Below are 54411 nucleotides of genomic sequence, written 5' to 3'. Positions count from 1 at the left end.
TCGTCCATCGATTGGAACCTCCTTCCGATCCTGTGCGACTTCGGTCTGCTTTGTCGCTCGTCTATCGAAGAGAGACCGCATAGTTGCCGCCGGACGTCGCAAAACCTAGCCGATGCAACAGTCTGTCCGCTCGCTCCGGCGCGATTCCAGACGTCGAGTGAACATGCAGCTCCTCCGCCTTTTGCCCGCGCACCAATTACTCACCATCCAGATCATGCGAATGCCGATCTTGCCGCCAAGAAGAGTCTCTCGAATGCCGGCAGAGACATACATGACGTAGAGGTGACCAAGCGTCCACCCTCACTCAGGTAGTAGTCGCCGGTACCAGCGGTCAGAACGCCCATAGTCCGGCCGTGATGCTGCACATAGAGCGCCAGATTTTCCTCCAGCCGAAGAACCGAGTTGCTGCAGAAGCGCGAACTTCTCCCCAGAAAACGGCAGATGTGCATAGCGGCTCTCGGCATGAAACTCATGTGCGATGTCGCGGATTTCAGTGATCTCCGCGATCCGCGTCGCCCGAATAACCTTGAGCTCGCTCCCACCGAGCTAACCTTCGGCACGCGGCGCCTCCTCCGGCACGATCTCCGCAACGTCCGCCATCACTGCCCCCTCAGCCACAACTCTGAGCTATAGGCCGCAACAAGCCCCTCACCTTCCGGTACACCGAAAGGCGTCTTTCACGCATCGAGGTTCTGGGATTCGACCCGCCCGGAGCCGCAACGCAATTACTTAGTCTTCAAATCGATCACTACGCTGTCACGATGCCCTAGACCCGTCAATCACCGAATGATCAGAAAATCGGCTGCAAATTACTTCGACGATCCAGCTCGCATCTGCAACGCCGCTCTACCGTCAAATGACATTAGGGCTTTTACGTACTACTGTCCGCAAGAGGCAGCCGCACCGACTATAGCTGCTACCGTTGTGTGGTCTGTAAGTGCCCAAGTTTCAAAGCTCGCCCGTCGTCGCAGGACAACATCATAAAAGTCGTCAAGGCGAGCGGCGACCACATCGCGTCGATGGCATGTCACGGCGCTCTACGATCTCATCACGCGACTGGTGTTACCCTTTGTGGGCTTGCCGATCCGGCGAACCGGCCGCTGCCGGCTCACTTCGCACTGCCGGCGGCCTACAAAACACTAGCGATCCTGGACAGGTTTGGGCCCTTGCATCACACCGTCAGGGTCTTTCTCAGACTTAGTGAATGACGTTGGAACGCTGCTGAAACGCTTGGCGTTACGAGCAAGAGTATCCTATCAGTATTTGTACCAACTAGCCTGCGCCGACCGGCGACAAACGCAAGGGGATTTGTCTCCTCGGATGAAGCCCAAGAGTCTGGCATTCCGAATGCAAAAGCCTAAGGTCGCGTAGGCACGAGGCCGCCAGCGGCGGCTTTGCTACGAGCGAGAGGGACCTTGCTAAAGCTCTTCGGACCAGGGCGCGCTCCGGGCCCAGATAGTGGAATACCTCCAAGAATGGCCTTGGTGGCGGCGGCTCTATTGGATTTGGAGCCCGGTCGCGCATTGGATCGCGCTTCGGTTGCTCTGAGCCTTTGGGGCGAGGTCGGCGAGACGCGAGCTGCGGGAAATCTGCGAGAAACACTCCGCCGCACACGATTGTGGGAAGAGCGAGCCGGGCTCAAGCTCTTCCAGTCGGCGGAACACATGCTGACCCGGGATGGCGGAACCCTCACATCGGACGTGCTGCTGTTCCAATCTCTAGACGAACCTCAAACGGCGGCAGAGCTGCGCTGGCTGCTCGAGCTCTACGTCGGGGACCTCCTGGCCGATCTCGATCCGGTCCCAGAGTCCCTCGAATCATGGCTTTACTCGAAGCGTTTGACCCTGCGAGATCGGTTCGTGACCTTGGCCCTAGCCGGAGCCCGGAGCGTCGGTGGAGAGATCGGTGAGCGAGCCCTGCAGCGCGCCCAGGAGGAGGCCCCCTATGATGAGGCAATTCTACGCGAAAGGATGATCGCGTCTGCCTCCTCGAATAGCACACCTGGTCCCCGCACGCTGTTCAACAGATACGCGGCCCGACTTAAGCAGGATCTCAATGTCGACCCAGAACAGGCAACCAAGCAGCTCCTCGTTGAGCTCGAGCCACATGCCTATCCTGTGGCCTCCTTAGCATCGATGGAGCACCGCCACGGCGTTCCTGCCTCGGTCGTCAATATTCCAAAGCTTCTGATCCTACCCCACCCCAGCGCGGTCAGTTGCCTACCGCCGAAGCAGTCCTCGTTGAAGCGCTTGGTGGAAGTGAGGGTCTTCGTCGACAGATTTGACCTGTCGGAAGAGTCCAGCATCCTCGTTGTGCGGGTCGATGAAGGGTGGCGATGTCAGATCGAGGTCCGCATTGGAACGGTGCGCATCTCGTTGCAGTTGCTTGCGCGTTAGCTTCGCAAACTACCTCTGTCTGGCCAATCCAACTCGCCGAGGAGGGAGCGAAGTGGACATGCCAATGCTGGCGTGCGCCGGCCAGGCGTTGATCTTAGGGATCTTGTGCGTGGCGAAGTTGCTCGTCAACGGATGTACGTTCGTCCTTGCGGCACGGTCGCGCCAATCCGCATCAGATTCCGACTGCATTGGAACAGCTAGCAACAGATAGGCGGTTTCGCGGATCGCATGTTCGTGCAGACTCAAATACTGGCGACCAGTCCACCATCGACGCGGATCACGGTGCCGGTGACATAGGAGGCAAGCTGGCTGGCGAGAAACGTGACGACGGCCGCATATTCGTCGGGATCGCCGTAGCGCGCCATGGGAATGGCCGACGTGCTGGCGGCCATGATCTCGGCGACGGCTTTGCCTTCGCGCCTGGCCTTTTCTTCGTCGAGGAAGCGAATGCGGCCGGTGGAGATGCGGCCGGGAACCACGATGTTGGCCGTAACGCCCTCGGCGGCGATCTCGCGCGCCAGCGATTTCGACCACCCGACCAACGCAAGCCGCAGCGCGTTCGAAATTGCCAGGTTCGGGATCGGCGCGATCACCCCCGACGAGGTGCTGGTGATGATGCGGCCCCATTTACGCTGCCGCATCGCCGGCAATACGCGGTCGGCAACAGCGATAATGGAGAGCACCATCTCATCGAAATGCCGGCGCCACAGTCCCGGCTCTTGGTCGATCGCGGGCGTCGGCGGCGGGCCGCCGGTGATGTTGACCACAATATCGACGGAGCCGATCTCGCGCTCGATGCGCTCGATGTTGGCGTCTATCACGGACAAATCGCCGAGCCGCCACGGCAGCGCCATCAGCTTCGTGCCGGCTGTCCCGATGGCCGGCAGCACGGCTGCAAGAGCGGTTTCGTCGGCGTCCGCCAGCGCGATATTGGCTCCCTCTTCGGCCAGAGACAACGCGATGGCACGGCCAAGTCCACCGGCACCGGCGAGAACCAGCGCAGTCTTGCCTTCAATTCCGAGGTTCACGTCATGCTCCGATGATCTTGACGGCAACAGGCCGGGCCCGGCGCGTAGCCGGGCCCGACGGTTTCAATCGGTGCTGAGCCCAAAGGCTTCCGACGCCTTCTTCGTAATGGCGTCGGCCTGCGAGATGTACTCGGCGTAGTCGATCGGCACCCGCTTGATCTCGGACAAAGGCGGCACGCCGGCCGGCGGCGCGATGCTCGGCAGGGCGGCGTAGATGGCCGATTCATTGTTCGGAATGGCCTTCTGCCCGGCTTCGCTCATCAGCCATGAGACGAATAGCTTGGCGGCATTGGCATGCGGCGCATCCTTCACGATGGACACCATCATATCCATCATTGGCACCCCGTCCGAGGGCATGATCAGCGCGATCGGCGCTTCGCCGAGCAGCGACGACCAGCCGGTGTAGCCGATCGACGCCAGCGATAGCTGACCCGAGCCCACGGCCGAGGCAAGCGCGGCACTGGCGCCTTGCACAAACGGCTTGTTGGCGGCGAGCCTGGTGAAGTAGTCGTCGCCATAGAGCTTCCACATACCATAATAGTAGGCATAGGCGCCGCCGCCGATGCGCGGGTCGTAGGTCCCGATTTTGTCAGACCATTTGGGATCGAGCAGATCCTGCCAGGTCTTGGGCACATCGGCCTCGGCGACCGACTGCGTGTTGTAGCCGATGAGCAGCGGATTGAAGCCGACGATATGCCAGTTGCCCTTGGGATCGCTCAGGCTCGCGTCGTAGGCGCTGGCCTGCTCGGGGGTGTAGCTCACGGTATCGCCGGCATCGATAACGCGGCTCACCGTATCCCACCACGCGATATAGACGTCGGCGGTATGGACGCCCGCGGCCTCTTCCGACAGAAGCCGCTCGGCGATGCCGGACGAGCTGTCCTTGAGATATTGCATCTTCACGTCCGGATAGGCGGCCTTGAAATTTCCGACGAGGCCGTCAAGGAACTGCGTGGTCTGCGACGAATAGATGACGACGGTGCCGTCGGCCGCGCCTTTGCCGGCGAGATCGGACGACACGGGCGGCACCGTCTGCGCCTCGACCGCTCCGATCGTTCCAAACGTCAGGACCAACGCTGTAGCCCAGCCGGCGCTCCACCGCTTGAGCTGGACTGCTCCTCCACACATCAACATGGTTTTCCTCCTGCATTAGAGTGATTTGCATGCTTCTGCCTTGCGGCGATAACGGGATGGCCGCCGGTCGGCCGCCATCCCCGCTGTGACAACGGCTAGGCTTTCTCGACGATGTCGAACTCGTACGAAGCCAGCAGCTCATCGAAATAGGCATGCCGGCCGCGGTCCTCGTTGAGGATGAAATCCATCGTCTTTTCGGGAACCTTGCGCACCTCGTCGATTACCCGCTGCGCATATTCCTGCGGGATCACGATCACGCCTTCGCGGTCGCCCATGATGATGTCGCCGGGCTTGACGATGACGCCGCCGCAGCACACGGTGGTATTCAGCTCGCCGGGCCCCTGCTTGGGTCCCGTCGCCGGCGAAATGCCCTTGAGGAAGATCGGGAAGCCAAGCTCCTCGATCTGGTCGAGATCGCGATAGGCGCCATCGACGACGATGCCGGCCACGCCACGCGACTTGGCGACCATGATCATCTCGCCACCGCCCAGGCACCACTCCATGTGCCCGCGGGCATCGATGACGATCACGTCGCCCGGCTGGGCCATGTAGATGGCCTTCTTGACCATCAGATTGTCGCCCGGCTGCACCTTTACCGTGCAGGCCGTGCCGACCAGGGTAGGCATCGGCGAATAGCCCGGGCGGATCGTGTAGCTCATGGTGTACATCGGGCCGACCCGGCCGGCCACGTCGGGCAGGAAGAAGTCCTTGAAGACATCCACGATCTCCTGTTTCGGGCGGTCGAACGTCCTGACGATCTTCTTGCCGACAACGGGATAGAGACCCGGCCAGTCGGGCTTGGCCGGCATCGGGGTTGCGGGTTTGCTGTGCTCGTTCATGTTTTTCCTCATGCAAGTGACTGAAGGCTGCCCGGGCAGTTCCCCGTCCGGTCGTTAAGTCGATCGAGCCCGGAGTGGCTCTACAGCTTCTCGATTGGAGCGCTGTTCTCTAGCGCGTCAGGGCCGCCCGCCCGCCGTCGATCCTGAGGCAGGCGCCAGACACCAGTCTCGCCTCGTCCGAAACGAGATACAGAACCCCTGCCGCAATATCGTCCGGCTCGCCGATGACCCGCATCGGGATCTGACTGAGCCGCTTGCCCCGATAGCCCTCGTCCGCGAGTCGATCCTTGTTGATGTCGGTGGCGATCAGGCCGGGTGCGATCGAGTTGACGCGCACGCCGTAAGGCGCGAGCTCGAGAGCCATCAGCCGCGTCAGCATCTCCACGCCGGCCTTGGACACCTTGTAGGCGGTCATGCCCGGCGAAGCGGCAAAGGCGCCGCCGGAACTGATGTTGACAATGGCGCCGCCGCCGCCCTGCTGGAGCATCTGCCGGGCCACCTTCTGGCCGGCCAGAAAGCAGCCGGAGAGGTTGATGGCGAGCGTACGATCCCACTGCGTCTTGGTGACGTCGAAAAAGCCCGGCAAGCTCATCACCCCGGCATTGTTGACGAAGATATCGAGGCCACCAAGAGTGTCGATGGTGTGCCCGATCAGGCGATCGACGTCGGATTCCGAGCTGGTGTCCGCCTTGATGGCAGTCGCCTCGCCGTGCCGCATCGCAATACCGGCCACCACCGCCTCGGCTTCGTCCTTGTGCGCATTGTAGGTGACGACCACCCGGGCGCCCTCGCTTGCGAGCCGTTCGGCAATCGCCCGGCCGATCCCGCGGCTCGAGCCGTTCACCAGGGCTCGCTTGTTCGCCAGCCTGGGCAATCCGGCTGTCGGCTCGGGAGAATTCGTCGTCCGCTCAGGCATCGAGGATCACCACGTTCTGCGGATCGACGCTGACCCAGACTTTCTCGCCGGCGGCAATGCCGTCGAGCGCCGTGGCGCGCAGCGGCTGGCCGAAGAGATCGAGGTCGATCGCCGTCACCCCACCGCTGAAGGTCGAATGCCGGACCGTCGCCGGCCAGGCGTTCGGCAGGTCATCCGACTGACGGCGCACATTGATGCGATGCGGCCTGACCATGACCGTGACGTCGGCGCCGCGCCTCACGGGAAGGGGCGGCGCAACGATATTGAGGCCGTCCACGCCGGTCCGCACCACCATGCGGCTGTCGCCCTGTTCTGCAACCGTCCCGGCGAAGAAATTGGCTTCCCCCATGAACTCGGCGGCGAAGCGATTGCGCGGATGGTCGAACAGCTCCTGCGGGGGAGCGGCCTGCACCAGGTCACCCCTGTCGAGCAGCAGCACTTGGGTGGACATCACCAGCGCCTCCTCCTGGTCATGGGTGACATAGATCGTGGTCACGCCGAGGCGGCGCTGCATGTCGGTAAACTCCTCGAGCATCTGCTGGCGCAGCCGCGCATCGAGATTGCTGAGCGGCTCGTCGAGCAGCAGCAGGTCCGGTTCGTAGACCAGGCTGCGGGCGAGCGCGACGCGCTGCTGCTGGCCGCCGCTGAGCTGCGCCGGATAACGCTCGAGATATTGCTCGATACCAAGCCGTTCGGCGGTGCGGCGCACCCGCTCGCCGATCGACGCCTTCGCCTCACGGCGGCTGCGCAACCCGTAAGCGATATTGTCGAGCACCGTCATATGCGGCCATAGCGCGTATGACTGAAACACCATTCCTAGATCGCGGCGTTCCGGCGGCACGAAGACGCCGGGCCCATTGACCTGCCGGTCGCCGAACCACACCGCACCAGTATCCGGCCGCGCCAGCCCGGCGAGACACCGCAGCGTCGTCGTCTTGCCGCAACCGGAGGGACCAAGCAGGGTCAGGAACGAACCGGGCGGCGCCTTGAACGACAGGCTCTTGAGCCCGAAGCTTCCCGCATACATGCGGCTGAGCTGTTCGACACGAACTTCAAGCGACATTGATCTGGCCTCCCGCAGCCGGCCGGATGAACCGCGACAGAACCACCCAGCCGATCGCCATCATGAGCAACTGGATGATCGCGAGCGCCGCGCCCTGCGTGTACCAGCCATCAGTGAACAGGTTGAACAGCAGGACTGGCAACGAATTGGTCCCCAGCGTGATGAGCAGCACCACTGTCGATATCTCGCGGATGAACACCACGTAGAGCAGAAGCCAGGCCGAGATCAGCGCCGGTGCCGCGAGTGGCATCAGAATGAACAGGAAGGTCCGCAGCGGACTCGCGCCCGAGACGCGCGACGCCTCCTCCAGCTCGGGGCTTAGCTGCAGCAGCGCGGCATGGATGGGGCGGCCGGCATAGGGCAGGAAGCGCGTGACGAGTGCAAGCAGCAGGATCCACACCGTGCCGTAGATCGGGTTGGGCATGAATAGATATGTCCACAACAGCGCGAGCCCGATCACGAGGCCGGGACTGGCGTGCGGGATGATTGCGATGCCGTCGATGATCCGCGACAGGAACGACGGCCGGCGCAGGTTGAGATAGGCGATGACGAAGCCGAAGAACACCGTGACCGTGGGGCCGACGATCGCCAGCAGCAGCGTGTTCTGCAACGCCGGCTCGAAGTTGGGTAGCTTGAACACGCTGATGTAGTTCTTGAGGGTCGGCGTGAAGCCGAAGATCGGCTGGCCCCAATAGCTCTGGAACGAGGCGATCGCGACGACGCCGATCGGCAGAACTACGGCGAGAACGACATAGAGCCAGGCCAGCGCGACGCCGAGCGCCACCGGCCAGCCGCGGGCGGCCGCCGGCAGCGCCACGCCCTTGCCGCTGACCGTCACGAAGCGTTGCTGGACGCGCGTGGCCCGGTAGTAGCCATACATGCCGATCACGGCGACAATCATCAGCAGCATGGCCGAGGCCGAGGCCGGTCCGTAGGCGGGCGGCGAGCTCTGCAGATCCAGGGCGATGCGCGTCGCCAGCAGGTCGATGCCGACAGGCGTGCCGAGCACCGCCGGCACCGCATAGGACTCGACAGAATGGATGAAGCACAGCAGCGCCGACGACACGAAGCTCGGCATCAGCAGCGGCACCACGATCGTGCGGAACACCCGCATCGGCCGCGCTCCGGCCACACGGGCGCTTTCCTCGATGCTCGCGTCGAGGGCGGTCATGGTGCCGCTCATCATCAGGAAGGCGATCGGCATGTCGTAGAGACCGTGCACCCAGGCCATGCCGCCGAGGCTGTAGATGTTGATTTGCGGACCGCCCGGCCAGATTGCCTGCAGCGCGTGATTGAGCAGGCCGAAGCGCGGCGCGGCGAGATAGGCCCAGGCGATCGCGCCGAGAAACGACGAGATGAAGAAGGGCAGGCCGGCGGCGATCCGGATGAAGCGCAGGCCCGGAAGCCGGATGCGCGTCGTCATCCAGGCGAGCGCCGTGCCGCCTACCATGCTGATCAGCGTCGAGGCGATGCCGACGACAAGGGTATTGAAGATGGCCGTGCGGTACGACGGACTGGTGAATATCCGGACATAATTGTCGAGGCTGAGCGGCGACGCCACATAGGGAGGGCCGGAGCGGAAGCTGCCATAGACGATCATCCCCAGCGGCACGACGACCAGCCAGCCGACCGCGATCAGCACGATGACTTCGGGAAGCCAGCGCAGGCCAACGGCGGATTTTGCCGTCGATGATTGCGCGTCCGCCGGTGCAAACTCGGCCACGGTCACGTCACGGCCTTCGTTGGCCAGCGGCGCCATGTCTGTCTGTGTCTCACTCCGCCACTCCCACTGGCCCGATGGCACCGCAATCTGCGGAAATGCCGGCCGCCATCCCGTTTTCCCGAGCGCGACAGCCTAGCCGTGTCATTCCGGTCGTCCGGTGCCGACGCCGGGCAACGGCGCCCTGACGCGTGGTCATCATCATCAGTCGGTCGGGGGCCGAAGGCCACTAGAGAGTTTTGATATCGTCCATAGGATCGCGTTATGGTCGCGCCGGTTGCCGGTACCGGCTGGCGCGGGAGGCGCTAGATACAGACAATGACACTGGATTTGAGGCGGCTTCGGTATTTTCGCATGATCGCGGCGCAAGGCTCGCTGTCGGGCGCCGCCCGCGTGCTCAACATCGCTCAGCCGGCGCTGACGCACCACACGGCCGAGCTCGAGCAATCGCTCGGCGTCACTCTGTTCGAGCGGTCCTCACGCGGAGTTGAGCTGACTGACGAAGGCCGTCTCCTGCTCAAGCACGCTGACATCATCCTCGATCAGGTCGCGACCGCCGAGGCGGAATTTCATCGGCTGGCCGCCCGCGCCCGCTATCCCGCGGTGATCAGCCTCGCGATCACTCCGTCGCTGACCGCGATCGCCGCCGCATTGATCAAGAAGATCAGCGAGCGCATGCCCGACCTAACATTGCGCATCGCCGGCATGAACGACCGTACGGCCGAAGCCATGCTGGAAGAAGGCCAGCTCGACGCGGTGCTGCGTTTTTCCGATTGGAAGAGGGGCGGCACCCCCCTCGTGTGGGACTCACTGGTGCTCGTCACCAGGCCATCCGCGACGCCGGTATCGACCGTGGCCTTCCGGAACCTGCAGCTCGAAAAGCTGCTGCTGCCCTTCGTCGGCAATCCGCTGCGGCGGCTGATGGACGATACCGCGCTCGAGGTCGGCGTATCACTCAACATCGTCGCCGAGATCGATGGATCTGCGCCCCGCAAGGAAGCCGTGCTGGCGGGATTGGGGAGCACCGTCGCCACCTGGCAAAGCGTCGCCCGCGAATGCACCGCCGGCTGGTTGAGCGCCGCGACGATCATCGATCCGCCACTGCGCCGATTGTTCGTCCTGCATCACCGCGACGGACTCAACCCCGACGTTCTCGAAGTCCTACGCCAAGAGATCGAAGTCCTGCTCAGCGGCCCCAATGCCGAGCCCGCATGAGGCTGATCCATTGACTGCCCTGTCACGTTTGCCCACGACCCCGCCAACCTAAACCTGCCATTCAAGGTGAGCCCTGTGTCTAGCCAGCCGAATGTTCCCCACCATCAGGGCATCGGATGCCGATCGCAGCTGCACGCAGAGGTGTCGCCCGAAGCTGGCTCTCATCACCATCGACGTTCGAGCGCTCCACCCTCAACATGATCGCAGTGGTGGTGCCTAGTTCTTGTCTGAGCTCGTCCTCCATGTGCATGAGGGTGTCATGATTTTGGGCCGACACCAGAATGCGAGCATCAGGTGTCTCTTCGAAGATGCTCTTCACCAACTTGGAGATCAGATAGGTTTTGCCCACTCCAGGGGGCCGACCACTACATTGATGGACTTGCCGACCGAAATTGCGTTCCGAGCCTTTCGCTTGGAGCCATTCATCTCCGCCGGCGGCGGGCCGGGCTCCCGGGAACGCCGCCTGCGCCGTTGCTACAAACAGGTGATGGAAATTGCCCGGGGCAACGATATGGGCGACCGGACCCAGCGCCGAAATCTCCTCAGCGATGGCCGCCGTGATCTGGCAGGGCGAATGCAGCAGGAGCTCACCGGAGGCAAGACGGATCACCGTCATGCGGGCCCCGAACCTCGTCCCCGCCAATCGAACGGGATAGGGGCACAGCCATATCTGGCCCGCGATATAGGGAGTGAGAAACATCCCTCGCTCCGTTCCGGCTATTCAACGCCCCACGGGCGCAGTTCCTCCCGACGGCCATACAAGACGGCGATTGCTCTCCTGTAGGCGACCAGCCCCTCGAAAACCTGCGGCACGGTCAAAGGCCCCTGATCGAGGGCGATCAGGTCGCTCATCAGGCGATCGAGATAGACGAGCTCCTGATCCACGACCGCACCGACCAGAGTCAATCGCCTGGCTTTGGTGATGCGGTCGTCGCCGGTTCGGCGGCATCTGGTCGGCGATCGAGGCTGGCGGTCCATGCGATGCCTTGCGTTGCGTCATCAAACGCGCAGGAAAGATCGCAAGCCTGCGCTCCTGCCGGCGTGCGAAGACTCGTAGGAGCATCCGGAACGATAGAGAAGCGGAAAGTCGCAGGTGGGACTCCTGGCCATCAGGCAAGACCAAAGGCAGGTTGGTTCGATGGTTCATGCGGTTGAAAGCCGGTGGGGATGCAACGGGGCGCGCGCAGCGGGCGCCCCTTGCCAAGGGGCCCTGACATTCAGGGCATACCTTGCGCGTCAGCGGCGCGAAGCGATGCATGAAGGTTCTAGGCGGCGATCGGATCATACCGGTGTCATTTGACGGCGCGTGATCCTGCGGCGGGTCAGCAGCCGCTCTGCTTTCCTGCGGCGCGGCTGTTCAAGGTTTGAGTTCCTGCCACATCTTTTCCGCTTCCGGATAGGCTTTCGCCGTGACCGCATCGAAGATGGTTCTATTGCGTGTGTAGATCAGCATATCGGGCGCTGCCCGGTTCATATGATCGCGTATCCAGGGGTCACAATCAGGCTGGGCTACCAGTAGCGCGACGAGCTGGGCGTCTTGCATCACGATGGCGACGTGTAGAGCCGTGACGCCGGTCGCGGCATCCTGCGCGTTCACGCAGCCCGGATCGCTCTTCAGGCAGGCGATGGCACGGTCCAGATTTCCGGCCATTGCGCTATCGATCAGTTGTTGCCCGTTTTCGGTCTGATTATTGTTTTTCTCTTCATCCACAGAAATACATTACCAAGTATACAATATAATTTCAAAGTCGGCACAGATTTACTCAATAGTGCATTGATTGTGCTAGTTTTTCTTTGGATCTGGCAGAGAAATGACTTTGCCGGCAGCGCGGCCGTCGTCGAACACGCTGTCGCGCCAGGCTCGATCCACCTCTGGCGATGCGGCTTGCAGGATGATGTCGAATATCTCGTGGTTCGACGTATAGGTGAGCATGCTCGCGGCGGTCCGGCCAAAATTGTCCTCGATCGAGACCTTGCTACCAGGGTGCCCGGCGAGCAGGCGGACCATGCCGGTATTTTGCCGGAAAATGGCGATGTGCAGCGCAGTCAGACCCGCATAAGGGTCCTGCCTGTTAAGCTGCTCGGGATCGGCGGCAAGAATGGCGCGCGCCTCGTCGAGATCGTCCATGTAGGCGGCACGCAAGAGCGCGTGTGTCGCCAGACGGGACCCGTCCTGGGGCTCAAGGTGCGCCGGTCTTGGTGTAGGTTTTGGTTTGGGGGCGACGCTCATTCAAGTGCCCCGACGGCAAGCGGGTTATCGACGATCCGTGCGATCTCGTCGCGATTTTCGATATCGGGACGAATGAAATGGAGATCGCCATGCCGGAGAAAGTCTGGCGGCTTGCGATGATAGACCTGATCTCGCGTGAAGGTCATCTCGACCCGGTTCTTGACGTTCGGCAGCGGTGACAATTCGATCTGTGCCGTTCCCGCCAGATGATGGCCGAGGGCAATGGTTTCGGCGAACTCGGCGCGCAGATGGCGAAGGTCATCGTCGCTCAGCTTCTCCCAGTCGGCCCGCACTTCGTTGCGCACGTTTCCGCCCACGTTGATGGAAATGCTTCTGGGATTGGCCTCCTCAACGCGACCTTTTGGATGAATGAGGATCGAGTGGGACTTGCCCACCCGCGAAAGACATTCACGAAGGAATACCCGGACGCTGTTGCCGGACGCGATGCCGATTCCTTCGTAGACCATCTTGACGTCCAGCGGCGCGAAGCCTGGTGGAAAAAGCAGCGACATTGGAAACTCCGCCGCATGGTAGTAGCCGATCGGCATGGCGCGCAGCACCAGGATGCTGCGTTCGGAAACATACTGCTTGATGTCGAGCGCACGCTTGACCCGCACGTCTGGTGGAAAGGCATCAGGGTCAGCGAAGAAGCGCCGCAACACCGGCATCGGCAGGTAGGAGTTGCGATCGTCCGCAGGCGCACAGATGTATATCCCCGCGAACGCGTTGAAGACCTCCTGCTCCCAAGCTTCGAACGGATCGATCTGGGAGAAGTGGAAATAGAAGTCGCGTGACGCTTCCCCGACCACGCCGAAGATTGCTTCCGGCGTCAGCTTCTTGCGGAAATCCGGATCATGGAATTCGACGATCCACTCAACGATCGTGTTGATGTGGGCGTCGTTCAGTGAGTAGGCTCGAAGCCGGCCCAGATACTCCCGGTGGAACGGCTGGGAGGCCCATGCCGAAATGCGCTCGGCGATCTGGCTTAGCGACAGATTGGGGTGCGAGCGCACGAGGTCGCTCAGCTTCTGGATGATCCGCTGCAGGGCGTACACGTCATAGTCGCCCTTCAGCACCTTCTGCGGCATCGTTGTTACAACTCTGTCTCGGGACTTCGGGGAAGTCCGTGATTATTGAGCTAGGACCAGCCGGAAAAAGCGGTCCGTCACTCAGTGCGCAAGCTTTGTTCCTGGCCGGAAATCGTAACGGCTTTGTCAGGACGAACAAGACATGCGCAATGCAACCACACACTACACCGCCGACGACGTAGTCGCCCGCACGGGCTTCACGCTGAGCGCCGTGCTCTGGCTGGAGCACCTGGGCGTGTTTCCGTCTTCGGCCTGCCACCACTCGCACGGGCGCATCTGGATCGCCGCCGAAGTCGATGAGTGGACTCGATTCATCGATGAGCCGGGCGTGCGGGAATGGGTCGAGTCGCTCCTGCCGGGCTCCGATAGCGACGAGCCCACGATCAGATAGCACGCGGCCTATCGCCTTCGATCTGTGAGGAACCGACCATGTCCAAGCCCGACCCGGCCGCTGAGCGCGGTCCCATGCAATTGCCGCGCAAGCGGATACCGCCCTTCACCGAATGGGCGATTCCAGTGTGCGTGGTGTTTTCCGCCACGCTGCTGTTCCTGGCGTTGCCCAATATCATTTCGGGGCATGATCTGTGGAGCAACGCCAAGGCGCTGGTGCTGTCACTGAGCGCCGGCGTCGTCGCCTATGCGGTCAACCGCCTCGCTATCGAGCATGGCGCGCCCCAAGCCGCCAAAGGGTATCTCGGCGCCGCCATTGTCAGCATCGTTTCGATGCTGGCGGTCGGCGCGGGCCTCTTCACCGCGACCTATGCCGGCCTCGTCCTCAAGGACGTGGCCGTGCTGCAAATGCAGCGGCATGGCGCGGAGCTTGCTACCTTTATCGGCGATCGCACCCAGAGCGCGGCCGAAGCGGGCCGCGCCGCGTCCGCCCTGCGCTCGATCGTCGATGATCTCAGCGCCAAGCGCGATTGCGAGCAGCAAAGCTCCTGCGTGTCGGGCCGCGCGAGCGGCGGCCAGGGGCCGGTGTGGCGCGCCCTCGACGCGCTCGCCGGCCGCGCCCAGACCGTGGGCGATCAACTGACTGCCGGCGAGGCCGCGCGGGCGAGCGCGCTCGCGGCGCTCGATGCCGCCCTAGCCGACTATCAGCACATTCTCGCCGATGACGGAGAGGACATCTGGGCGCGCCGCGGCGAGCTTCAGCTCGTCGATGCGCGCATTCGCCAGCAGGCGGCGCAACTGTCCGAAGCCATGCCGCTCGCCTTGATCTCGGCCTATGCCGAGGAGGTGAAAGCCGGCGTCACCGTCGCCGACCGGCCCGAAGCCACCACGGCGCTCGCCGCCATCACGCAGAAGCAGGCGCAGGTGCTCGAGACGGTCGTCGGCTCGATCACGGCCACGGCCGGCGAGCCGCCGCCAGCCTTCCCGCCGCGCCCCGGCGTCGGCGACACGCTCGGCTTCATCGGGCATTTCATCCCGGTGGCCGCGATCGCCGCCGTGGTGGAGATCGTGTTCCCGAGCACCCTGTGGCTGTTCACCTATTGGGGCCTGCGCTGGGACATCTATCGCCGCGAGGCCGTCATCGCCGCCGCGCCGCCGCCGGCCGCCGAACCGCGCAGGGCGGCGCCGAAGCTCCGCGCCGCCGTTCCGGCGATCGAACAGCCGCGGCCGCGGCTCATCGCGCAGCGCAAGCCCGGCGACGGCGATGACGGGGCCAGCCTGGTCGCCGCTGGCCGCGGCAGGCTGGCCACCGTGCGCCGCAAGGCCCGTCGGCCGGACTGATCACCCTCTCACGCCCGAAAGGAGAATCCCATGTTTCCCGATCTCAACCTGGGCGGCATCCTGCCCAAGACGCTGGTGATCGCTGCCCTGGCCTATGGCAGCTTCGCCTACTTCCTCAGCGGCCCGTTCGTCGCCGAGCGCGTGGTGCGCGCCGATCATCTGCCGGCCTGCGCCGCCGCCGTCCGCACGCTGGCCGCCCAGGGCGGCGCGGCACGCATCGGGGCCCTGCCGCCACCGGCGGCGGAGACGACCCGTGAACGCGCGGCGGCACGATTGCGGGCGCTGCGCAACAGTCCGTTCATGCAAGGACTCAAGGAGCTGGGCGGCGACCTGAGCACCATGTTCGGCGTTGACGACATGATGGACCTGGCCATGGAGCAAGAGGCCGGGGACGTCGCCGCCGCCAAGCAGGCGTATCAGGACGCGCTGGGCCAGATCCGCGCCGAAACCGCAACCCGGCTGGCGGCAGCGGGCGATGTGTGCGGCTGCGCGGCAGATGCGGCGATCGCCGAGACGCGCACCGAATGGGCGATCTTCGCCGGCAGCTTTTCCCTCGTGCGCCCGGCCGCGCTGGATGGGTTTGACGCGCGGCTCCTGCGCCTCCAGCAGGCCGGTGCCTGCGCCGCGCCCGAGGGAGCGGCGTCATGAGTGGAACCATCTTCTTCCGCGGCGGCGGCTTCGAGGTCACCGACCGCGTGCTGCGCACCCGGCGCAAGACCTATCGGCTGGCGCAGATCGAATATGTGTCGGTCGAGCGCCCGCTGCTGATCGTCGTGCTGCCGCTGGCGGCCGCCGCCTTCGGCCTCGCCGCCGCCTTCTCCCGCTATCTCTATCCGGGCGAGATCGGGGCGCTCGTAGCGATCGGTGCGGCCGCGGCGCTCGCGGGGCTGTCGATCGGCACGCTGCAGGTCCATTCGCTGGCGCTGCGCGATCACGAGGTCGCCACGAGCCTCGGGCCGGTGCGGACACTGCGCCAGGTGCGCCGGGCGATCGAAGAGGCGATGTCCATCCGCGATGCGAGGGAGATGCGCGATGCCGAATGATACCGGCGTCCGCGACATCGCGGCGGTCAATCTCAATCTCTTCGGGGCGGCGCTGCTGGCCTGGACCGCCTGGCGGATATGGCCCGCCGAGGGCGAATGGTGGGGCATGGGGCTTATTTCCATCGTGCTCGGGGCTGGCGCGCTCGGCTCGCTGGTGAGGGCTGTGCGACTGATCCTTGCATCGTGGCAGCGGCGCAAAGCGCTGGCCGAGTTCGCAGCGCAAGGCGGCGCGCCGAAGTCGGCGCAGCTCGCGACGGAAGCCGATCTGCGGCGGGCGGGGATGATCCAATGACCCAGCGCATTCACAATGCCGGGCGCCGCATTCTCGGGCTGACCTTCGATGGCAAGCCGATCCTGGAGCCGGTCAATGCCGGGTCCTCGATCACCTTCGCGGCGGCCGGCGGCGGCAAGACGACCTGCGTGTCGATGGTGGCGCTGATGACGATGCTCGCCGACAGGAACCGCGCAATCTTCATCAACGATGCTAAGGACGGCGAGATCGCCGCGCAGATTGGCGCGATGTGCGTCAAACACGGCCGCAGATTTGGCATCGTGGATGAATTCGGCGTGCTGGGAGCGAACCATCCGCACCGTCTCTCGCTCAATGCGTTCGGGGCGGCGTCTGCCGCGGCGGCGGACGATCCCGACCAGTTGCCGTTCGTCCTCGACAACATCACGCACGCGCTGATCGATGAGCCGGCCGACGACGCCAAGAATCTTTATTGGCGCTCGTCGCCGCGCGACCTGATGGATTTCGGCCTGCGTGCCCTTCTCGAGCGCAATCCGCGCCTGTGCTTTCCGGGCGCGCTCCAGGCGCTGATCGCCGATCCCCGGACGTGGCAGATGGCGCTCGAGGACGGCAGCGAAAGCCTCGCCCCCAGCCTTAGCAACCCGGCACGTCAGATTCTGGACATGCAACGGGAAAACCCGGAGCACTATGCGCAGCACATACGCGCGGCCGTCAGCGCGCTGAAAATATTCGCCAGTGGCGCGCTGCAGGATGCCGGGCGCAATGCCAGCCTCACGCACACCGAGCTGATCCGGGACGGCTGGGTGGTGTGCTTCGTCAATCCGGCGCGCTTCACCGACCGGCTGGGGCCGTTCTTCGCCCTGCACTTTCTGGCACTGATGAACGCGCAACTGCGGCATGGGGCGGGCCGCGCCGAATACATCCTCGATGAGTTCTGCAACGCGCCGCTGCGCGATGCCCTGAACCGCGTCACCATCCAGCGCGCCTTCGGCGCCCGTTCGCACTTCATCGCGCAGAGCCGGCAGGACATCGTCCGCCGCTATGGCGAGAAGGAAACCGCGCTGCTGGAGGAGAACTGCACGACCAAGCAGTGGCTCTCCTTTTCTGTTTTCGAGGAAGCCGAGCGCGCGTCCCGCGCCATGGGCGAAGCGCTCAATGTCAGCTCCAGCCTCGGGCTGTCTTCGGACCGCAGCGCGTGGTCGCGGAATTTCTCGACGGGCCGCGACCGGCTGCTGAGCGCCGACGAGCTGATGCGGCTGCCGCCCGATCAGCAGCTCCTGCACGTTGCCGGCGTCGGCTTCATCCATTGCCGGAAAATCCGGCAGAACCAGATCGCACCTTATTGCCATGAGTTGGCCGACAATCCGCTCGAAGGCGTGCGGCTTGCGCCGGACCCCAAGGTCGTCATCGACAATGGAGGTGCCCCATGACGCGGCCCCACCTTATCCGCCCGGCCTATTTCCTGTGGGTGCCGGCGGCGCTCGGCCTCTACGCTGCCTATGCGGCCTTCGGCCTGCCGCATGTGCTGTTTTCTTACAGCTTCGATGTACCGGCAGGTGGCGACCCGTGGAGCTTCAAGGACCGCTGGTACACGCGCTGCACCTTCGTCGGTCCGTATGGGGTCTTCACGTCGTCTGCCGGTGATGGCCAGTGTTCTTGGGTTGTGTTTCACCGCGAGGGCGACGCGGGAGGCGGTCAATGAAGGGAATACCACGGCATGATGTCGCGCGGTTTGAGGCTGAAGCGCTCGATCAGTTCGAGCCGCGCCATGCCTTTCAGCACGTCAAGAACGGTGTTCGCGTCAATACTGCCGGAGGCGATCTGCCTGTCGCAGCACGCACGGGACTGACCGCAAAGCTCGAGGACGAACAGGTCGGCCTGCGTCCAGAAGTCTTCGTAGCCGAGCGTTTCCAGCCACTCTTCCACATCGTCACTGTCGTCGAACTGCATCATCGGACAAGCGTGACGGAATGCGGGCGTCGATTGCAAATTTGGGCCGGATTGCGAGGCAGATCATGAGCTTGCCGATAGATCAGGAACTGCGCCGCATCTTCGAGCTGGCGACGCTACGCCGCGAAGCCCAGACCATCCAGTCGCCGCGCCAGTGGCGGCGGGTGCAGGATTTGAAGGTTCGGTGCCAGGATGCGCGGGTCAAAGAGAAAGACCTTTACGCGGCCCGGTACGACAGCCGTGTCGAAGCCCGCCGGCGCCAGTTGATCGCCGAGGCCGGGGCGCAGCGCCGCGAGTTCAAGCCGTTCTGGGGCGGCGCCGATCGTTTCAATCCGGCGGACCTGCTGCGCCAGGCGCAACGCGATGTGCGGGACGCCCATGAGCGTCGCCTCATGGTGATCGATGAATACGAGCGCAGGCAGCTCAAGGAGGTTGTTGAGCGCTCGGCCGGCGAAAACCGGATGCGAGGCGTCGCCCGCTCCGCCTTTGCGCGCGCCGTGGACCGGCGAGTGCGCCCGTTCGAGAGGTAGGCAGTTATGGCAATCCCGCCCGCAGATCAGGCGGCCCACTCGCAAATAAGTCTTGCCAACGTAGGAATATTATTCCTATGTTCATGGTTTGTTCTAGCAAAAGGAGAAAAGCAATGGAACAGTCAAAGACCCAGAACTACCAAGATCAAGCCGCAGACGTGCGGGAGACTTACTCGGCGCGGTTGCTGAGCAATTCGCAGTTCGACGAAGCGGTGGCCATTACCAGCATCATCGAGCGCGAAATACTGCGCAGCGGCACGTTCAAGGAAAAGCTTGCCGACTACGCGCACGCCTTCGCCCGGACCGAGAAGTTCGACTCCGGCAAGGCGGAGACGATGATCCGCGACATCTTCCGCTCCCGTGTCGGCCAGTCGATGAACGATATGCGGGAAAAGCTGATGCAGCGCGAGGAAATGCTGACGCCGCAGCAGAAGAGTCTCGGCGTTCATTTCGCCAAGGCCACGGGTGAGATGATCGAAACCGGCGACAAGATCACCTTTTCGCGCGCCTTTGCCCATCAGGGCGAACTGCTCGGCCGCGAGCTGGGCATCACGGACGCCGGGGCCAAGCGGCTGATGAAGGAAGAGTTTCAGGCCGTGGAGGGCGCCGACTTCTACCAGTGGGGCAAGGACATTGAAGAGACGTTCTACCGCCCGCAGATCGAGGCCGAACGCCAGCGCGGTCAGGCGCGGCAGGCGGGCCGTGAGTCGGAGTCGAACGACGAGCCGTCGCGCGAGCCACAGCGCCGTCGTGAGGCTGCCCGTGGCGACGGCGACAGCCGCCGGCCGGGGCCGTCGAGCGCACGGATCCCGTCGCGCTCGCGCATGGAGCTGAGGCGCTGAGGGCTGGGCAATGAGTGAGGTCGATCTGACGAAGTACCGCCGCCATGTCGAGCACCTTGACCTCAGCGACCGCGAGAAGACCGAGCTTCTCGCGGCGCTGTGGCGGATCATGGAAAGCTTCGTCGATCGGGCCTTCGGCGATGATCCTGTACAACTGGCCCAACAGCAGATCGTGCAGCGCAGCGTGAGCGCTGCCAAGCTGCACGGGGCCGAGCGTCCGGCTGTCAAACGTGCGCGCGATGCCGGTCCCGTGCTAGACTCGGATACGACCGCCAGCCCGAGGAAAGCCCAAGCTGTCGCCGCCGTGTTCAAACGATCGAGCCGGGGCAAGAAAGAAGGAGATTCATGACGACCCCAACCAGACCAACCAAGGCCCTCATCTATTGCCGCGTGTCGAGTGCGAAGCAGGCGACGGACGGGCACGGACTCGAATCGCAGGAGGCGCGTTGCCGCCACCATGCCCAGTCGATCGGATGTGAGGTCGAGGCGGTTTTCCCCGACGATGTGTCGGGCGGCGGCGACTTCATGAAGCGGCCCGGCATGGTGGCGTTGCTGAGCTATCTCGATGCGCAGCGCGGCCGAAAGAACTATGTCGTCATCTTCGACGATCTGAAGCGCTTTGCTCGCGACACAGAATTCCACATCAAGCTGCGTCACGCCTTCAGGATGAGGGGCGCCAGCATCGAGTGCCCGAACTTCCGCTTCGAGGATACGCCCGAGGGCGAATTCATCGAGACGGTGCTGGCTGCGCAGGGCCAGCTTGAACGCAAGCAAAACAGCCGACAGGTCGTCCAGAAGATGACCGCGCGTGCCAGCGCGGGCTATTGGCTCTTCCTGCCTCCAGTGGGCTATCGATTTGCGGATGTCACGGGGCATGGGAGAATGCTGGTGCGCGACGAACCCGTCGCGTCGGTCGTCGCCGAGGCTCTTAATGGTTATGCGTCGGGTCGGCTCCAGACGCTGACCGAAGTGCAGCGCTTTCTTCAGGCGCAACCGGCCTACCCAAAAGCGCGGAACGGCGAGGTCCACATGTCGCACATCGCGCAGTTGCTGACACGCCAGCTCTATGCCGGATACTTCAGCATCGAATCATGGGGCTTGCATCTTGTGCGCGGTCAGCACGAAGCCCTCATCACGCTGGAGACGCACGAGGCGATTCTCGCTCGGCGCCAAGGGGTGAGAAACGCGCCCGCCCGCAAGGATTTGAGCGCCGACTTTCCGCTACGCAACTTCGTCGTCTGCGGCTGCTGCGGTGAACCTCTTACGGCCTGCTGGTCGAAGGGCCGGTCGAAGCGTTACCCATATTATCTCTGCGATACCCGCGGATGCGGCGAGTACCGCAAGTCAGTGCGCAAGGAAAAACTCGAAGGTGAGTTCGACGTGATGCTGGCAAGTTTGCAGCCGACTGCAACACTCTTCCACGCGGCCTTCGCGATGATCCGCGAGTTGTGGGAGATGAAGCTGGGAAACATCCAGCAGAGGCGTACGCTTTGGGAACAGGAGCTACGCCAGTTGAACGGCCAGGTCGAACAACTGCTGGACCGAGCCGTGGAGGCCACCAGCTCGCAACTCGCCGCGGCCTATGAAAGGCGCATCCATGACCTGGAATTGCGCAAGGCAGTCTTGAACGAAAAAATCGCGACCACGACGCAGACGGGACCGTCCTTCGGCCGGACTTATCGAACCGCTTTCGAGTTCCTGGCAAACCCTTGCCGTCTATGGCGTTCCGAGCGCGTCGAGGATCGCCGGGCGGTGCTGAAGCTCGTTTGGGGTCAGCGTCTGGCCTATGACCGGAAGACCGGCTATCGAACCGCTGAAACCGCCTTACCGTTCAAGGTCTTAGAGACCTTGAGGGTGCTGTGCGAAAGAGTGGTGGAGCCAATCGGAATCGAACCGACGACCTTCTGAATGCCATTCAGACGCTCTCCCAACTGAGCTATGGCCCCATTCCTTGGGATGGCTCGGCGGGCGGACCTGCCGAAGCGCGGGTGTTCTCTAGTCGAGCGTTTCCGAGGACGCAAGCACCAAATCCGGGCGCGTCGCTGCGACGCGCGCCGGACGCGGGGATCAGCGCTCGTCGCCGCCCTCGACGTCGAAATCGAGGTTCTCGTCCTCTTCCTCGTCTTCCTCGAGGAAAGCGTCCTCGTCGTCGTCGCCGATGTCCTCGACATCCTCGACGTCCTCGACATCGGGGATTTCCTCGTCGCCGGACTCGCCGGCCTCTTCGGCATCGGCGTCCTCGAGCGAGATGACCTCGGGCTCGTCGGGCGCCTTGGTCACGTCCTCGACCTCGACGTCCTCTTCGTCCTCCTGCTCCTCGTCGCGCTCGTTCGCCTTGCGCGAGGCGAGGGTCTGCTCGAAATAGGAGCGCGGATAGGATTTGCCTGTGTAGGGCGAGACGATCGGATCCTTGTTGAGATCGTAGAACTTCTTGCCGGTCTCGGGGTCTTCGCGCTTTGTACCGCGTGGGTCTTGGGCCAAGGCAGCTTCCCTATGAGTTGAAACGCGGGGCCTCCGCTGGGTTCGCTCGGTTAGGGGCAAACGATTTGCCTGTCAAACGCAAAAAACGCGGCAAATCCCAGCCGTGCATCCGCCTCATTTGCGCCGCGCCTCGCCACGATGCTGGCGCACCGCCTCCCGGTGCAGTTGCGTGATGAACAAAGCGTCGATTCCGTCCCTGCCGCTCAGCGCCGAGCGGTCGCCGTGGCTGCGCGGGCCGATGCGGCTGCCCGGCGAGCCGCTGCTGTCGGCGCTGGCGCTGATCCTGGCGGCGATGGCGCGCGGCGAAAGCGTGCTCGACACCGTGAGCCCGGCCCCCGAACTGGCCGCGACAGCCGAGGTGCTGCGGGCGCTGGGCGCCTACGTCGCGCCGGCGGGGCCGCGCTGGCACGTGCAGGGGCTCGGGGTGGGCGGGCTGCTCACCCCCGCCGGGCCGCTGCCGCTGGCCGAAACCGGCGCCGCGGCGCCGCTGCTCATCGGCCTCATCGCCGGGCACGACATGGAGGTGGTGCTCGACGGGCCCCCGGCCGATCCGGTGAGCGAGGCGCTGCTCGGCTTTCTCGGCCGCAATGGCTGCCGCATCGCGCGCGACGGAGGGCAGATGCGGCTCTGCGGCCCGCGCTTCGGCGTGCCGCTCGACCTGGCGCTGCCGGCCGAGGCGGCGGGGCTGGTGGCGCCGCTGCTGCTCAACGCGCTGGTGACCGTGGGCCGCTCGCGCCTCACGCTGCCGGCCGGCAGCCACGATCCGGCGATCGATCTGCTCGCCGCCTTCGGGGCGCGGCTCGGCGCCGAGGAGGACGCGGCGGGGCTGCGCCTCGGGCTCGAGGGCCTGGCGCCGCTGCGGGCCCAGGCGCTGACGGTGCCGGGCGATCCGCACCTCGCCGTCTATCCGGCGGTGGCGGCGCTGATCGCCCCCGATTCCGAGCTCACCCTAAGCGGCGTGGCGCTGACGGCGCGCGGGCTCGCGCTGTTCGATGCGCTGGCGCTGATGGGCGGCGACATCGCCATCGGCGCGGCGCAGAAGGGCGGCGCCGACATCGTGGTGCGGCATGGCGGGCTGCAGGGGGCGGTGATTCCGGCCGAACTCGGCATCGCGGCCGAGGATTTCCCCATCCTCTGCGTCGCGGCCGCCTTCGCCGCCGGCGACACCCGCTTCGAGGGGCTGGGCGAGGGGGTGCGGCGGCTGGCGCTCACCCGCGCGCTCAGGGCCAATGGCGTCGACTGCATCGAGCAGCAGGGGGGCCTTTTGGTGCGCGGCAGCAAGCGGGTGCCGGGCGGGGGAAACGTGGCGCCGCGGCTTGACCCCAAACTGGCGATGGCGTTCCTCGTGCTGGGGATGGCCGCCGACCGCGCGGTCAGCATCGAGGACGGAACCGTGATGGCCGAGCTGTTTCCCGATTTCGTGACCGCCTTCGAGCATGTCGGGGCGAGCTTTTCGAGCGCCCCGGCCGCCGGCGGTCCGGCGGCATGATCATCGCCGTCGACGGCCCGGCGGCGTCGGGCAAGGGCACGCTGGCGCTGGGGCTGGCGCGGCACTACCGGCTGCCGCATCTCGATACCGGGCTGCTCTACCGCGCCGTCGGCCTCGCGGCGGCCGAGGCGGTGGACACGCCGGAGTTCGAGGCGCGGGCGATCGCGGCGGCGCAGGCGCTCGATCCGGCGCATCTCAGCGACCGCGACAGCCTCACCAGCGCCGCGGCCGGGCCGCTCGCCAGCAAGGTGGCGGTGATCGGCCCGGTGCGCGCGGCGCTCTACGATTTCCAGCGCAAATTCGCGCTGCAGCCGGGCGGCGCCGTGCTCGACGGGCGCGACATCGGCACGGTGATCGCCCCCGATGCCGACGTGAAGCTGTTCATCGAGGCCGATTCCAAGGCGCGCATGGAGCGCCGGGCGCGCCAGCTCGAAGCGCGCGGCCAGGCGGTTGACCGCTACGGCCTCTATCACCAGATAGAGGAGCGGGATGCGCGCGACCGCGCCAACCCGCATGGCGGCTTCTATCCGGCGCCCGATGCCCACTTGCTGGACACCACGCGATTGGATATAGACGCCGCACTCCGCGCAGCCGTCGCCATTGTCGACGGGGTTCTGGCCGGAAAGGCGAAGCGTTCGACCACTCCGAACGGCTTCTAATCCAACCTTTCCCGCAACGCCCCTTCGTCATCGACCAAGGACCGGCCGCGGCATTTCAATCAAATCGCTGGCTCGCGCTTTCGCGCACCGGGTCGCTTTTGCTTTGGCAGAGCGACGAAGCCGGGCCGGCTCAACACCAGCTACCGGGCGCGATTGGAGAGATATTTGGCTACGCAAGCTGCAGTGAAAGACGATTTCGAGTCCATGCTGATGGACTCCTTCCTCGACAACGAGCCGATGGAAGGCGCCGTCGTCAAGGGAACGGTGGTCGCGATCGAAAAGGATCTGGCGATCATCGACGTCGGTTTGAAGACCGAGGGCCGCATCGCCCTCAAGGAATTCGGCCAGGCCGGCCGTGACGGAACCATCAAGGTCGGGTCCGAGGTCGAAGTGTATGTCGATCGCGTCGAGAACGCGATGGGCGAGGCGGTGCTGAGCCGCGAGAAGGCCCGCCGCGAAGAGAGCTGGGTCAAGCTCGAAGAGATGTACAACGCCAACCAGCGCGTCGAAGGCATCATCTTCAACCAGGTCAAGGGCGGCTTCACCGTCGATCTCGAAGGCGCCGTGGCGTTCCTGCCGCGCTCGCAGGTGGACATCCGCCCGATCCGCGACATCGGCCCGCTGATGAACGTGCCGCAGCCGTTCCAGATCCTGAAGATGGACAAGCGCCGCGGCAACATCGTCGTGTCGCGCCGCGCCATCCTCGAGGAATCGCGCGCCGAGCAGCGCTCGGAGATCGTGCAGCAGCTCGAGGAAGGCCAGATCGTCGACGGCGTGGTCAAGAACATCACCGATTACGGTGCGTTCGTCGATTTGGGCGGCATCGACGGCCTGCTGCACGTCACCGACATCGCCTGGCGGCGCGTCAACCATCCGTCGGAAGTGCTGTCGATCGGCGAGACCATCAAGGTCCAGATCATCCGCATCAACCACGAGAGCCACCGCATCAGCCTGGGCATGAAGCAGCTCCAGGCCGACCCGTGGGAAGGCATCGAGGCCAAGTATCCGGTGGGCGCCAAGTTCACCGGCCGGGTGACCAACATCACCGACTACGGTGCGTTCGTCGAGCTCGAGCCGGGCATCGAAGGGCTGATCCACGTCTCCGAGATGAGCTGGACCAAGAAGAACGTCCACCCCGGCAAGATCGTCTCCACCTCGCAGGAGGTTGAGGTGATGGTGCTCGAGGTCGATCCCGACAAGCGCCGCATCTCGCTGGGCCTGAAGCAGACGCTGCAGAACCCGTGGGAGAGCTTCGCCGAGAAGTTCCCGATCGGCTCGACCATCGAGGGCGAGGTCAAGAACAAGACCGAGTTCGGCCTGTTCGTCGGCCTCGACGGCGACGTGGACGGCATGGTCCACCTCTCCGATCTCGACTGGACCAAGCCGGGCGAACTGGCGCTCGACGAGTACAACCGCGGCGATATCGTCAAGGCCAAGGTGCTCGACGTCGATGTCGACAAGGAGCGTATCTCGCTCGGCATCAAGCAGCTGGGCACCGGCGACGAGAAGGACGCCTCGGGCGAGGGCCTGCGCAAGGGCTCGGTGGTCACCGGCACGGTGACCGAGGTCAACGATGGCGGCATCGAGGTCAAGATCGCCGACAGCGAGATGACCGCGTTCATCCGCCGCGCCGACCTCAGCCGCGACCGCAACGACCAGCGCCCCGAGCGCTTCGCCAAGGGCGACAAGGTCGATGCCCGCGTCACCCAGTACGACCGCAAGACCGGCAAGATCGCCCTCTCCATCAAGGCGCTGGAAATCGCCGAGGAGAAGGAAGCGGTGGCGCAGTACGGCTCGTCGGATTCGGGCGCCTCGCTCGGCGACATCCTGGGCGCCGCGCTCAAGGACCGCGAGAAGAAGTGAGGCGCAGCGCCCGCCCCGCCTGAGGCGGGGATCGGGCGCCGTCATCACTGCGCAGTTGCGTAATCGAGGCCCGCGCGCTAGCCGTGCGGGCCTTCGTCGTTTGGGGCCGACCGATGCCGATGAAAATTCCGGGCGTGGCCTGGCGCTCGCTCACCGGGTACGACATGCCGGCGGTCGAGCAGATCGCCGCGAGCGTGCATCCGGCGTTCTTCGAGAGCGTCGAGGTGCTGGCCGAGCGGCAGCGCATCTATTTCCACGGCACCTATCTGCTCGAGGTCAACGAGCGGCCGGCGGGCTACGTGCTGAGCCACCCCTGGCGGCTGGGCGACCTGCCGCCGCTCAACAGCCTTTTGGGCGAGCTGCCGGCGGACGCCGACACCTACTACATCCACGATCTGGCGCTGCTGCCCGTGGCCCGCCGCATCGGCGCGGCGAGCTTCATCGTCGACGCGCTGGCCAAGCACGCCCGCGCCCACGGCTTCGCCACGATGAGCCTCGTCGCCGTCAATGGCAGCCAGGGGTTCTGGCGGCGCCACGAGTTCGAGGCGGCCGACGCCCCGCACCTCGCCGAAAAGCTCAGGAGCTACGAAGACGCCGCCCAATTGATGGTGCGCCGGCTGTAGCTGCTGCGGCGCCTGGCCTCCAGGTTGAACCCGGCGCCAGTACGCGCTAGTTTGAGGCGCATGCGCAAGGTTCGGGGGCGCGCATGCGAGCGTTCGAATGGAATGCGGCAAAGGCTGCATCCAACCTTCGCAAGCACAAATTGAGCTTCGAAGAGGCGACAGAGGTTTTCGACGATCCGTTTGTTCACATCGAACAGGATCGCGTTGTCGATGGCGAGCAGCGCTGGCTGGCCATCGGAGTATCGCACGGCTTCATTCTGATTGTGGTCGCGTACGCGACTTGGGACGATGAAACAGGCACCGAAACCATCCGCATCATCTCGGCGCGTCGCGCTGAGAAGTACGAGCGCCGGCGCTACGAAGGCTGAGCGGATCGTGAAATATGCGCTGGATCCGAAGGTTACGCGCAAATTGGCGGCGGATCGACGCAAGCGCCTGGCCGCGCTGGAAACCGCGCCGGACAACGACACCGACGTCCCCGACATTCCTACGCTCGACGAGAAATTCTGGGCGCGGGCGATCCGTCCCGCGATGTTTCCGCCGGTCCCCATCGACGGCCGCGTCGTCGAATGGTTCCTCAAGCGCGGTGGAAACCGCGGCGCGCTGATGTTCGATATCAATCGCGTGCTGCAAGACTACATCCGGGCGCAGGATCGGAAGGCGGCTCGCAAGACAGCCGGCTGATCGGTCGCCTTGCCAAGGATGCGTGCGCCGGGCTAAGCCGCTCACTCTTCGAGGGTGTCCCGCATGACCGATCCGATCGTCGATCCCGCCCACGCCATTCCGGCGGCGAGTGCGCTGCGCCGGTCGCGCTTCCGCTGGCGCATCCTGGCGTTCGTGGCGCTGGTGGTGGCGATCCTGGCGGTGGGCGCGCGCTACGCCACCGAATACGGGCTCAGCGGCGAGCAGATCGCGCGAATCGTCATCGACGGCACCATCGCCTCCGATCCGGTGCGGCTCAAGACGCTCGAGACGCTGGCCAAGGACGATACGGTGAAGGCGGTGGTGATCGCCATCAACTCGCCGGGCGGCACCACCGCCGGCGGCGAAGAACTGTACGAGGCCATCGGCAAGCTGCGCGCCAAAAAGCCGGTCGTCGCCTACATCAAGGAGTTGGGGGCCTCGGCGGCCTACATGGCGGCCATCGCCACCGACCGCGTGTTCGTGCGCCGGCTGTCGATCGTCGCCTCGATCGGCGTGCTGTTCCAGACCTACAATGCCGGCAAGCTGCTCGACACCATCGGCATCGGCGCCGACAAGGTGGCCTCGGGGCCTCTCAAGGCCGAGCCGGCGCTCGACCATCCGATGACGCCGGAGGTGCGCGCCTCGCTGCAATCGCTGGTCGACGATTCCTTCTCGTGGTTCGTCGACATCGTCGCCGAGCGCCGCGGCCTCAGCCGCGCCGAGGTGCTGCCGCTGGCCGACGGGCGGATCATGACCGGCCACCAGGGCATCGCCAACAAGCTGGTGGACGAGGTGGGCGGCGAGGCCGAGGCCGTCGACTGGCTGGTCAAGACCAAGGGGCTCAAGCCCGACCTGCCGATCGTCACCTGGTATCCCACCGGGGGCGGCAATTTCACCAATCTGGGCAAATGGCTGGGCGGCGAGGCCCGGGCGCTGCTCGGCCTGCCGGCCGACGGCCCCGTCGCGCTTGACGGGCTGGTCTCCCTTTGGCAGGTTCAATGATGTTACCTAAGGGTTTCCGGCAGGCCCGGGGGGCGCGATGATCAAGTCTGAACTGGTCGAAAAGCTTGCAGACGAGAATCCGCATCTGTTCCAGCGTGACATCGAGAACATCGTCAACGCCATTCTCGACGAGGTCGGCAACGCCATGGCGCGCGGCGACCGCGTGGAGCTGCGCGGTTTCGGCGCCTTCGCCGTCAAGAACCGCCCGGCCCGCGTCGGGCGCAATCCGCGCACCGGCGAGCAGGTCGACGTCGGCGAGAAATACGTGCCGCAGTTCAAGGCCGGCAAAGAGATCCGTGAGCGCCTCAACAAGAACTGACATCAGCATGGGACCGGGCGGATGCTGAGACGCATCGTCGGCTGGGTCGTGCTCGTGCCGCTGTGCCTGGTGCTGATCGTGTTTGCGCTCGCCAACCGGCAATTGGTGGTGGTGAACTTCAACCCGTTCGTGCCGTCCGAGGCGCTGTCGACGCCCGGCGTCGGCGTGCCGCTGTTCCTGGTGCTGTTCACGGTGCTGCTGTTCGGCGTGGTGCTGGGCGGCGTCGCCACCTGGTTCGCGCAGGGCCAGCACCGGCGCGACGAACGCAATTACCGTCGCGAGGCCGAGCGGCTGAACCGCGAGGTCAACGCCCTGCGCCGCTCGCCGGCGCTGCCCGCCACCGTCGACGACCTGGCGCAGCCCTAGCCGCATGAGCGAGCCCCTCATCATCAAGATCTGCGGCATCAGGACGGAGGCGATCCTCGATGCCGCCATCGAGGCGGGGGCCGACATGGTCGGCTTCATGCACTTTCCCCGCTCGCCGCGGCATCTCGAGCTCGACCCGATCGGCGAGCTTATCTCGCGCGCCCGCGGCCATGCCGAGACCTGCGTGGTGCTGGTCAATCCCGACAACACGCTGGTGGCGCAGGTGGCGGCGCTCGGCCCCGACTGGATCCAGCTGCACGGCCCCGAGACGCCGCACCGTGTCGCCGCCATCCGCGACGAGGCCGGCATCGCCATCCTCAAGGCCTGCGCCATCGGCGCCGCCGAGGACGTGGCGGCGGTCGCCGGCTTTGCCGATTGCGCCGACCGGCTGCTGCTCGACGCCAAGCCGCCCAAGGACGCGACGCGCCCCGGCGGGCACGGCGCCGCCTTCGACTGGAGCCTGCTCAAGGCGCTTGACCCCTCGCTCGGCTTCATGCTTTCGGGAGGCCTGACGCCCGACACCGTGGCCGCCGCCATCGCGGCGACGCGGCCGCTGGGGGTCGATGTGTCCTCCGGGGTCGAGACGGCGCCCGGGGTCAAGGATGCGGCGCTGGTCCGCGCCTTCATCACCAATGCGCGGTCCGCCGCGGCGAGCTAAAGGCCCGACCCACATCATGACCGACACCGACGGCGCTGCCACCCGGGCGAATTCCTTCCGCACCGGCCCCGACGAGGACGGCCGCTTCGGCATCTTCGGCGGCCGCTATGTCGCCGAAACGCTGATGCCGCTGATCCGCGACCTCGAAACGGCGTATTTCGCCGCCAAGGACGATCCGGCCTTCATCGCCGAGATGGCGGAGCTGCGCACGCATTATGCCGGCCGGCCGTCGCCGCTCTATTTCGCGGCGCGCCTCAGCGAGCATCTGGGCGGCGCCAGGGTGTACCTCAAGCGCGAGGAGCTCAACCACACCGGCTCGCACAAGATCAACAACACGCTGGGCCAGATCCTGCTGGCCCGCCGCATGGGCAAGCGCCGCATCATCGCCGAGACCGGCGCCGGCCAGCACGGCGTCGCCACCGCCACGGTGTGCGCGAAATTCGACCTGCCCTGCGTGGTGTTCATGGGCGCCACCGACGTCGAGCGGCAGCGCCCGAACGTGCTGCGCATGCAGATGCTGGGCGCCGAGGTGCGGCCGGTCACCGCCGGCGCCGGCACGCTCAAGGACGCCATGAACGAGGCGCTGCGCGACTGGGTGACCAATGTCGAGACGACCTACTACCTGATCGGCACCGCCGCCGGCCCGCACCCCTACCCGCTGATGGTGCGCGATTTCCAGAAGATCATCGGCGAGGAAATCCGCGCCCAGATGCAGGCGGCCGAAGGCCGGCTGCCCGACGCGCTGGTGGCCTGCGTCGGCGGCGGCTCCAACGCCATCGGCACCTTCTACGATTTCCTCGACGAGCCGAGCGTCAGGATCTACGGCGCCGAGGCGGGCGGGCATGGCATCGAGGTCGAGAACGGCCATGCCGCCTCGATGACCGGCGGCCGTCCCGGCGTGCTGCACGGCAACCGCACCTATCTGCTGCAGGACGCCGACGGGCAGATCCTGGAAGGCCATTCCATCTCGGCCGGGCTCGACTATCCCGGCGTCGGCCCGGAACACTCGTTCCTGCACGACAAGAAGCGCGTGACCTATGTGCCGATCACCGACAAGGAGGCGCTGGAGGCGTTCCAGCTGCTGACCCGGCTCGAAGGCATCATCCCGGCGCTCGAAAGCGCGCACGGCCTGGCGCAGGTGATGAAGCTCGCCCCGACCATGCGCAAGGACGAAACCATCGTGCTCTGCCTCAGTGGCCGCGGCGACAAGGACGTGGATTCGGTCGGCCGCTACCTGGGAATGAACGCATGAGCACCCGCATCGCCGACACCTTCGCCGCCTGCGCCAAAGCCGGCCGCCCTGCCCTCGGTATCTTCACCATGGCCGGCGATCCGGATCTCGAGACCGGCCTGGCGATCCTCAAGGCGTTGCCCGCGGCGGGCGCCGACATGATCGAGTTCGGAATGCCGTTCTCGGACCCGATGGCCGACGGCCCCGGCGTGCAGGCAGCGGGGCTGCGCGCGCTGAGGGCCGGGCAGACGCTCAACAAGACGCTGGCGATGGTGGCCGAGTTCCGCAAGGGCAACGACACCACGCCGGTCGTGCTGATGGGCTATTACAACCCGATCTACAGCCACGGCGTCGACGCCTTCCTCGAGGATGCGCTGGCGGCCGGGGTCGACGGGCTGATCGTGGTCGACCTGCCGCCCGAGGAGGACAGCGAGCTCTGCCTTCCGGCGCTGGGGGCCGGGCTCAACTTCATCCGGCTCGCCACGCCCACCACCGACGACCAGCGGCTGCCGATGGTGCTGCGGAACACGTCGGGCTTCGTCTATTACGTGTCGATGACCGGCATCACCGGCGCCGCCATCAAGTCGCACGCCGCGGTGGGCGCGGCGGTCAAGCGCATCAAGGGCCACACGGCGCTGCCGGTGGCCGTCGGCTTCGGCATCAAGACCGCCGACGACGCCGCCCGCGTCGGCCGCGACGCCGACGGCGTGGTGGTCGGCACCGCCGTGTGCAACGCCGTCGCCAATTCGCTCGCAGACGGCAGGGCCACCGCCGGCACGGTCGGCGCGGTGACGGCGCTGGTCCGCGACCTCGCCGCCGGGGCCAGGCGCGCGCGGAGCTGAGGCCGCCGCCCGGCCCTTGCGCCGGCCTGCCATTGCGTCATTTGCAACGTTGCAATAAAACCACGGGCGCCGCGTGCGGCGGCCTTTCAAGGACGGACGATCATCATGGCGTTGACGGTTTCCCAGCGGCTCGACCGCCTCAAGGTGCGGAGCGAGGAGCTGCGCTATTGGCGCGCCCGCGAGGGGGTGACGGTCACCGGCTGGAGCCTCGACGGCGCGCCGATCGAGATCGGTGGCGCCTGGCCGAGCCGCGAGGGCGTGCACAAATTCGCCGCCACCGCCGAAGTGCCGGCGCACTGGCCGCTGGAGGAGACGCGGCTGGTGCTCGACCTCGGCGGCGAGGGCCTGGTGACGCTGAGCTATCCCAACCGCGACGCCGCCTCGTTCGGCGTCGACCCGTACCATCGCGAGTTTCCGCTCAAGCACCGGCAGGTGGCGATCGCCGCCGAAAGCACGGCGCGCGAGCCGTTCGGCGTACCGGTGCGCAATCCGCGCCTCAACCGCGCCGTGCTGCAGTGGATCGACGTTCCGGTGCATCGGCTGCACCTGCTGCTGCAGCAGGTGCACGAGGCCTGCCTGGCGCTGGGCAATCACGAGGTGGTACCGCATCTGCTGAGCGTCGCCGAAGCCTGCCAGCGCAGCCTCGACTGGCCCTCGGCCACCGCCGACTACATCACCCGCCTCGCGCCCTCGCCGCAGCAGCAGCGGATCTGGGAGCTGCCGCCCTCCGCCGGCCCGGCGGTGGCGCTCGACCAGGGCCAGCGCGCCAGCGTCGTCGCGGCCCATGACGGGCTGGTCGAGGCGCTGCGGACGCTGCAGCAGCGCTATCCGCAGCAGGGCGAAATCCTGCTCACCGGACACGCCCATATCGACCTCGCCTGGCTGTGGCCCTATGCCGAGACGCGCCGCAAGATGCGCCGCACCTTCCACACCGCGCTCGGCCTGATGGAGGCGTCGGACGACTACCGCTTCAACCAGTCGACGGCGCAATATTATGCGCAGATCGCCGAGGACGATCCGGCGCTGTTCGCCGCCATCAAGGCGCGCGCCGCCGCCGGCCAGTGGGAGACCATCGGCGGCATGTGGGTCGAGCCCGACACCAACATGCCCACCGGCGAATCGCTGATCCGCCAGGTGCTCTACGGCCAGCGCTATTTCGAACGGCAGTTCGGCGTGCGCCACAGCGTGTGCTGGCTGCCCGACTGCTTCGGCTTTTCCGGCGCGCTGCCGCAGATCCTGAAGCAGGGCGGCATCGACAATTTCTTCACCATCAAGGTCAATTGGTCCGAGACCAACAAATTCCCGGCCGATCTGTTCTGGTGGGAAGGCCTCGACGGCAGCCGCGTGCTGGCCCACACCTTCGCCAACCCGCATGGCGGCTACAATGGCGAGCTGCAGCCCGACGCCTATGTGGCGACCTGGCGCAATTTCGGCGGCAAGACACAACACGGCACCACGCTGCTGGCGGTCGGCTATGGCGATGGCGGCGGCGGCACCACCGCCGAGATGGTCGAGCGCGAGGCGCAGCTGCGTGATTTCCCGGTGCTGCCGAAAGCGCGCTGGGGCCAGGTCAAGGACTTCTTCGCCGCCGCCCGGCAGCAGGCGGAAACGACCGCGCTGCCGGTGTGGGCCGGCGAGATCTATCTCGAGCTGCACCGCGCCACGCTGACCACGCAATCGGGCGTCAAGCGCACGCACCGGCAGGCGGAGCGGGCGCTGATCACCGCCGAGACCGCCGCCAGCCTCGCGCATCTGCTCGGCGCCGCGGCGCCGGCGAGCCTCGAGCCCTACTGGCGCGTGGTGCTGAAGAACGAGTTCCACGACATCCTGCCCGGCTCGTCGATCCGCGAGGTGTACCAGGACGCCGAAAGCGAGCTCGGCGCCGTGGTCGAAGCAGGCAAGGCGGCGCAGGCCGAGGCGCTCGACGCCATCGCGGCGCAACTGCCGGCCGGCGATGGCGACGGCTACCTCGTCGTCAACCCGTCGCTGTCGACCCGCCGCCTGGCGCTGCCCCTGCCCGACGGGTCGCTGCTGGCTGGCGCCGGCAGCGTGCCGCCGCTCGGCGTCGCGATCGTCGGCCGCGACGTCGCGCCGGCCCCGGGCCTCGCCGCCAGCAGGACCACGCTCGAGAACGCCGTTCTGAAGGCGACCATCGCCGCCGACGGCACGCTGGCCTCGCTCATCCACAAGCCGAGCGGCCGCGAGGCGCTGGCCGGGCCGGGCAACCAGCTCTGGGCCTATCCGGTCGACAAGCCGCGCAACTGGGACGCCTGGGACGTCGAGGACGACTACGCCGAACGCGGCGAGCAGCTCACCGCGCTCGACAGCCTCGAGCTGGTCGAACGCGGGCCGCATCGCGCCGCCATCCGCGTGGTGCGCAGCTTCCGCAACTCCACCATCACGCAGACCTATGTGCTTGCCGCCAACAGCCCGCGCCTCGACATCGAGACCACGCTCGACTGGCACGACCGGCGCGTGTTCCTGCGCACCCGCACCCCGGTGGCGGCCCGCGCCATGACCGCCACCTTCGAATGCGCCAATGGCGTGGTGAAGCGGCCGACCCACGCCAACACCAGCTGGGACCAGGCGATGTACGAGGCGGCGGCGCACCGCTTCATCGATCTGAGCGAGACCGGCTTCGGCGTGGCGCTGCTCAACAACGCCAAATACGGGCACAATGTGCGCGGCAACGTGCTCGGCCTCAGCCTCCTGCGCTCGCCCATCTACCCCGATCCGCTGGCCGACGAGGGCACGCAGAGCTTCACCTATGCGCTGCTGCCGCATGCCGGCGACTGGCACGAGAGCGGGGTGCGCGAGGAGGCCGAGGATCTCAACCAGCCGCTGCTGCTGCGCGAGGTGTCGGGGCTGCGGCAGGGCACGGCGACGCCGCTCGCGGTCGGCGGCATTCCGGCCGCCTTCTCCGGCCTCAAGGCGGCCGAGGAGGGCGGCGGCCTGGTGTTCCGCGTCTACGAGCCCGCCGGCCGGCGCGGCGATTTCGCCGTCACCGCGCCGGGCTGGACCGCCGCGCCGGTGACCATCCTCGAAGAGCCGCAGCAGCGCGACGCCCCCGCCGAGCTGATGCCGTTCGAGGTGCGGAGCTGGAGGCTGACGCGCGGCTGAACCACGGGCACCAGCGGTTGGACGAACGAGCCGCCTTCCGGCTCGGTCGGACAGAGCGCCGGGGAACAGCGGTTGGACGATCGAGCCGTCTTTCGGCTCGATCGGACAGAGCGTCAGAGAACAGCGGTTGGACGAGCGAGCCGGAACTTGACGGGCGCGGCGCCGCCCCGTCTCATCGGCCATTGCGTCAGAAGGAATCGCCCCATGCCCATCCGCCCCTGGTCCGAAACCGCGCCACAGCTCGTCGATGTCGCCATGGGGCGGGCGCCCGCCGACATGCTGGTCCGCAACGGCCGCTGGGTGAACGTGCATTCGGGCGAGATCATCGCCGGCACCGACGTCGCCATCAAGGCCGGACGCTTTGCCGCCGTCGGGCCGGATCTCGGCTACACCGTCGGCGAGGGCACCACGATCGTCGAGGCCGACGGCCGCTACCTGGTTCCCGGCCTCTGCGACGGGCACATGCATGTCGAAAGCGGCATGGTGACGGTCACCGAATTCTGCCGCGCGGTGATCCCGCACGGCACCACCTCGATGTTCATCGATCCGCACGAGATCGCCAACGTGCTCGGCCTCGCCGGCGTCAGGCTGATGCATGACGAGGCGGCGGCGATGCCGACCAATGTCTATGTCGAGATGCCGAGCTGCGTGCCGGCCGCACCCGGGCTCGAGACCGCCGGCGCCTCGATCGACGAGCGCGACGTGGCCGAGGCCATGACCTGGCCCAACATCATCGGGCTCGGCGAGATGATGAATTTCCCCGGCGTCGCCGCCAACGACAAGAAGATGCTGGCCGAGATCGCGGCGACGCAGCGCGCCCACAAGACGGTGGGCGGGCACTATGCCTCACCCGACCTTGGACGGCCGTTCTACGGCTATGTGGCGGGCGGACCGGCCGACGACCATGAGGGGACGCGCGCCATCGACCCGGTGGCGCGAGTGCGGCTCGGCATGCGCGCCATGCTGCGCTTCGGCTCGGCCTGGTACGATGTCGGCCCGCAGATCAAGGCGGTCACCGAAGGCGGGCTCGATCCGCGCAACCTGATCCTGTGCACCGACGACCGCTTCGCCGCGACGCTGGTCGATGACGGGCACATGGACCACACGGTGCGGCACGCCATCGCGCAGGGGCTGAAGCCGATCACCGCCCTGCAGATGGCGACGCTCAACACGGCGACGCATTTCGGGCTGGAGCGCGAGCTCGGCTCGATCACCCCCGGCCGCCGCGCCGATCTGATCCTCAGCTCCGACCTCGTGACGCTGCCGATCGAGACGGTGATCGCGCAGGGCAAGGTGCTGGCCGAGAACGGCGTTCTCGTCGCCGACATTGCGCCCTATCCCTACCCCGATTTCGCCAAGGGCACGGTCAAGGTCGGCCGCGTCATCGGGCCGGAGGATTTCGCCATCGCCGCGCCGCCCGGCCGGAACAGCGTTACAGCGCGCGTCATCCGGATCATCGAGAACCAGGCGCCGACGCGGGCCGAGGAGCGGGTGCTGCCGGTGGCCGACGGGCTGGTCGGCGCCGACCGCACGCAGGACGTGGCGCAGGTGGCGGTGATCGAGCGGCACACCGGCGCCGGCCGCGTGGTCAACGGCTTCGTCACCGGCTTCGGCTACGGCATCGACTGCGCCGTGGCCTCCACCGTGGCGCATGACAGCCACCAGATGATCGTGGTGGGCACCAATCGCGACGACATGGCCATCGCCGCCAACCGGCTGCAGCAGGTGGGCGGCGGCTTCGTCGTGGTCAGCCGCGGCCAGGAGCTGGCGCTGGTCGAGCTGCCGATCGCCGGGCTGATGTCGGAGGAGCGCGCCGAGATCGTGGCGCGCAAATCCGAGCAGCTGATCGCGGCGATGGCGGCGTGCGGCTGCACGCTCAACAATGCGGTGATGCAGCACATGTTCCTGGCGCTGCCGGTGATCCCCGAGCTCCGCCTCACCGATCTCGGCCTCGTCGACGTCAGCAAATTCGGCTTCGTCGATCTGTTCGTGAAGTGAGGGGGCCTTCTCCCGACCCGCCGCCAACGAACCGGTAACCCTTCTTAACGGATTATTGACGATGCGGTGGGATGAGTTCGGATCGGGAATGCACATATGGTCGGAGCGTCGACCTTGAATGCCGCAGCTTACATCGTTGGGGCCCGCGATGGCAGCACCGCCGCGCTGCAGGATCTCGCCCGGGCGGTGGGCTTCATGCCGGTCGAGCGCTATTCCGGCCTCGCCCGTGCCGAAAAGCAGGTGCGGCTGACGCCGCTGATCTTCTTCCTCTGCGCCGAAGTCGGCGACGTCGAATCGCTGAAGCCGACCGCCGACGCCATCCGCTTCTCGCCCAACCCGGATCTGCGCTTTTCGCCGCTGCTGTATTTCTCGCGCACGCCGTCGCTGGAGACCACCAAGGCCTGCATCCGCATGGGCTTCGACGACATCATCGCGCTGCCGTTCAGCGCCGGCGACCTCAGCGAGCGCATCTTCCGGCAGGTGGGGCGCACCCACACCTACTACGAGACGGCGACCTATTTCGGCCCCGACCGGCGCAACCGCACCGGCCACGAGCGCTCGCCCGACAGCGACCATGGCGGCGGCCAGTACCGCCGCATCCAGATCGTGCGCAATCCCGACAGCGGGGTGAACGTGCTGCGCGACGATTTCCAGGTGGTGCTGTAGGCCGCTGAGCTCAAGCTGGCGCTTGTTTCATCGGCGTCCGCCGATTAAAGCTCGTTGCAACGTTCCTGCGAGCTTTTTCCGATGAGATTCGGCCTCACCCTGCCCCCGCATTTCCGGGTCTTTGCGGCGTTTGCCGTGTATTCCTTCTGCATGGGCAGCATTTTTCCGCGCCTGCCCGACATCCAGCACCAGATGGGGGTGGCGGAAGGGGCGCTGGGGCTGGGGCTGATCGGCACGCCGGTGGGTACGCTGATCTCGCTGACCTTCGCCGCGCCACTCATCGAAAAGCTCGGCTTCCGCCGGGTGCTGCTCGGCGCCATCCCGCTGCTCGCAGTGCTGTACGCCATCGCCGTGCATGCGCCGAGCCCGCTGGTGTTCTTTGTCCTGCTGGTGCCGGTCGGGCTGGTGATCGGCGTCATCGAAATGATCGTCAACACCGAGGCGGACCGGGTGGAGCACCAGGTCGGCTTCCGCATCATGAACCGCTCGCACGCCTTCTGGAGCATCGGCTTTTTCGCCGCCGGGCTGTTCGGCGCCTGGATGGCGCAGCTCGGCATCTCGCCGCAACTGCACCTGATGCTGGTGATCCCGATCGGCCTCGTCGGCGTCGTGCTGCTGCTCGGCCGCTTCGAGCCGGCGCCGCACCGGGCCGGCGGCAGCACCGACGCGCCGCCGCGCTTTGCTGCGCCCACCGGCGCCATCATGGTGCTGGTGGCGGTGACGCTGAGCGCCATGCTGCTCGAGGGCGCCAGCATGGACTGGTCGGCCATCTACATGCGCAACATCTTCAATCCCGGCCCGTTCCTCACCGGCGTCGCCGTCGCCTGCTTCGCCTTCAGCCAGGCGACGACGCGGTTCTTCGCCGACGGCTTCGTCGAAAAGCATTCGCCCGAGATCGTCGCCCGGGTGCTGCTGGTGATCCTCCTGGTCGGCACGCTGACCGTCTATTTCTCGCCGCTGCCGGTACTGTCGCTCATCGGCTTTGCGCTCTGCGGCGTCGGCACCAGCGCCATCTTCCCGCTGGCGATGTCGGCGGCGGCGCAGCGCACCGACCGGCCGGCGGTGATCAACGTCGCGGCGCTGGCGCAGAACTCGTTCGTGATCTTCCTGCTCGGCCCGCCGCTGCTGGGCGGCATCGCGCAGGCGTTCGGCATCCGCTGGTCGTTCGGCATCGGGCTGCCGCTGATCGTTCTGAGCTTCGTGCTGGCCGGGGCGCTGGGCAAGAAACCGGTGCGCGCCGCCCTGCCCGATCCCGCGCCGGGAGAATAGGCTCCCCCCGCGTTTCCGTTTCTCGGTCGTTTCCATGTCGCTCCAGCAGCACCACCGGCTCGCCGCCTGCTTCCTCCTGTTCTCGCTGATCACCGGCGCGATGTATTCGCGGCTGCCCGACATCCAGCAGGCGCTCGGCGTCAACGAGGCGCAGCTGGGGCTGGTGCTGATCGGCGGCGCCATCGGCTCCCTGATCTCGCTGACGCTGTCGTCGCCGCTGATCGAAAAGCTCGGGGCGCGGACCACCGGCTTCATCACCGTGCTCGGCTCGGTCGCCTGCTATGCCAGCATCGGGCTGATCACCGATGCACGGCTGGCCTTTGCCGTGCTGTTCGTGGGCGGGCTGCTGTCGGGCGCGATGGAGATCAACCTCAACGTGCAGATCGGCCGGCTCGAGGCGCTGCACAAGCGCTCGCTGATGAGCCAGGCGCACGGCTTCTGGAGCCTGGGCTTCTTCATCACCTCGCTGGCGGCCGCCGGCATCCGGCAGATGGGGGTGCCGGCAGGATTGCATCTCAGCATCGCCTTCCTGATCGTGACGGTGGCCGGCATCTTCGTGCTCGCGGGGCTGACCGATGCTCCCGTCGCCAAGGCCGACGAAGACGAGAAGCCGCCGCTGCTCTCGTTTCCGACGCTGGCGCTGCTGCCGCTCTGCCTGATCGGCTGCGTCGCCTTCCTGGTCGAGGGCGCCGGGGTGGACTGGTCGGCGATCTACATGCGCGACGTGTTCGCGGCCGAGCCGTTCGTCGGCGGCCTCGGGCTGACGCTGTTCACCGCCATCATGGCGGCGGCGCGCATCTTCCTCGGCCCGGTGATCGACCGCTTCTCGCCGCGCCTGGTGGTGACGGTGCTGTTGTGCATCTGCGTCGCCGGCCTCGCCGCGGTGTCGCTGGCGCAGCATCCGGCGGTGGCCATCGCCGGCTTCGGCCTGCTCGGCGCCGGCACCAGCGCCATCTATCCGCTGGTGGTGTCGGCGGCGGCGCAGCGCACCGACCGCTCGGCGGCGACCAATGTCGCGGCCATCGCCCAGGTGTCGTTCGTGATCTTCTTCCTCGCGCCGCCGGCGCTGGGCTTCATCGCGCACGCCATCGGCATACGCTGGTCGTATGTCGTCTGCCTGCCGCTGGTGGTCGCCAGCCTGCTCGCCGTGCGCGCCCTGCCGTCGCGCGGCCGGCCGGCGTCGCCGGGCGAGGTGCTGCCGGAGCCGCTGACGCCCAATGGCTGAGCCGCAAATCGTCGACCTGAGGCAATCGCCGACGGCGCTCCGGGTGCAGCGCGGGGTGATGCGGCTGCTGCGCTCGGTGCACGATTTCTGCTGCTTCGCCGAGGTGCCGCTGGCCAACGGACGGCGCGCCGACGTGCTGGGCGTGGGGCCCAGGGGCGAGATCTGGATCGTCGAGATCAAGTCGAGCCTGATCGACTACCGCGTCGATGCCAAATGGCCCAATTACAAGGACTATTGCGACCGCTTCTTCTTCGCCAAGCCGCCCGAGCTCGACGCCGGCATCTTTCCCGCCGAGGAGGGGCTGATCGTCGCCGACGCGCATGGCGCCGAAATCCTGCGGCAGGCCGAGACGTTCCCGCTGGCGCCGGCGCGGCGCAAGGCGCTGCTGCTGAAGCTCACGCGGCTGGGGGCCGACCGCGTGCACCAATTGATGGACCCGCAGACGGGCGGCGACACGCTCTGATGCTGCTCGACCGCCACACTCGCATCCGGGCGGTGTTCTTCCTGCATGCGATCAGCTCGGGCGGGCTCTATTCGCACATCGCCGACATCCAGAACGCGCTCGGCGTCGACGCGGCGACACTGGGGCTGACGTTCCTGGGCTTTCCCATCGGCTCGATGCTGGTGTTCCTGTTCGGCAGCCAGGTGCTCGAGAGCACGGGCACGCGGCCGATCCTGATCCTCGGCCTCACCGGCCTGCCGGTGGCCACGGCGCTGCTCGCGGCGATGCCCAGCGCCGCGGCGCTGTTCATGGTCTTCGTCGCCTATGCGCTGTTCTATTCGCTGCCCAACATGGCGATGAACATCGAGGCCGACCGCATCGAAGCCGCGGCGCCCCGGCGGGTCATGAATTCGTGCCACGGCGCGTGGAGCAGCGGCTACCTGCTGGCGACGCTGCTCGGCACGCTGGCGACGGGGCTGCACATGAGCCCGCTGCTGCATCTGGGGCTGCTGGCGGTGCCGCTGGCGCCGATCGCGCTCTGGGTGACGTTCGGGCTCGACCCGGCGGCGCCGCGCCCGCATGCGGCGCGGACGGTGCGCCGGCTGTCGCTGCCGACGCTGCCGATCCTGCTGCTGGTCGCCTTCACCATCGGGCCCAACCTGCTCGAAGGCGCGCTGCGCAACTGGTCGGTGATCTATATGCGCGACAGCTTTGCGGCGCCGGGCTGGGTGGACACGCTGACGCTGCCGGTGTTCCTGCTGGCGCAGAGCATCGGCCGGCTCAACGCCGACGGGCTCGTGACGCGCTACGGCCCGGTGCGGGTGGCGCGCGGGCTGAACATCGCGGCCCTCGCCGGCTGCCTGCTGGTGACCTTTGCGCCCAGCCTCGATCTGGCGCTCGCCGGCTTCCTGCTGGTCGGGGTCGGGGTGTGCGTCTCCTACCCGCTCACCACCTCGGCGGCGGCGCGGCTCGGCGACCGGCCGTCGTCGCAGAACGTCGCCTCGCTGACGCTGGCGGTGCAGCTCATCATGCTGGCCTCGCCCGCCGCGCTCGGCTGGGTCGCGAGCACCCTGGGCATCCGCGCCACGTTCGGCGTGATCCTGCCGGCCATCGTGCTGTCGCAATGGCTGGCGCGCTTCCTGCGGCCGCGCGGCTGAGGCGGACGGCTAGTCCTCGCTCGCCTCTTCGTGGACGATCGTTCCAGTCGCCTTCACCGGGGTGACCGGCGTCGGGGCGGGCACCACCGGCGGCACGCCGAGCTTGTCCTTGAGCCCGACCAGCAGGTTCATGCGCGCGGCGTCGGTGGGCGCATGCTGCAGGCGGTTGGACAGATCGATCATGAAGCTCGAATAGGCGTTGTACCAGTCGGCGTTGATCTGATTGAGGTCCATGCGGCGGGCCTGCGGCTCGACCAAAGTGCGGCCGCCGCCGGCCTGCAGCTCCACCGCATCGTCGAGCAGCGGCATGATCACCTGGTCGCCGGCGATGCCGGTGGCGAGCAGCGCGTTGCGCAGCGCGGTGCGTTCCTCGTCCTCGCCATGGGTCAGAAAGATCGCGCCATGCGCCGGCAGCCGCTGCGTGACCCAGGCCATGAGCTCGGAATGGTCGGCATGGGCCGAGTAATTGCCCATCGAGCGGATGCGGGCGCGCACCGGGATCTCGTCGCCGAAGATGCGCACGGCCTTGGAACCCGACAGGATGATCTGGCCCAGCGTGCCCGGCGCCTGGTAGCCGACGAACAGCACGGTGGCGTTGGCGCGCGGCAGATTGTTGACGAGGTGGTGCTTGATGCGGCCGGCGTCGCACATGCCGGAGGCCGACATGATGATGGCGCCGCCCTTGATCTGGTTGATGGCCTTGGAATCGTCGACCGATTCGACGATGCGGAAGCTCGGGTCGTTGAACAGCTCGGCGGCGCTGAGCTCGACGTCGTCGAACATCGCCTCGTATTTGCGGTAGACGGCGGTGACCTTGCTCGCCAGCGGGCTGTCGAGGAAGACGCGCGAGGGCGAGATGTCCTTGTTCTTGATCAGCAGGCCGATGTCGTGCAGCAGCTCCTGGCTGCGCTCGACGGCGAAAGCGGGGATCACCAGATTGCCGCCGCGGCCGAGCGCGTCGTTGATCTCGGCCTTCAGCGCCTCGCGGCGCTGCTCGAGCGTATAGGGCGGGCGCTCGCGGCCGCCATAGGTGGATTCGCTGAGGATGTAGTCGAAGCCCGAGGGCGCGCTCGGGCTCTTGTAGAACACCTTTTCATCCGGACCGAGGTCGCCGGAGAACAGGATGGTCACGCTCTTGCCGTCGGCATCGGCCACCTGCACCTCGATCGAGGCCGAGCCGAGGATGTGGCCGGCGTTCCAGTAGCGGGCGCGCACGCCCGGACCGGGGTCGATCCACTGCTCGTAGTCGACCGGCGTGCGCAGCTCCAGCGCGGCGCTGGCATCTTCGAGCGTATAGAGCGGCTCGAGCGGCGCGTTGCCCTTGCGGCCGCGCTTGCGGGTCTCGAACTCGGCCTCGCTCTCCTGGATGCCGGCGGCGTCGGGCAGCAGATATTCGAGCAGCCCGCCGGTGGGCGGCGTGCCCCAGATCGGCTTGCGGTAGCCGTTCTTGGTCAGCTTGGGCAGCAGGCCGGCATGGTCGATATGGGCATGCGTCAGCAGCAGGAAGTCGATGGCCCGGGGATCGAAGGGGAGCGGCTTGTAGTTGAGGTCGCGCACCGTCTTGTTGCCCTGGAACATGCCGCAATCGACCAGGAACTGCCCCTTGGGATGGACAATGCGGTAGCACGAGCCGGTCACGGTGCCGGACGCGCCGTGGAAATGGATGGTGACGGTCATGGAGGTCTCCGGGAGAATGCGAGCCGTGAATGGTCAATCGTGAATGGTGAACGGTCGAAGGGCGCTACCGACCATTCACCATTCACCACTCACTTCGGCGCCCGCTTGGCGAGGATGCGCTGCAGGGTGCGGCGGTGCATGTTGAGCCGGCGCGCCGTCTCGGAGACGTTGCGGTCGCACAGCTCGTAGACGCGCTGGATGTGCTCCCAGCGGACGCGGTCGGCCGACATCGGGTTTTCGGGCGGCGCCGGCTGGTTCTCGCCGGTGGCGAGCAGGGCGTTGATCACATCGTCGGCATCGGCGGGCTTGCTGAGGTAGTCGACGGCGCCGAGCTTCACCGCGGTCACGGCGGTGGCGATGTTGCCGTAGCCGGTGAGCACCACGGCGCGGGCCTCGGGGCGCTTCTTGTGCAGGGCGTCGACGACGTCGAGGCCGTTGCCGTCCTCGAGCCGGAGGTCGACCACGGCATAGGCCGGCGGGGCGGCGTCGACGGCGCTGAGGCCGGCGGCCACGGTGTCGGCGCTGCGCACGGCAAAGCCGCGTTTTTCCATCGCCCGTTCGAGGCGGGTCAGGAAGGCCTTGTCGTCATCGACCAGAAGGAGGGTCTTGTCGCCCTCGGGAAGCGCATCGGCGGTGCTCATTTGTTGTTCATTTAGGCGCTTGGGCGGCAAAGGTCAAAGTGCCGCGGCCTCGATGGCCTTGCGCGGCCAGATCACGCGGACCCGGGCGCCGCCGGAGGCCGAGGCGTTTTCGAAGGCGAGCCTCGCCCCGGTGCGCTCCAGCAGGGTCTTGGCGATGAAGATGCCGAGCCCCAGCCCGCCGGGGGCATCGCCGTCCGGCGCGGTGTTGCGGGCCCGGGTAGTGAGGTAGGGCTCGCCCAGCCGGGCGATCAGCTCGTCGGGGAAGCCCGGGCCGTCGTCGGTGATGATGACGCCGATGCTGACGCGGTCCCAGCTCGCCTCCACCGTCACCTTGGCGCGGGCGAAATGGGTGGCATTCTCGATCAGATTGCCGAGGCCGTAGAGCAGGCCGACATTGCGCTTGAACACCGGCTCGTCGCGATTTTCCGGAATTTCGACGAAAATCGACTTGCCCAGCCCCTCGAGCGGCGCCGCCGCCTCCTCGAGCAGCTCGCCGATGGGCACCTGGGCGAAGGGATCGCCGGATTCGCCGCTCCTGAGGCTGCGCAGCTTGGCGAGGATGGCGCGGCAGCGGGCGGACTGGGCGATGATCAGCTCGACGTCGTCGGCGAGCGGCCCGGGCGGGATGTCGGCCTTCATCTCCTTGGCGGCGAGCGCGATGGTCGAGAGCGGCGTGCCCAGCTCGTGCGCGGCGGCGGCGGCGAGGCCGTCGAGGGCGCTGAGCTGCTCGTGCCGCGACAGCGCCAGCTCGGTCGCCGCCAGCGCATCGGCGAGCTGGCGGGCCTCGTGCGCCACGCGGTTGGTGTAGGCGGCGATGAACACCACGCCGCAGACGAGGCTGACCCAGATGCCGATGACATAGACGCGGTCGATCGTGATGCGCCGCTGCGGATCCCACGGCAAGGGCAGGTGATAGACCGAAATGGTGGTGGCGATGGCGATGGCGAGCGCCGAAACGATCAGCATCGAGCGCTGCGGCAGGGTGGTGGCCGACACCGAGACCGGCGCCAGCAGCAGCAGCGAGAACGGATTCTCGAGCCCGCCGGTGAGCGACAGCAGGCCCCCGAGCTGCGCCAGATCGTAGGCGAGCTGGATGGTCGAGACCGTCGCCGAGGGCCGGTTGCCGGCGCCGAAGCGCAGGATCAGCACCAGATTGACCACCACCGAGAGCGCGATCAGCGACAGGCATTCGACCAGCGGCAGCGGGTAGCCGAGGCCCCAGGCGACGAACAGCACGCCGATGGTCTGGCCGATGACCGCCAGCCAGCGCAGGCCGACGAGCGTCCCCAGCCGCAGCGGCCGCCAATTGCCGGGCAGAAGCGGGCGGATTTCGCTGCCGATGCTCATCACAATCTGCCGTTCGCGGCGGCGCGGGCCGGCCGCATGGGAATCGTTTTCGGCGGATTCAAGAGGAAAAATCGGACAGGCATTTGCTTGATCCCGCGGACGATGGGGCCACATCCCTTTCGTTCGTGACTGGGAGACTAAGCAATGAACGCCACCTTTATCAAACCGCAATGGAGCCCGCTGACCATCGCCCTGATGGTGCTGGGCTTCGTCATCTTCTGGCCGCTGGGTCTCGCGATGCTCGCCTACATCCTGTGGGGCGAGATGTTCGGTGGCTCGTCGGACAAGGCCGAGGCGTGGGTCAGCAAGTCCAAGGCCTGGTGCCAGGGCAACAAATACCGGCATCAGGGCTTCAACAGCTGGCAGCAGTCGAGCGGCAACGCCGCCTTCGACGAGTACCGCGCCGAGCAGTTGAAGCGGCTCGAAGAGGAGCGCAGGCGCCTCGACGAGGACTACCAGAAGTTCCAGGACTATCTGCGGAACCTCCGCATGGCCCGGGACCGCGAGGAGTTCGACCGCTTCATGCGCGACCGCAACGGCAATGCCGGCGGCTCGTCCGGCTACGGCAGCGGCCAGAGCGTCTAGTCCAGCCCCTGGCCGGGCGGGCCCCTGGGTCCGGTCGGCCAGACCATTTCCCGAGGGGGCGGGCCCGGCCCATGGGCGCGCTCCCGATTTCTCCCCTGACGACCCGGACTTTGCGGGTTGCAACTGGCGTCTTCCATGCGGAGGACGCTTTTTTTGTTTTCGGCGATATTGGCGATGCCCCGAATCCGTCCTAGCGTTTCGCGCATCATGATCCCCCTGCTGCAGAAGCGCTGGCCGCCGGCCGCCGAAGTGCGGATCGGCCGGGACTCGATTGCCGTGACGGTAAAAGTCTCAATGCGGGCAAAGAGTTACCGGCTGTCGCTGCCGCATGGCGGGCAGCCGCTGCTGACCGTGCCGAAATTCGGCCGCTGGGCCGAGGCCAAGGCCTTCCTCGACCGCCACACGCCCTGGCTCGCCGAGCGGCTCGAAAGCTCGGTCAAGCCGGTGGCCTTCGTGCGCGGCGCCATCGTGCCGCTGCGCGGCGTCAACCACCGGATCGTGCCGACCGGGCGGGTGCGCGGCGTGGTCGAGGTGGGCGAGCACGAGGGCGAGCGGGCGCTGCTGGTGCCGGGCGAGCCGGCGCACCGGGCCCGGCGGCTGATCGACTGGCTGAAGGCGGAAGCGCTCAAGGACCTCGAGCGGCGCTGCCGGCTGCACGCGGCGGTGCTGGGGGTGAACGTCAAGTCGATCTCGATGCGCAGCCAGTCGACGCGCTGGGGCTCGTGCTCGTCGACGGGCAAGCTCAATTTCAACTGGCGGCTGATCCTGGCGCCGCCCTACGTGCTCGACTACGTGGCGGCGCACGAGGTGGCGCACCTGGTCGAAATGAACCACTCGCCCGCCTTCTGGCGCACGGTGGAGCGGACCCTGCCCAACATGTCGCGCGGCCGCGACTGGCTGAAGGTGCACGGCCGCGAGCTGATGGTCTACGGCATCGACGGCTAACCGCGGCTATCCGACCAGCCCGGCGTCCCTGGCCATCGCCATGTAGCCGCGGCTCACCGGCAGGCGCAGGCCGTTGCTCAGCTCCACGATCACCTTGCCGGCGCTGCGTTCGGTGCGGCTCACGGCGTCGAGCGCCACCCAGTGCGAGCGGTGGATCTGCAGTCCGGGCACCGGCGCCGCCTCGCGGATGGCGTCGGCCAGGCGCATCAGCACCAGCGCCTTGCCGCGATCGGTGACGATGTCGACATAGTGGTCCTCCACCGTCAGCGCCAGCAGCCGGCCGCGCTGCGGCAGCGGCACCCGATCGAGGATGGCGGCCTGCGGCGCGGCCGGAGGCGGCGGCGTCGCGGCGGGAGCGGGCTCGGCCGCGCCGGCCGGCGGCGCCCCGGCCATCAGCTCGCTGAAGGTCACGAACACCACCACCACGGCCAGCGTCACGATGGTGGCGTACATCCAGATGCTGAGGCTCTCGGCCAGATCCATGTGCTGGTAGGCAACGCCGTTGACCAGCAGCACCACGATGGTGACCGGCAGGCTGGCGAGCAGCCCGCCCAGCAGCACCCGCGGCCATTTCTGGGTGATCTGCTCGCGCAGCAGCTCGAGAAAGAAGCTCGACGCCGCCTGCCCCACCAGGTAGCTGCCCACCACCATCACGCCCCAATAGCCGACGCGCTGGCCGAGGTTGAAGCTCTCGAACGTGCCGAACGGCCCGCTCACCGCCAGCAGCACGGTGCTCAGAATCATGCCGATCCGCGAATAGCGGCCGGTGCTGGCCGCCTGCATTTCACGAAGCGCCAATTGCAGGGCTCTACGGTTCACGACGGGCAGGCTCCGGCCACGAAGTTCGCATTGCGGCCCTGACTTAGGCGAGCCACATGCGCCGCACAAGCCGCCCGGCCCCTCGCCGGCGGTGCCTCAAGGAGAGTTTTCCCCGTGACCAATATCGGCCCGCTGCTCATCGGCATCCTCACCCACACCCCGCCCTATGTGTGGGCCATCTTCGCCTTCATCGTGTTCATGGGCTACCAGCGCACCCGCGACCGGGTGGTGCCGGTGTGGCGCCTGCTGCTGCTGCCCGCCATCATGATCGCCACCGCCATGAGCGGCATCGTCGGGGGCGGCCTCGCCATCCTGCCGGCGGTGGCCGCCGGCCTCGCCGTCGGCGGCACCAGCGGCTGGCTGCTCGAGCGCGAGGGCGCCACCCGCCGCCTGCCCGGCGGCAGGCTGTGGCTGCGCGGCGAATGGTGGTCGCTGGTACAGGTGGTGCTGATCTTCGGCTTCCGCTACGGGCTCGCCGTCACCACCGCGATCAACCCGGCCTTCGTCGGCGACCCGACGGTGCACCTGGTCACGGCGTTCGTCTCGAGCCTGCTCTCGGCCATGGTGCTCGGCCGCACCGTCGCCCGGCTGCGGGTGTTCTTCACCTCGGCGCCGACGGCGGCGTGACGGAGCCCGGCATGAGCCTCGATCCGCTTCTCGCCGCGCCGCTGCAGGTGCAGATCCACGCCACCGCCGCCATCGCGGCGATGGTGCTGGGCGCAATCGTGCTGCTCCTGCGCAAGGGCACGCCGCTGCACAAGGCGCTCGGCCGGCTCTATGCCGGGCTGATGCTGGTGGTGGCGACCAGCGCGCTGTTCATCAACGAAATCCGGCTGATCGGACCGTTCTCGCCCATCCACCTGTTCGTCGTCGTCACCTATGGCGGCCTCGCCGTCGCCATCTGGCGCATTCGCCGCGGCGACGTCGTCGGGCACCGCGCCGCCATGGTGACGCTGTATTTCGGCGCGCTGCTGCTCACCGGCGCCTTCACGCTGCTGCCCGGCCGGCGCATGCACGACGTGCTGTTCGGCGCCGAAGCCGGCTGGACCCCGGCGCTCGTCGCCATCCCGCTCTGCCTCGTCGCGGCCGGCCTGCTGTGGCGCCGGCTGATGCCGAAGCGGCGGCTGCGGCTCGCCTGACGCGCACGGCAACGGGCGGCCGCAGGGCCGCCCGTCCGCTGTCGGCTGGGTCTGCTATTTGGCGTTGACGGTGACCTTGGGGACGTCGAGCGTCACGGTGCTGCCCGAGCTGCCGTGGTTGATCACCAGATAGCCGCCGGCGATCAGCAGCAGCACCACCAATACGATGGCGAGGATCATGCCGGCGCCGAAGCCGCCGTCGCTCCCGCCGCCACCCGTGTCGATAATCGTTTCGCGATCGGCCATGGCCGGCTCCTTTCGTTCACATCCCGAGGCAAACGCCGGGGGCGCGAACGAGGTTCCGGCGCCGTCCCGGCGGACGGCACGGCAAGGCGGGCGCTCAGGCGATGCGGCCGCGCTTCAGCGAATCGGCGATCGGCGCCGGCCGCTCCACCCGGGTGCGGATGCGGACGATCTCGCCCGATCTGCTCGCCGTCGCGAACGCCTCCATCACTTCCAGCACGTGCAGCGCCAGCGCGCCGCTCGCCCGGTGCGGGCGGTTGCCTAGGATGGCGTAGGCCATGTCGGCCACGCCCAGCGAGCGGTAGTTGGCATCGGCATAGGGCAGCTTGACTGGAACGTCGTCCCAGGTTTCGGCCCGCGGCTTCGCCAGCTTCACCTCGCCGCCGAAGGCGTTGGGGTCGGGCACCTGCAGCGCCGCCTCGGTGCCGTAGAGCTCGATCGGCCGGTGCGTGTGCTTGGGCACGTCGAAGCTCAGCGCCACCTGCACCAGCGCGCCGGAGACGAATTGCAGCGTGCCGGTGACGTGGGTGAACACCTTGACCGGCATCAGCTGCCCCTTCTTCGGCGCCGAGCGGATCGGCCGCCGCTTGTGCGGGGTGAGGCTCATCGCCTGCACCGCCTTCACCGGTCCGAGCAAATTGACCAGATCGGTGATGTAATACGGCCCCATGTCGAGCACCGGCCCGCCGCCGATGTCGTAGTAGAACGCCGGATCGGGATGCCAGTATTCGTGCCCCGGCACGCCGAACGAGGCGGTGCCGCCGATGATGGTGCCGAGCTTGCCGCTGTCGACCACGGCGCGTGCCGTCTGGTGCCCGCCGCCGAGGAAGGTGTCGGGCGCCGAGCCGACGCGCACGCCGCGTTTCTTCGCCGCGTCCATCAGTTTCCTGCCGTCGGCGAAAGTCACCCCCAGCGGCTTTTCGCCATAGATGTGCTTGCCGGCGGCCACGGCGCGCAGGCCCACCTCGACATGCGCCCGCGGGATGGTGAGGTTGACCACGATGTCGATGCCGGGGTCGGCGAGCAGCGCCTCGACGCTCGCCGCCGGAACGCCGAATTCGGCCGCCCTGGCCGTCGCAACCTCGGGCCGCATGTCGGCGATGCCGCGGATGTCGAGCACCGGGAAATCGCGCATCGCCCTGAGGTACTGGCTCGAAATATTGCCGGCGCCGATGATGCCGACGCCCATGCGCTGCCTGGCCGCCATGAAATTCCTCCGCTTTGCTGCTGGCGGCGCCGTCCGGCCGGACGCGCCGCTGTCCTCGGCCCGCATCTTTAACGGCGCCCGGTGAACAGGGAAGAGGGCATGATGCACGTACCGCAGATTTTGTGCATGCCGGCCGGGGCTGCTATGAGGCGCCAAAGCGCGAGCAGCAAAAGTGGCGTCCGCTTTTGCGTCCGCGAGCGCGCGAGAGAGACCCCCTATGCCGCCGCTGCCCGCCACCTTCGACTACCGTCCGCCCACCGAGCCGTGGCTCGACATCGTCTACGCGGACGACCGGCTGATCCTGTGCAACAAGCCCTCGGGCCTGCTCACCGTGCCGGGCAAGGATCCGAGCCTTGCCGACTGCCTCGAGGCGCGGGTGCAGGCGCGCTATCGGCAGCACCCGCAGACCAAGGTGGTGCACCGGCTCGACAAGGACACCTCCGGCCTGCTGCTGCTCGCCTTCGACAAGGCGGCGCTCGGCGCGCTCGGCAGCCAGTTCGAGCACCGCAAAGTGGAAAAATACTACATCGCCCGTGTCTGGGGCGATGTCGCCGGCGACAGCGGCCTCGTCGACCTGCCGCTTGCCACCGATTGGGAGAACAAGCCGCGCCAGCGCGTCGATCTGGAGCGCGGCCGGCCGAGCCAGACGCGCTGGCAGGTGCTGGCGCGCGAGGGCGGCGTCACCCGGCTGCAGCTCACCCCGCTCACCGGCCGCACCCACCAATTGCGCGTCCACATGCTGGCGCTCGGCCACCCGATCCTCGGCGACCCGTTCTACGCCGAAGGCGAGGCGCGCGCCGCCGCCGACCGGCTGCAGCTGCACGCCGAAATGCTGCAATTCACCCACCCCGCCGACCACGCCGTGCACCGCTACGTCGCCCCGGCGCCGTTCTGAGGCCCCACAGCGGTTGGCCGAGCGATCCCTCTGGGGATCGATCGGACAGAGCGCAAAATAACTACGGTTGGCCGGACGCCCCCCTTTGGGATCGATCGGCAGAGCTCGGATAACCACCAGCTTTCCCGCCACATTCTCTCCCCGAAATCATCGCGCCGCCGCCGCATCGCGCCTCTAGCGTTCCGCCCCGGGGGTTGCAGCAGGAGCGTGCGTGATGAACGACAAAACCCAGCAGTCTGACCAGCTTACCGACAGCCTCGCGGAAGGAATCGCCGCCGTCATGGCCGCCAGCGCCGAGCTGGACGACACCGGCGACATGGCCGACCTTTTCCTCGAAGAGCTCAACCGGCTGTGGGCCGAGCCCGCGCCCGAACTGCCGTTTGACGACGCCGCGTGGGTCGTCTAGACGTTTTCCCACGCACCCGTAGCTCAGCTGGATAGAGCGTTGCCCTCCGAAGGCAAAGGCCGGACGTTCGAATCGTCTCGGGTGCGCCAAAACTACCGCCATTCAGAATGTCTTCGAACCAGTGACCGCTCTGGCCCAGAGCGGTCATTCCTGCATGGCGGCCGCTTTCGCTTCAGGCTGGATTGGCAAATCGGTGCGGGATTGATGTGCAATAGGCTTTGCCTGCATAAACTCTGAATTGCCGTATCCTCCCCTGGGGGATACAAAGCGCGCTATGAAGCACCACTCCCATCCCGATATCGCCAAGCGTCTGAAGCGCGCGCAGGGGCATCTCGCCAAAGTCATCGACATGATCGAAGCCGGCCAACCGTGCGTCGATCTCGCCCAGCAGCTGTTCGCCGTGGAAAGCGCGATCACCAACGCTAAGCGCGAGCTGGTGCAGGACCACATGGAGCACTGCCTCGGCGATGGCGTCGAACATGGCGAGATGACTCAAGCCGAGGCGATGGCCGAGTTCAAGGTGCTGGCCAAATACCTGTGAGGACATGATGCTCGCCAAGATCCTGGATTGGTTCGGCTTCGGCAGCCCCGCAACGGTTGACGGTGTGACCCATGGACACGATCACGGTAGTGACGGTGGCGGTCATGGTCACATGCATGGCGTGATCGACCCGAGCATCGCCGCGACCAATCGCGGCATCTGGGCCGTGAAATGGTCGTTTGTGGTGATGATCATCACCGCGCTGATCCAGCTGGTGGTGGTGCTCTGGAGCGGCAGCGTCGCCCTGCTCGCCGACACGATCCACAATTTCGGCGATGCCACCACGGCGATCCCGTTGTGGGTCGCGTTCGTGCTCGCCCGTCGTCCGGCCAGCAAGCGTTTCACCTATGGTCTTGGGCGGGTTGAGGATATCGCCGGCGTGCTAATCGTGCTGATCATTCTCGCGAGCGCCATTGTTGCTGGCTACGAAGCGATTGGTCGGTTGATCCACCCGCGGCCGATCGCGCAACTGTGGTGGGTCGCTGCGGCCGGTATCATCGGCTTCATCGGCAATGAGGCGGTGGCGGTGTTTCGCATTCGCGTCGGGCGCGAGATCAATAGCGCGGCGCTGATCGCCGACGGCTATCACGCGCGCACCGACGGGCTCACCAGCCTGGCGGTGGTGCTGGGCGCGATCGGCGTTGCGCTCGGTTTCCCGCTGGCCGATCCGATCATCGGCCTCATCATCACAGTCGCGATCTTCGGCATCGTCTGGCAGTCGGCGCGGGCGGTTCTCACCCGTATGCTCGATGGCGTCGAACCGGGAACGGTGGACGAGATTGTGCATGCCGCCGAGCACGTCAAGGGCATCAGAAAGGTCACCGAGGCGCAGGCACGCTGGCTCGGGCATCGCCTCTACGTCGAGGCGACCATCGAGGTCGACGACCGGCTGCTGGTCGCTGCAGCGAGCGATATCGTCGAGAGCTACCGCGAGGAGCTGTTCCACCACATGCCCGGGCTCACCTCCGCGCAGATCCGCATCGCGGCGCCGGTGGCGGAAGGCGAGCATCACCATGCGCCAAAGCCGATCCAGGTTGCGAGCCGACTGGCTGATGGTCTGCTTCAGATCGTTGACACGCCCGAGGGCGAGCGCATGCAGTTGCGCGTGTCACGGCATGCTGAAGGGCTGAGTGCCCGCGTCGACATTGCGCGAGGCAGCAACATCGAGGTTCTCGACCTGCAACCAGTTGCCGGTGATCACCACTGGCTGCGCAGCGCTGTGGCTCCCGCCGAGCCGCATGAGTTCTCGGCCAAGCTGCGCCTCACCGCCGGCAACGACAACGAGGAAGTGGCGTTCGCAATGGTCGAGCCCGAGGAGCATCACCACTAACGTCCGCTGTTGGCGCAAAGCGGACATTTGAGCCAATTCGCCTCGTGGAATTACCTGGCAATCTCAATCACATAAGAGTTCGCAGTTCTATTCTGGCCGGCGCGCCAATTCTTCAATGACCTGGGCAGGCGATTCGTCGGCACCCCGCGTCGGCGGCGTCGCCACGATGTCCCCAGAGAAAAGGCCCTCGGCAGGCCGGGGGCTTTGTCGCTGCGCCTCCCCTTGTCCCACCGGCTTCAGGCGCGCCGGTGGTGGTCGCGCGGGGTTTCGGCCGGCGCTTCTGCGTGGATCGGCGTCGGGGCGGGCGCCGTGCCCGGGCGCTTGCCCGCGCGCCGGATTGGGTGTTGGCTGCCACGGCTTGGGGATCGCGAAGATGGACAAGCCGACTTCTGCAGCGCAGCGTCTCGAAGCTCGCGTGCTGGCAATGGCTGGACGGCACCACCCGTTTGCGAGCTACTACCAGGGCAAGGACCTGGTGGCCGACTGGGTTGGCCAGAGGCCGCTCGTGTGGGCCGCGCTGTTGAAGCCCTACCGCGGCGACATCAAGGACGTTCTCGAGATTGGAAG

General features: G+C 66.6%; 61 protein-coding genes and 2 tRNA genes (2 of these 63 only partly in view). 42 read left to right on the top strand and 21 right to left on the bottom strand.

The features are described from left to right. Positions 1 to 8, bottom strand: the beginning of a protein-coding gene (locus tag BGO82_RS18760; protein WP_291307152.1) for a hypothetical protein. The gene continues 838 nt to the left of window position 1, outside the view; 8 of the gene's 846 nt are visible here — the first part of the coding sequence; it begins with the start codon at positions 6 to 8; its stop codon lies off the left edge, out of view. Between the two features lie 1467 nt (positions 9 to 1475). Between BGO82_RS18760 and BGO82_RS18755 the strand changes: the two genes are divergently transcribed. Then, positions 1476 to 2396 carry a bacterial transcriptional activator domain-containing protein gene (locus BGO82_RS18755; protein WP_291307151.1) on the top strand — a complete coding sequence of 307 codons (921 nt, stop codon included), beginning with the start codon at positions 1476 to 1478 and terminating at the stop codon, positions 2394 to 2396. 242 nt (positions 2397 to 2638) lie between these two features. Here the strand turns inward: BGO82_RS18755 and BGO82_RS18750 are convergent, their stop codons facing one another. The 6 genes from BGO82_RS18750 to BGO82_RS18725 form a co-directional block, all read right to left on the bottom strand. Continuing rightward, complete coding sequence (locus tag BGO82_RS18750) at positions 2639 to 3424, bottom strand: SDR family oxidoreductase (RefSeq protein ID WP_291307150.1); 786 nt, start codon at positions 3422 to 3424, stop codon at positions 2639 to 2641. A 63-nt stretch (positions 3425 to 3487) separates the two neighbouring features. Continuing rightward, a complete protein-coding gene (locus BGO82_RS18745) occupies positions 3488 to 4498 on the bottom strand; it encodes an extracellular solute-binding protein (protein WP_291307149.1) in 1011 nt (336 codons plus the stop codon). Positions 4499 to 4653: 155 nt separating this feature from the next. Then, positions 4654 to 5397 carry an RraA family protein gene (locus tag BGO82_RS18740; RefSeq protein WP_291307148.1) on the bottom strand — a complete coding sequence of 248 codons (744 nt, stop codon included), beginning with the start codon at positions 5395 to 5397 and terminating at the stop codon, positions 4654 to 4656. A gap of 109 nt (positions 5398 to 5506) precedes the next feature. Next, positions 5507 to 6313 carry a glucose 1-dehydrogenase gene (locus BGO82_RS18735; protein ID WP_291307147.1) on the bottom strand — a complete coding sequence of 269 codons (807 nt, stop codon included), beginning with the start codon at positions 6311 to 6313 and terminating at the stop codon, positions 5507 to 5509. Further along, positions 6306 to 7376: an ABC transporter ATP-binding protein gene (locus tag BGO82_RS18730; protein WP_291307146.1), complete on the bottom strand. Its 1071-nt coding sequence runs from the start codon at positions 7374 to 7376 to the stop codon at positions 6306 to 6308. Before BGO82_RS18730 ends, BGO82_RS18735 begins: the two co-directional genes overlap by 8 nt. After that, positions 7366 to 9135, bottom strand: a complete 1770-nt coding sequence (locus BGO82_RS18725) for an iron ABC transporter permease (protein WP_291307145.1) — start codon at positions 9133 to 9135, stop codon at positions 7366 to 7368. Before BGO82_RS18725 ends, BGO82_RS18730 begins: the two co-directional genes overlap by 11 nt. A 279-nt stretch (positions 9136 to 9414) precedes the next feature. On the opposite strand from BGO82_RS18725, the gene BGO82_RS18720 reads away from it, so the two are divergent. Next, positions 9415 to 10311, top strand: coding sequence for a LysR family transcriptional regulator (locus tag BGO82_RS18720; RefSeq protein WP_291307144.1), 897 nt, complete (start codon positions 9415 to 9417; stop codon positions 10309 to 10311). 79 nt (positions 10312 to 10390) lie between these two features. On the opposite strand, the gene BGO82_RS18715 is transcribed toward BGO82_RS18720, so the two are convergent. The 5 genes from BGO82_RS18715 to BGO82_RS18695 form a co-directional block, all read right to left on the bottom strand. Then, positions 10391 to 11011 (bottom strand): DUF4336 domain-containing protein, encoded by a 621-nt coding sequence (locus BGO82_RS18715; RefSeq protein WP_291307143.1) that lies wholly within the window; start codon positions 11009 to 11011, stop codon positions 10391 to 10393. Positions 11012 to 11028: 17 nt separating this feature from the next. Beyond that, positions 11029 to 11289, bottom strand: coding sequence for a hypothetical protein (locus BGO82_RS18710; RefSeq protein ID WP_291307142.1), 261 nt, complete (start codon positions 11287 to 11289; stop codon positions 11029 to 11031). Between the two features lie 379 nt (positions 11290 to 11668). Then, positions 11669 to 12022, bottom strand: a complete 354-nt coding sequence (locus BGO82_RS18705; RefSeq protein WP_291307141.1) for a hypothetical protein — start codon at positions 12020 to 12022, stop codon at positions 11669 to 11671. 72 nt (positions 12023 to 12094) lie between these two features. Beyond that, positions 12095 to 12541 (bottom strand): ankyrin repeat domain-containing protein, encoded by a 447-nt coding sequence (locus tag BGO82_RS18700; RefSeq protein ID WP_291307140.1) that lies wholly within the window; start codon positions 12539 to 12541, stop codon positions 12095 to 12097. Further along, entirely contained in the window at positions 12538 to 13629 is a 1092-nt protein-coding gene (locus tag BGO82_RS18695; protein ID WP_291307139.1) for a hypothetical protein, read from the bottom strand. Before BGO82_RS18695 ends, BGO82_RS18700 begins: the two co-directional genes overlap by 4 nt. Positions 13630 to 13771: 142 nt before the next feature. Between BGO82_RS18695 and BGO82_RS18690 the strand changes: the two genes are divergently transcribed. The 7 genes from BGO82_RS18690 to BGO82_RS18660 are packed head-to-tail and all read left to right on the top strand — an operon-like array spanning position 13772 to position 18355. Then, positions 13772 to 14020, top strand: coding sequence for a hypothetical protein (locus BGO82_RS18690; RefSeq protein ID WP_291307138.1), 249 nt, complete (start codon positions 13772 to 13774; stop codon positions 14018 to 14020). Between the two features lie 38 nt (positions 14021 to 14058). Continuing rightward, the gene (locus tag BGO82_RS18685; protein ID WP_291307137.1) at positions 14059 to 15360 is read left to right on the top strand and encodes a hypothetical protein; all 1302 of its coding nucleotides are present in this window, start codon (positions 14059 to 14061) and stop codon (positions 15358 to 15360) included. 30 nt (positions 15361 to 15390) lie between these two features. Continuing rightward, positions 15391 to 16008 (top strand): hypothetical protein, encoded by a 618-nt coding sequence (locus tag BGO82_RS18680; RefSeq protein ID WP_291307136.1) that lies wholly within the window; start codon positions 15391 to 15393, stop codon positions 16006 to 16008. Then, positions 16005 to 16403, top strand: a complete 399-nt coding sequence (locus tag BGO82_RS18675; protein ID WP_291307135.1) for a hypothetical protein — start codon at positions 16005 to 16007, stop codon at positions 16401 to 16403. Before BGO82_RS18680 ends, BGO82_RS18675 begins: the two co-directional genes overlap by 4 nt. Next, positions 16393 to 16695 carry a hypothetical protein gene (locus tag BGO82_RS18670; protein ID WP_291307134.1) on the top strand — a complete coding sequence of 101 codons (303 nt, stop codon included), beginning with the start codon at positions 16393 to 16395 and terminating at the stop codon, positions 16693 to 16695. Before BGO82_RS18675 ends, BGO82_RS18670 begins: the two co-directional genes overlap by 11 nt. Continuing rightward, complete coding sequence (locus tag BGO82_RS18665) at positions 16692 to 18083, top strand: TraM recognition domain-containing protein (protein ID WP_291307133.1); 1392 nt, start codon at positions 16692 to 16694, stop codon at positions 18081 to 18083. Before BGO82_RS18670 ends, BGO82_RS18665 begins: the two co-directional genes overlap by 4 nt. Beyond that, positions 18080 to 18355 carry a hypothetical protein gene (locus tag BGO82_RS18660; protein ID WP_291307132.1) on the top strand — a complete coding sequence of 92 codons (276 nt, stop codon included), beginning with the start codon at positions 18080 to 18082 and terminating at the stop codon, positions 18353 to 18355. Before BGO82_RS18665 ends, BGO82_RS18660 begins: the two co-directional genes overlap by 4 nt. Here the strand turns inward: BGO82_RS18660 and BGO82_RS18655 are convergent. Beyond that, positions 18349 to 18606: a hypothetical protein gene (locus tag BGO82_RS18655; protein ID WP_291307131.1), complete on the bottom strand. Its 258-nt coding sequence runs from the start codon at positions 18604 to 18606 to the stop codon at positions 18349 to 18351. The genes BGO82_RS18660 and BGO82_RS18655 overlap by 7 nt on opposite strands. A 62-nt stretch (positions 18607 to 18668) precedes the next feature. Here BGO82_RS18655 and BGO82_RS18650 point away from each other — a divergent pair, with 62 nt between their 5' ends. The 4 genes from BGO82_RS18650 to BGO82_RS21095 all read left to right on the top strand — a co-directional run bounded on the left by BGO82_RS18650 (position 18669) and on the right by BGO82_RS21095 (position 21883). Beyond that, positions 18669 to 19133, top strand: coding sequence for a hypothetical protein (locus BGO82_RS18650; RefSeq protein ID WP_291307130.1), 465 nt, complete (start codon positions 18669 to 18671; stop codon positions 19131 to 19133). 113 nt (positions 19134 to 19246) lie between these two features. Further along, a complete protein-coding gene (locus BGO82_RS18645; RefSeq protein WP_291307129.1) occupies positions 19247 to 19975 on the top strand; it encodes a hypothetical protein in 729 nt (242 codons plus the stop codon). A 10-nt stretch (positions 19976 to 19985) separates the two neighbouring features. Then, positions 19986 to 20324: a hypothetical protein gene (locus tag BGO82_RS18640; RefSeq protein ID WP_291307128.1), complete on the top strand. Its 339-nt coding sequence runs from the start codon at positions 19986 to 19988 to the stop codon at positions 20322 to 20324. Continuing rightward, positions 20321 to 21883, top strand: coding sequence for a recombinase family protein (locus BGO82_RS21095; RefSeq protein ID WP_366246985.1), 1563 nt, complete (start codon positions 20321 to 20323; stop codon positions 21881 to 21883). Before BGO82_RS18640 ends, BGO82_RS21095 begins: the two co-directional genes overlap by 4 nt. On the opposite strand, the gene BGO82_RS18635 is transcribed toward BGO82_RS21095, so the two are convergent. Further along, positions 21846 to 21921 (bottom strand) — tRNA-Ala (locus BGO82_RS18635). The two genes, BGO82_RS21095 and BGO82_RS18635, sit on opposite strands and share 38 nt — an antisense overlap. Positions 21922 to 22042: 121 nt before the next feature. Then, positions 22043 to 22456: a TIGR02300 family protein gene (locus tag BGO82_RS18630; protein ID WP_291307127.1), complete on the bottom strand. Its 414-nt coding sequence runs from the start codon at positions 22454 to 22456 to the stop codon at positions 22043 to 22045. 172 nt (positions 22457 to 22628) lie between these two features. Here BGO82_RS18630 and BGO82_RS18625 point away from each other — a divergent pair, with 172 nt between their 5' ends. The 19 genes from BGO82_RS18625 to BGO82_RS18535 all read left to right on the top strand — a co-directional run bounded on the left by BGO82_RS18625 (position 22629) and on the right by BGO82_RS18535 (position 42069). Continuing rightward, a complete protein-coding gene (locus BGO82_RS18625; RefSeq protein WP_291307126.1) occupies positions 22629 to 23945 on the top strand; it encodes a hypothetical protein in 1317 nt (438 codons plus the stop codon). Continuing rightward, entirely contained in the window at positions 23942 to 24604 is a 663-nt protein-coding gene (locus BGO82_RS18620; protein WP_291307125.1) for a (d)CMP kinase, read from the top strand. The genes BGO82_RS18625 and BGO82_RS18620 overlap by 4 nt, the downstream gene beginning before the upstream one ends. Before the next feature lie 165 nt (positions 24605 to 24769). Continuing rightward, positions 24770 to 26467, top strand: a complete 1698-nt coding sequence (gene rpsA, locus BGO82_RS18615) for a 30S ribosomal protein S1 (protein ID WP_291307124.1) — start codon at positions 24770 to 24772, stop codon at positions 26465 to 26467. Positions 26468 to 26580: 113 nt separating this feature from the next. Beyond that, positions 26581 to 27090 carry a GNAT family N-acetyltransferase gene (locus BGO82_RS18610; protein ID WP_291307123.1) on the top strand — a complete coding sequence of 170 codons (510 nt, stop codon included), beginning with the start codon at positions 26581 to 26583 and terminating at the stop codon, positions 27088 to 27090. An 83-nt stretch (positions 27091 to 27173) separates the two neighbouring features. Then, on the top strand, positions 27174 to 27458 hold the full coding sequence (locus BGO82_RS18605) for a BrnT family toxin (RefSeq protein ID WP_291307122.1): 285 nt from the start codon (positions 27174 to 27176) through the stop codon (positions 27456 to 27458). 7 nt (positions 27459 to 27465) lie between these two features. Then, positions 27466 to 27774: a hypothetical protein gene (locus BGO82_RS18600; RefSeq protein ID WP_291307121.1), complete on the top strand. Its 309-nt coding sequence runs from the start codon at positions 27466 to 27468 to the stop codon at positions 27772 to 27774. A 63-nt stretch (positions 27775 to 27837) separates the two neighbouring features. Next, on the top strand, positions 27838 to 28776 hold the full coding sequence (sppA, locus tag BGO82_RS18595; protein WP_291307120.1) for a signal peptide peptidase SppA: 939 nt from the start codon (positions 27838 to 27840) through the stop codon (positions 28774 to 28776). Positions 28777 to 28813: 37 nt separating this feature from the next. After that, positions 28814 to 29095: an integration host factor subunit beta gene (locus tag BGO82_RS18590; RefSeq protein WP_291307119.1), complete on the top strand. Its 282-nt coding sequence runs from the start codon at positions 28814 to 28816 to the stop codon at positions 29093 to 29095. Positions 29096 to 29116: 21 nt separating this feature from the next. Next, positions 29117 to 29461 carry a LapA family protein gene (locus BGO82_RS18585; protein ID WP_291307118.1) on the top strand — a complete coding sequence of 115 codons (345 nt, stop codon included), beginning with the start codon at positions 29117 to 29119 and terminating at the stop codon, positions 29459 to 29461. Between the two features lie 4 nt (positions 29462 to 29465). After that, positions 29466 to 30119 (top strand): phosphoribosylanthranilate isomerase, encoded by a 654-nt coding sequence (locus BGO82_RS18580; protein ID WP_291307117.1) that lies wholly within the window; start codon positions 29466 to 29468, stop codon positions 30117 to 30119. 16 nt (positions 30120 to 30135) lie between these two features. Beyond that, positions 30136 to 31371 carry a tryptophan synthase subunit beta gene (gene trpB, locus BGO82_RS18575; RefSeq protein WP_291307116.1) on the top strand — a complete coding sequence of 412 codons (1236 nt, stop codon included), beginning with the start codon at positions 30136 to 30138 and terminating at the stop codon, positions 31369 to 31371. After that, positions 31368 to 32192, top strand: coding sequence for a tryptophan synthase subunit alpha (trpA, locus tag BGO82_RS18570; RefSeq protein ID WP_291307115.1), 825 nt, complete (start codon positions 31368 to 31370; stop codon positions 32190 to 32192). The genes trpB and trpA overlap by 4 nt, the downstream gene beginning before the upstream one ends. Positions 32193 to 32297: 105 nt before the next feature. Further along, a complete protein-coding gene (locus BGO82_RS18565; RefSeq protein WP_291307114.1) occupies positions 32298 to 35312 on the top strand; it encodes a glycoside hydrolase family 38 C-terminal domain-containing protein in 3015 nt (1004 codons plus the stop codon). A 204-nt stretch (positions 35313 to 35516) separates the two neighbouring features. Continuing rightward, a complete protein-coding gene (gene ade, locus BGO82_RS18560) occupies positions 35517 to 37310 on the top strand; it encodes an adenine deaminase (RefSeq protein ID WP_291307113.1) in 1794 nt (597 codons plus the stop codon). 114 nt (positions 37311 to 37424) lie between these two features. After that, a complete protein-coding gene (locus BGO82_RS18555; RefSeq protein ID WP_291307112.1) occupies positions 37425 to 37976 on the top strand; it encodes a hypothetical protein in 552 nt (183 codons plus the stop codon). Positions 37977 to 38057: 81 nt separating this feature from the next. After that, on the top strand, positions 38058 to 39245 hold the full coding sequence (locus tag BGO82_RS18550; protein WP_291307111.1) for an MFS transporter: 1188 nt from the start codon (positions 38058 to 38060) through the stop codon (positions 39243 to 39245). Between the two features lie 34 nt (positions 39246 to 39279). Next, positions 39280 to 40470, top strand: coding sequence for an MFS transporter (locus BGO82_RS18545; protein WP_291307110.1), 1191 nt, complete (start codon positions 39280 to 39282; stop codon positions 40468 to 40470). Beyond that, positions 40463 to 40933, top strand: coding sequence for an MmcB family DNA repair protein (locus BGO82_RS18540; protein WP_291307109.1), 471 nt, complete (start codon positions 40463 to 40465; stop codon positions 40931 to 40933). Before BGO82_RS18545 ends, BGO82_RS18540 begins: the two co-directional genes overlap by 8 nt. Beyond that, positions 40933 to 42069 (top strand): hypothetical protein, encoded by a 1137-nt coding sequence (locus BGO82_RS18535; protein ID WP_291307108.1) that lies wholly within the window; start codon positions 40933 to 40935, stop codon positions 42067 to 42069. The genes BGO82_RS18540 and BGO82_RS18535 overlap by 1 nt, the downstream gene beginning before the upstream one ends. Before the next feature lie 9 nt (positions 42070 to 42078). Here BGO82_RS18535 and BGO82_RS18530 read toward each other — a convergent pair whose 3' ends face one another. From BGO82_RS18530 to BGO82_RS18520, 3 genes are all read right to left on the bottom strand, one after another. Next, the gene (locus tag BGO82_RS18530) at positions 42079 to 43746 is read right to left on the bottom strand and encodes an MBL fold metallo-hydrolase (RefSeq protein ID WP_291307107.1); all 1668 of its coding nucleotides are present in this window, start codon (positions 43744 to 43746) and stop codon (positions 42079 to 42081) included. Between the two features lie 89 nt (positions 43747 to 43835). Further along, positions 43836 to 44387 carry an ActR/PrrA/RegA family redox response regulator transcription factor gene (locus tag BGO82_RS18525; protein ID WP_291307106.1) on the bottom strand — a complete coding sequence of 184 codons (552 nt, stop codon included), beginning with the start codon at positions 44385 to 44387 and terminating at the stop codon, positions 43836 to 43838. A 33-nt stretch (positions 44388 to 44420) separates the two neighbouring features. After that, positions 44421 to 45734: an ActS/PrrB/RegB family redox-sensitive histidine kinase gene (locus BGO82_RS18520; protein WP_291307105.1), complete on the bottom strand. Its 1314-nt coding sequence runs from the start codon at positions 45732 to 45734 to the stop codon at positions 44421 to 44423. A 144-nt stretch (positions 45735 to 45878) separates the two neighbouring features. On the opposite strand from BGO82_RS18520, the gene BGO82_RS18515 reads away from it, so the two are divergent. After that, positions 45879 to 46319 carry a DUF2852 domain-containing protein gene (locus tag BGO82_RS18515; protein ID WP_291307104.1) on the top strand — a complete coding sequence of 147 codons (441 nt, stop codon included), beginning with the start codon at positions 45879 to 45881 and terminating at the stop codon, positions 46317 to 46319. A gap of 207 nt (positions 46320 to 46526) precedes the next feature. Next, complete coding sequence (locus tag BGO82_RS18510) at positions 46527 to 47264, top strand: SprT family zinc-dependent metalloprotease (protein ID WP_291307103.1); 738 nt, start codon at positions 46527 to 46529, stop codon at positions 47262 to 47264. Between the two features lie 6 nt (positions 47265 to 47270). Here the strand turns inward: BGO82_RS18510 and BGO82_RS18505 are convergent, their stop codons facing one another. Beyond that, positions 47271 to 48083: a LytTR family DNA-binding domain-containing protein gene (locus BGO82_RS18505; RefSeq protein WP_291307102.1), complete on the bottom strand. Its 813-nt coding sequence runs from the start codon at positions 48081 to 48083 to the stop codon at positions 47271 to 47273. Between the two features lie 114 nt (positions 48084 to 48197). On the opposite strand from BGO82_RS18505, the gene BGO82_RS18500 reads away from it, so the two are divergent. Together BGO82_RS18500 and BGO82_RS18495 are read left to right on the top strand one after the other, a co-directional pair. Then, positions 48198 to 48710 (top strand): DUF6622 family protein, encoded by a 513-nt coding sequence (locus BGO82_RS18500; RefSeq protein WP_291307101.1) that lies wholly within the window; start codon positions 48198 to 48200, stop codon positions 48708 to 48710. Between the two features lie 11 nt (positions 48711 to 48721). Further along, the gene (locus BGO82_RS18495) at positions 48722 to 49222 is read left to right on the top strand and encodes a DUF2306 domain-containing protein (protein ID WP_291307100.1); all 501 of its coding nucleotides are present in this window, start codon (positions 48722 to 48724) and stop codon (positions 49220 to 49222) included. 54 nt (positions 49223 to 49276) lie between these two features. Here the strand turns inward: BGO82_RS18495 and BGO82_RS18490 are convergent, their stop codons facing one another. Together BGO82_RS18490 and BGO82_RS18485 are read right to left on the bottom strand one after the other, a co-directional pair. Further along, on the bottom strand, positions 49277 to 49468 hold the full coding sequence (locus BGO82_RS18490; protein ID WP_291307099.1) for a hypothetical protein: 192 nt from the start codon (positions 49466 to 49468) through the stop codon (positions 49277 to 49279). 94 nt (positions 49469 to 49562) lie between these two features. Next, a complete protein-coding gene (locus tag BGO82_RS18485) occupies positions 49563 to 50672 on the bottom strand; it encodes a Gfo/Idh/MocA family oxidoreductase (protein ID WP_291307098.1) in 1110 nt (369 codons plus the stop codon). Between the two features lie 217 nt (positions 50673 to 50889). Here BGO82_RS18485 and BGO82_RS18480 point away from each other — a divergent pair, with 217 nt between their 5' ends. From BGO82_RS18480 to BGO82_RS18455, 6 genes are all read left to right on the top strand, one after another. Next, entirely contained in the window at positions 50890 to 51567 is a 678-nt protein-coding gene (locus tag BGO82_RS18480) for an RluA family pseudouridine synthase (RefSeq protein ID WP_291307097.1), read from the top strand. A gap of 214 nt (positions 51568 to 51781) precedes the next feature. After that, complete coding sequence (locus tag BGO82_RS18475; RefSeq protein ID WP_291307096.1) at positions 51782 to 51973, top strand: hypothetical protein; 192 nt, start codon at positions 51782 to 51784, stop codon at positions 51971 to 51973. A gap of 12 nt (positions 51974 to 51985) precedes the next feature. Then, a tRNA-Arg gene (locus tag BGO82_RS18470) sits at positions 51986 to 52062 on the top strand. A 185-nt stretch (positions 52063 to 52247) separates the two neighbouring features. After that, positions 52248 to 52514: a metal-sensing transcriptional repressor gene (locus BGO82_RS18465; protein ID WP_291307095.1), complete on the top strand. Its 267-nt coding sequence runs from the start codon at positions 52248 to 52250 to the stop codon at positions 52512 to 52514. A gap of 7 nt (positions 52515 to 52521) precedes the next feature. Beyond that, positions 52522 to 53844 carry a cation diffusion facilitator family transporter gene (locus BGO82_RS18460; protein WP_291307094.1) on the top strand — a complete coding sequence of 441 codons (1323 nt, stop codon included), beginning with the start codon at positions 52522 to 52524 and terminating at the stop codon, positions 53842 to 53844. Between the two features lie 373 nt (positions 53845 to 54217). Beyond that, positions 54218 to 54411, top strand: the 5' end (the start) of a protein-coding gene (locus tag BGO82_RS18455) for a class I SAM-dependent methyltransferase (RefSeq protein ID WP_291307093.1). It continues 448 nt past the right edge of the window; the window shows 194 of its 642 coding nt (coding positions 1-194); it begins with the start codon at positions 54218 to 54220; the stop codon falls past the right edge of the window.

It is taken from the genome of Devosia sp. 67-54 (genome assembly GCF_001899075.1).
GTDB lineage: Bacteria > Pseudomonadota > Alphaproteobacteria > Rhizobiales > Devosiaceae > Devosia_A.
The sequence above is the reverse complement of the archived record's forward strand: the minus strand, read 5'-3'. Positions and strand labels throughout refer to the sequence as shown.

What these genes read in the sequence shown, in the direction of transcription:
- BGO82_RS18755 (WP_291307151.1), top strand. Translation starts at nt 1,476, where the DNA reads ATGGCCTTGGTGGCGGCGGCTCTATTGGATTTGGAGCCCGGTCGCGCA.
- BGO82_RS18740 (WP_291307148.1), bottom strand. Translation starts at nt 5,397, where the DNA reads ATGAACGAGCACAGCAAACCCGCAACCCCGATGCCGGCCAAGCCCGAC.
- BGO82_RS18735 (WP_291307147.1), bottom strand. Translation starts at nt 6,313, where the DNA reads ATGCCTGAGCGGACGACGAATTCTCCCGAGCCGACAGCCGGATTGCCC.
- BGO82_RS18730 (WP_291307146.1), bottom strand. Translation starts at nt 7,376, where the DNA reads ATGTCGCTTGAAGTTCGTGTCGAACAGCTCAGCCGCATGTATGCGGGA.
- BGO82_RS18725 (WP_291307145.1), bottom strand. Translation starts at nt 9,135, where the DNA reads ATGGCGCCGCTGGCCAACGAAGGCCGTGACGTGACCGTGGCCGAGTTT.
- BGO82_RS18720 (WP_291307144.1), top strand. Translation starts at nt 9,415, where the DNA reads ATGACACTGGATTTGAGGCGGCTTCGGTATTTTCGCATGATCGCGGCG.
- BGO82_RS18715 (WP_291307143.1), bottom strand. Translation starts at nt 11,011, where the DNA reads ATGTTTCTCACTCCCTATATCGCGGGCCAGATATGGCTGTGCCCCTAT.
- BGO82_RS18710 (WP_291307142.1), bottom strand. Translation starts at nt 11,289, where the DNA reads ATGGACCGCCAGCCTCGATCGCCGACCAGATGCCGCCGAACCGGCGAC.
- BGO82_RS18700 (WP_291307140.1), bottom strand. Translation starts at nt 12,541, where the DNA reads ATGAGCGTCGCCCCCAAACCAAAACCTACACCAAGACCGGCGCACCTT.
- BGO82_RS18695 (WP_291307139.1), bottom strand. Translation starts at nt 13,629, where the DNA reads ATGCCGCAGAAGGTGCTGAAGGGCGACTATGACGTGTACGCCCTGCAG.
- BGO82_RS18690 (WP_291307138.1), top strand. Translation starts at nt 13,772, where the DNA reads ATGCGCAATGCAACCACACACTACACCGCCGACGACGTAGTCGCCCGC.
- BGO82_RS18685 (WP_291307137.1), top strand. Translation starts at nt 14,059, where the DNA reads ATGTCCAAGCCCGACCCGGCCGCTGAGCGCGGTCCCATGCAATTGCCG.
- BGO82_RS18680 (WP_291307136.1), top strand. Translation starts at nt 15,391, where the DNA reads ATGTTTCCCGATCTCAACCTGGGCGGCATCCTGCCCAAGACGCTGGTG.
- BGO82_RS18675 (WP_291307135.1), top strand. Translation starts at nt 16,005, where the DNA reads ATGAGTGGAACCATCTTCTTCCGCGGCGGCGGCTTCGAGGTCACCGAC.
- BGO82_RS18670 (WP_291307134.1), top strand. Translation starts at nt 16,393, where the DNA reads ATGCCGAATGATACCGGCGTCCGCGACATCGCGGCGGTCAATCTCAAT.
- BGO82_RS18665 (WP_291307133.1), top strand. Translation starts at nt 16,692, where the DNA reads ATGACCCAGCGCATTCACAATGCCGGGCGCCGCATTCTCGGGCTGACC.
- BGO82_RS18660 (WP_291307132.1), top strand. Translation starts at nt 18,080, where the DNA reads ATGACGCGGCCCCACCTTATCCGCCCGGCCTATTTCCTGTGGGTGCCG.
- BGO82_RS18655 (WP_291307131.1), bottom strand. Translation starts at nt 18,606, where the DNA reads ATGATGCAGTTCGACGACAGTGACGATGTGGAAGAGTGGCTGGAAACG.
- BGO82_RS18650 (WP_291307130.1), top strand. Translation starts at nt 18,669, where the DNA reads ATGAGCTTGCCGATAGATCAGGAACTGCGCCGCATCTTCGAGCTGGCG.
- BGO82_RS18645 (WP_291307129.1), top strand. Translation starts at nt 19,247, where the DNA reads ATGGAACAGTCAAAGACCCAGAACTACCAAGATCAAGCCGCAGACGTG.
- BGO82_RS18640 (WP_291307128.1), top strand. Translation starts at nt 19,986, where the DNA reads ATGAGTGAGGTCGATCTGACGAAGTACCGCCGCCATGTCGAGCACCTT.
- BGO82_RS21095 (WP_366246985.1), top strand. Translation starts at nt 20,321, where the DNA reads ATGACGACCCCAACCAGACCAACCAAGGCCCTCATCTATTGCCGCGTG.
- BGO82_RS18625 (WP_291307126.1), top strand. Translation starts at nt 22,629, where the DNA reads ATGAACAAAGCGTCGATTCCGTCCCTGCCGCTCAGCGCCGAGCGGTCG.
- BGO82_RS18620 (WP_291307125.1), top strand. Translation starts at nt 23,942, where the DNA reads ATGATCATCGCCGTCGACGGCCCGGCGGCGTCGGGCAAGGGCACGCTG.
- BGO82_RS18610 (WP_291307123.1), top strand. Translation starts at nt 26,581, where the DNA reads ATGCCGATGAAAATTCCGGGCGTGGCCTGGCGCTCGCTCACCGGGTAC.
- BGO82_RS18605 (WP_291307122.1), top strand. Translation starts at nt 27,174, where the DNA reads ATGCGAGCGTTCGAATGGAATGCGGCAAAGGCTGCATCCAACCTTCGC.
- sppA (WP_291307120.1), top strand. Translation starts at nt 27,838, where the DNA reads ATGACCGATCCGATCGTCGATCCCGCCCACGCCATTCCGGCGGCGAGT.
- BGO82_RS18590 (WP_291307119.1), top strand. Translation starts at nt 28,814, where the DNA reads ATGATCAAGTCTGAACTGGTCGAAAAGCTTGCAGACGAGAATCCGCAT.
- BGO82_RS18585 (WP_291307118.1), top strand. Translation starts at nt 29,117, where the DNA reads ATGCTGAGACGCATCGTCGGCTGGGTCGTGCTCGTGCCGCTGTGCCTG.
- BGO82_RS18580 (WP_291307117.1), top strand. Translation starts at nt 29,466, where the DNA reads ATGAGCGAGCCCCTCATCATCAAGATCTGCGGCATCAGGACGGAGGCG.
- trpB (WP_291307116.1), top strand. Translation starts at nt 30,136, where the DNA reads ATGACCGACACCGACGGCGCTGCCACCCGGGCGAATTCCTTCCGCACC.
- trpA (WP_291307115.1), top strand. Translation starts at nt 31,368, where the DNA reads ATGAGCACCCGCATCGCCGACACCTTCGCCGCCTGCGCCAAAGCCGGC.
- BGO82_RS18565 (WP_291307114.1), top strand. Translation starts at nt 32,298, where the DNA reads ATGGCGTTGACGGTTTCCCAGCGGCTCGACCGCCTCAAGGTGCGGAGC.
- ade (WP_291307113.1), top strand. Translation starts at nt 35,517, where the DNA reads ATGCCCATCCGCCCCTGGTCCGAAACCGCGCCACAGCTCGTCGATGTC.
- BGO82_RS18550 (WP_291307111.1), top strand. Translation starts at nt 38,058, where the DNA reads ATGAGATTCGGCCTCACCCTGCCCCCGCATTTCCGGGTCTTTGCGGCG.
- BGO82_RS18545 (WP_291307110.1), top strand. Translation starts at nt 39,280, where the DNA reads ATGTCGCTCCAGCAGCACCACCGGCTCGCCGCCTGCTTCCTCCTGTTC.
- BGO82_RS18540 (WP_291307109.1), top strand. Translation starts at nt 40,463, where the DNA reads ATGGCTGAGCCGCAAATCGTCGACCTGAGGCAATCGCCGACGGCGCTC.
- BGO82_RS18535 (WP_291307108.1), top strand. Translation starts at nt 40,933, where the DNA reads ATGCTGCTCGACCGCCACACTCGCATCCGGGCGGTGTTCTTCCTGCAT.
- BGO82_RS18530 (WP_291307107.1), bottom strand. Translation starts at nt 43,746, where the DNA reads ATGACCGTCACCATCCATTTCCACGGCGCGTCCGGCACCGTGACCGGC.
- BGO82_RS18525 (WP_291307106.1), bottom strand. Translation starts at nt 44,387, where the DNA reads ATGAGCACCGCCGATGCGCTTCCCGAGGGCGACAAGACCCTCCTTCTG.
- BGO82_RS18520 (WP_291307105.1), bottom strand. Translation starts at nt 45,734, where the DNA reads ATGAGCATCGGCAGCGAAATCCGCCCGCTTCTGCCCGGCAATTGGCGG.
- BGO82_RS18515 (WP_291307104.1), top strand. Translation starts at nt 45,879, where the DNA reads ATGAACGCCACCTTTATCAAACCGCAATGGAGCCCGCTGACCATCGCC.
- BGO82_RS18510 (WP_291307103.1), top strand. Translation starts at nt 46,527, where the DNA reads ATGATCCCCCTGCTGCAGAAGCGCTGGCCGCCGGCCGCCGAAGTGCGG.
- BGO82_RS18495 (WP_291307100.1), top strand. Translation starts at nt 48,722, where the DNA reads ATGAGCCTCGATCCGCTTCTCGCCGCGCCGCTGCAGGTGCAGATCCAC.
- BGO82_RS18490 (WP_291307099.1), bottom strand. Translation starts at nt 49,468, where the DNA reads ATGGCCGATCGCGAAACGATTATCGACACGGGTGGCGGCGGGAGCGAC.
- BGO82_RS18485 (WP_291307098.1), bottom strand. Translation starts at nt 50,672, where the DNA reads ATGGCGGCCAGGCAGCGCATGGGCGTCGGCATCATCGGCGCCGGCAAT.
- BGO82_RS18480 (WP_291307097.1), top strand. Translation starts at nt 50,890, where the DNA reads ATGCCGCCGCTGCCCGCCACCTTCGACTACCGTCCGCCCACCGAGCCG.
- BGO82_RS18475 (WP_291307096.1), top strand. Translation starts at nt 51,782, where the DNA reads ATGAACGACAAAACCCAGCAGTCTGACCAGCTTACCGACAGCCTCGCG.
- BGO82_RS18465 (WP_291307095.1), top strand. Translation starts at nt 52,248, where the DNA reads ATGAAGCACCACTCCCATCCCGATATCGCCAAGCGTCTGAAGCGCGCG.
- BGO82_RS18460 (WP_291307094.1), top strand. Translation starts at nt 52,522, where the DNA reads ATGCTCGCCAAGATCCTGGATTGGTTCGGCTTCGGCAGCCCCGCAACG.